Source organism: Pseudoalteromonas sp. S8-8, assembly GCF_000497875.1.
Classification (GTDB): Bacteria; Pseudomonadota; Gammaproteobacteria; order Enterobacterales; family Alteromonadaceae; genus Pseudoalteromonas; species Pseudoalteromonas arctica.
The window spans coordinates 83428-137178 of record NZ_AUTR01000001.1 but is presented as its reverse complement, the minus strand read 5'-3'; the positions used below and the strand labels follow the sequence as shown (position 1 = coordinate 137178).

48 protein-coding genes (1 of these 48 only partly in view) are annotated in these 53751 nt (G+C 39.2%); 21 read left to right on the top strand and 27 right to left on the bottom strand.

Translation table 11 applies throughout. The features are described 5' to 3' along the window. Positions 1-476 (top strand): IS30 family transposase (locus L659_RS0100615; protein WP_024589235.1); only part of this gene is annotated, 476 nt, incomplete at its 5' end. On the opposite strand, the gene L659_RS0100610 is transcribed toward L659_RS0100615, so the two are convergent. From L659_RS0100610 to bioB, 9 genes are all read right to left on the bottom strand, one after another. Continuing rightward, complete coding sequence (locus tag L659_RS0100610; RefSeq protein WP_024589234.1) at positions 473-928, bottom strand: hypothetical protein; 456 nt, start codon at positions 926-928, stop codon at positions 473-475. The two genes, L659_RS0100615 and L659_RS0100610, sit on opposite strands and share 4 nt — an antisense overlap. 201 nt (positions 929-1129) lie before the next feature. Next, entirely contained in the window at positions 1130-1648 is a 519-nt protein-coding gene (locus L659_RS0100605; protein ID WP_024589233.1) for a hypothetical protein, read from the bottom strand. Between the two features lie 281 nt (positions 1649-1929). After that, positions 1930-4158, bottom strand: a complete 2229-nt coding sequence (locus L659_RS0100595; RefSeq protein ID WP_024589232.1) for an endo-1,4-beta-xylanase — start codon at positions 4156-4158, stop codon at positions 1930-1932. Positions 4159-4768: 610 nt separating this feature from the next. After that, positions 4769-5632, bottom strand: a complete 864-nt coding sequence (gene htpX, locus L659_RS0100590; RefSeq protein WP_007586783.1) for a protease HtpX — start codon at positions 5630-5632, stop codon at positions 4769-4771. Between the two features lie 212 nt (positions 5633-5844). Then, a complete protein-coding gene (locus L659_RS0100585) occupies positions 5845-7416 on the bottom strand; it encodes an FAD-dependent oxidoreductase (protein ID WP_024589231.1) in 1572 nt (523 codons plus the stop codon). A gap of 129 nt (positions 7417-7545) precedes the next feature. Then, positions 7546-8229, bottom strand: a complete 684-nt coding sequence (bioD, locus tag L659_RS0100580; protein ID WP_024589230.1) for a dethiobiotin synthase — start codon at positions 8227-8229, stop codon at positions 7546-7548. 44 nt (positions 8230-8273) lie between these two features. Next, positions 8274-9152, bottom strand: coding sequence for a methyltransferase domain-containing protein (locus L659_RS0100575; RefSeq protein ID WP_024589229.1), 879 nt, complete (start codon positions 9150-9152; stop codon positions 8274-8276). Then, on the bottom strand, positions 9149-10300 hold the full coding sequence (locus tag L659_RS0100570) for an aminotransferase class I/II-fold pyridoxal phosphate-dependent enzyme (RefSeq protein WP_024589228.1): 1152 nt from the start codon (positions 10298-10300) through the stop codon (positions 9149-9151). Before L659_RS0100570 ends, L659_RS0100575 begins: the two co-directional genes overlap by 4 nt. A gap of 10 nt (positions 10301-10310) precedes the next feature. Continuing rightward, a complete protein-coding gene (gene bioB / locus L659_RS0100565; protein ID WP_024589227.1) occupies positions 10311-11351 on the bottom strand; it encodes a biotin synthase BioB in 1041 nt (346 codons plus the stop codon). A 93-nt stretch (positions 11352-11444) separates the two neighbouring features. On the opposite strand from bioB, the gene bioA reads away from it, so the two are divergent. The 5 genes from bioA to L659_RS0100540 all read left to right on the top strand — a co-directional run bounded on the left by bioA (position 11445) and on the right by L659_RS0100540 (position 17551). After that, complete coding sequence (gene bioA, locus L659_RS0100560) at positions 11445-12746, top strand: adenosylmethionine--8-amino-7-oxononanoate transaminase (protein WP_024589226.1); 1302 nt, start codon at positions 11445-11447, stop codon at positions 12744-12746. A 421-nt stretch (positions 12747-13167) separates the two neighbouring features. Further along, entirely contained in the window at positions 13168-13980 is an 813-nt protein-coding gene (locus tag L659_RS0100555; protein WP_024589225.1) for a hypothetical protein, read from the top strand. Continuing rightward, a complete protein-coding gene (locus L659_RS0100550) occupies positions 13981-15021 on the top strand; it encodes an extracellular solute-binding protein (RefSeq protein WP_024589224.1) in 1041 nt (346 codons plus the stop codon). Continuing rightward, positions 15021-16520, top strand: coding sequence for an ABC transporter permease (locus L659_RS0100545; RefSeq protein WP_024589223.1), 1500 nt, complete (start codon positions 15021-15023; stop codon positions 16518-16520). The genes L659_RS0100550 and L659_RS0100545 overlap by 1 nt, the downstream gene beginning before the upstream one ends. Before the next feature lie 14 nt (positions 16521-16534). After that, entirely contained in the window at positions 16535-17551 is a 1017-nt protein-coding gene (locus L659_RS0100540; protein ID WP_024589222.1) for an ABC transporter ATP-binding protein, read from the top strand. A gap of 90 nt (positions 17552-17641) precedes the next feature. Here the strand turns inward: L659_RS0100540 and L659_RS0100535 are convergent, their stop codons facing one another. Further along, positions 17642-18076 (bottom strand): ATP-binding protein, encoded by a 435-nt coding sequence (locus L659_RS0100535; protein ID WP_007586798.1) that lies wholly within the window; start codon positions 18074-18076, stop codon positions 17642-17644. A gap of 297 nt (positions 18077-18373) precedes the next feature. Here L659_RS0100535 and asnS point away from each other — a divergent pair, with 297 nt between their 5' ends. Further along, positions 18374-19771 carry an asparagine--tRNA ligase gene (asnS, locus tag L659_RS0100530; RefSeq protein ID WP_024589221.1) on the top strand — a complete coding sequence of 466 codons (1398 nt, stop codon included), beginning with the start codon at positions 18374-18376 and terminating at the stop codon, positions 19769-19771. Positions 19772-19840: 69 nt separating this feature from the next. Here the strand turns inward: asnS and L659_RS0100525 are convergent, their stop codons facing one another. The 3 genes from L659_RS0100525 to L659_RS0100515 all read right to left on the bottom strand — a co-directional run bounded on the left by L659_RS0100525 (position 19841) and on the right by L659_RS0100515 (position 21906). Next, complete coding sequence (locus tag L659_RS0100525) at positions 19841-20125, bottom strand: hypothetical protein (protein WP_024589220.1); 285 nt, start codon at positions 20123-20125, stop codon at positions 19841-19843. 104 nt (positions 20126-20229) lie between these two features. Further along, positions 20230-21156 carry an electron transfer flavoprotein subunit alpha/FixB family protein gene (locus tag L659_RS0100520; protein WP_024589219.1) on the bottom strand — a complete coding sequence of 309 codons (927 nt, stop codon included), beginning with the start codon at positions 21154-21156 and terminating at the stop codon, positions 20230-20232. After that, the gene (locus L659_RS0100515; protein WP_024589218.1) at positions 21157-21906 is read right to left on the bottom strand and encodes an electron transfer flavoprotein subunit beta/FixA family protein; all 750 of its coding nucleotides are present in this window, start codon (positions 21904-21906) and stop codon (positions 21157-21159) included. 221 nt (positions 21907-22127) lie between these two features. Between L659_RS0100515 and L659_RS0100510 the strand changes: the two genes are divergently transcribed. The 6 genes from L659_RS0100510 to L659_RS0100485 all read left to right on the top strand — a co-directional run bounded on the left by L659_RS0100510 (position 22128) and on the right by L659_RS0100485 (position 29326). Beyond that, positions 22128-23774 carry an electron transfer flavoprotein-ubiquinone oxidoreductase gene (locus L659_RS0100510; protein WP_024589217.1) on the top strand — a complete coding sequence of 549 codons (1647 nt, stop codon included), beginning with the start codon at positions 22128-22130 and terminating at the stop codon, positions 23772-23774. A 132-nt stretch (positions 23775-23906) separates the two neighbouring features. Then, positions 23907-24371 carry an acyl-CoA thioesterase gene (locus L659_RS0100505; protein ID WP_024589216.1) on the top strand — a complete coding sequence of 155 codons (465 nt, stop codon included), beginning with the start codon at positions 23907-23909 and terminating at the stop codon, positions 24369-24371. A gap of 258 nt (positions 24372-24629) precedes the next feature. Then, a complete protein-coding gene (locus L659_RS0100500) occupies positions 24630-25199 on the top strand; it encodes an outer membrane beta-barrel protein (protein ID WP_007586810.1) in 570 nt (189 codons plus the stop codon). A gap of 413 nt (positions 25200-25612) precedes the next feature. After that, positions 25613-26317, top strand: a complete 705-nt coding sequence (gene tsaA / locus L659_RS0100495) for a tRNA (N6-threonylcarbamoyladenosine(37)-N6)-methyltransferase TrmO (RefSeq protein WP_024589215.1) — start codon at positions 25613-25615, stop codon at positions 26315-26317. 89 nt (positions 26318-26406) lie between these two features. Then, positions 26407-28131, top strand: coding sequence for a proline--tRNA ligase (locus L659_RS0100490; protein WP_024589214.1), 1725 nt, complete (start codon positions 26407-26409; stop codon positions 28129-28131). Positions 28132-28492: 361 nt separating this feature from the next. After that, positions 28493-29326: a UDP-2,3-diacylglucosamine diphosphatase gene (locus L659_RS0100485; RefSeq protein ID WP_010552730.1), complete on the top strand. Its 834-nt coding sequence runs from the start codon at positions 28493-28495 to the stop codon at positions 29324-29326. A 25-nt stretch (positions 29327-29351) separates the two neighbouring features. Here the strand turns inward: L659_RS0100485 and L659_RS0100480 are convergent, their stop codons facing one another. The 4 genes from L659_RS0100480 to L659_RS0100465 form a co-directional block, all read right to left on the bottom strand. After that, positions 29352-32363: an ATP-binding protein gene (locus L659_RS0100480; RefSeq protein ID WP_032826727.1), complete on the bottom strand. Its 3012-nt coding sequence runs from the start codon at positions 32361-32363 to the stop codon at positions 29352-29354. Positions 32364-32686: 323 nt separating this feature from the next. Further along, positions 32687-33895 (bottom strand): ABC transporter permease, encoded by a 1209-nt coding sequence (locus tag L659_RS0100475; RefSeq protein WP_024589212.1) that lies wholly within the window; start codon positions 33893-33895, stop codon positions 32687-32689. Further along, positions 33888-34676: an ABC transporter ATP-binding protein gene (locus L659_RS0100470; protein WP_007586825.1), complete on the bottom strand. Its 789-nt coding sequence runs from the start codon at positions 34674-34676 to the stop codon at positions 33888-33890. The genes L659_RS0100475 and L659_RS0100470 overlap by 8 nt, the downstream gene beginning before the upstream one ends. Then, positions 34673-35485, bottom strand: coding sequence for a DUF3025 domain-containing protein (locus tag L659_RS0100465; protein WP_024589211.1), 813 nt, complete (start codon positions 35483-35485; stop codon positions 34673-34675). Before L659_RS0100465 ends, L659_RS0100470 begins: the two co-directional genes overlap by 4 nt. A 113-nt stretch (positions 35486-35598) precedes the next feature. Here L659_RS0100465 and L659_RS0100460 point away from each other — a divergent pair, with 113 nt between their 5' ends. After that, a complete protein-coding gene (locus L659_RS0100460; RefSeq protein WP_024589210.1) occupies positions 35599-37224 on the top strand; it encodes a M28 family metallopeptidase in 1626 nt (541 codons plus the stop codon). A 160-nt stretch (positions 37225-37384) separates the two neighbouring features. Continuing rightward, the gene (locus L659_RS0100455) at positions 37385-38560 is read left to right on the top strand and encodes a putative manganese transporter (protein ID WP_024589209.1); all 1176 of its coding nucleotides are present in this window, start codon (positions 37385-37387) and stop codon (positions 38558-38560) included. Between the two features lie 56 nt (positions 38561-38616). Here the strand turns inward: L659_RS0100455 and L659_RS0100450 are convergent, their stop codons facing one another. The 7 genes from L659_RS0100450 to seqA all read right to left on the bottom strand — a co-directional run bounded on the left by L659_RS0100450 (position 38617) and on the right by seqA (position 46598). After that, a complete protein-coding gene (locus L659_RS0100450; RefSeq protein WP_024589208.1) occupies positions 38617-38982 on the bottom strand; it encodes a DUF805 domain-containing protein in 366 nt (121 codons plus the stop codon). Positions 38983-39131: 149 nt separating this feature from the next. Then, the gene (locus tag L659_RS0100445; RefSeq protein WP_024589207.1) at positions 39132-40715 is read right to left on the bottom strand and encodes a dihydrolipoyllysine-residue acetyltransferase; all 1584 of its coding nucleotides are present in this window, start codon (positions 40713-40715) and stop codon (positions 39132-39134) included. Between the two features lie 8 nt (positions 40716-40723). Then, positions 40724-41701, bottom strand: a complete 978-nt coding sequence (locus L659_RS0100440) for an alpha-ketoacid dehydrogenase subunit beta (RefSeq protein ID WP_008171214.1) — start codon at positions 41699-41701, stop codon at positions 40724-40726. After that, positions 41701-42915 (bottom strand): thiamine pyrophosphate-dependent dehydrogenase E1 component subunit alpha, encoded by a 1215-nt coding sequence (locus L659_RS0100435; RefSeq protein WP_010552681.1) that lies wholly within the window; start codon positions 42913-42915, stop codon positions 41701-41703. The genes L659_RS0100440 and L659_RS0100435 overlap by 1 nt, the downstream gene beginning before the upstream one ends. Before the next feature lie 265 nt (positions 42916-43180). After that, the gene (astE, locus tag L659_RS0100430; RefSeq protein WP_024589206.1) at positions 43181-44233 is read right to left on the bottom strand and encodes a succinylglutamate desuccinylase; all 1053 of its coding nucleotides are present in this window, start codon (positions 44231-44233) and stop codon (positions 43181-43183) included. Positions 44234-44354: 121 nt separating this feature from the next. Further along, complete coding sequence (pgm, locus tag L659_RS0100425; RefSeq protein WP_024589205.1) at positions 44355-45992, bottom strand: phosphoglucomutase (alpha-D-glucose-1,6-bisphosphate-dependent); 1638 nt, start codon at positions 45990-45992, stop codon at positions 44355-44357. Positions 45993-46001: 9 nt separating this feature from the next. After that, the gene (seqA, locus tag L659_RS0100420) at positions 46002-46598 is read right to left on the bottom strand and encodes a replication initiation negative regulator SeqA (RefSeq protein WP_024589204.1); all 597 of its coding nucleotides are present in this window, start codon (positions 46596-46598) and stop codon (positions 46002-46004) included. Between the two features lie 220 nt (positions 46599-46818). Here seqA and L659_RS0100415 point away from each other — a divergent pair, with 220 nt between their 5' ends. The 5 genes from L659_RS0100415 to fur all read left to right on the top strand — a co-directional run bounded on the left by L659_RS0100415 (position 46819) and on the right by fur (position 49356). Then, positions 46819-47586 carry an alpha/beta fold hydrolase gene (locus tag L659_RS0100415; RefSeq protein WP_007586854.1) on the top strand — a complete coding sequence of 256 codons (768 nt, stop codon included), beginning with the start codon at positions 46819-46821 and terminating at the stop codon, positions 47584-47586. A 95-nt stretch (positions 47587-47681) separates the two neighbouring features. Next, positions 47682-47903, top strand: coding sequence for a DUF2788 domain-containing protein (locus L659_RS0100410; protein WP_002962930.1), 222 nt, complete (start codon positions 47682-47684; stop codon positions 47901-47903). A 2-nt stretch (positions 47904-47905) separates the two neighbouring features. Then, on the top strand, positions 47906-48184 hold the full coding sequence (gene ybfE / locus L659_RS0100405) for a LexA regulated protein (protein WP_002962928.1): 279 nt from the start codon (positions 47906-47908) through the stop codon (positions 48182-48184). Positions 48185-48198: 14 nt separating this feature from the next. Beyond that, on the top strand, positions 48199-48726 hold the full coding sequence (gene fldA, locus L659_RS0100400) for a flavodoxin FldA (RefSeq protein WP_007586856.1): 528 nt from the start codon (positions 48199-48201) through the stop codon (positions 48724-48726). Between the two features lie 186 nt (positions 48727-48912). After that, complete coding sequence (gene fur / locus L659_RS0100395; protein WP_007586857.1) at positions 48913-49356, top strand: ferric iron uptake transcriptional regulator; 444 nt, start codon at positions 48913-48915, stop codon at positions 49354-49356. A gap of 308 nt (positions 49357-49664) precedes the next feature. Here fur and glnS read toward each other — a convergent pair whose 3' ends face one another. Continuing rightward, positions 49665-51323, bottom strand: a complete 1659-nt coding sequence (gene glnS, locus L659_RS0100390; protein WP_024589203.1) for a glutamine--tRNA ligase — start codon at positions 51321-51323, stop codon at positions 49665-49667. A 218-nt stretch (positions 51324-51541) separates the two neighbouring features. On the opposite strand from glnS, the gene L659_RS0100385 reads away from it, so the two are divergent. Continuing rightward, entirely contained in the window at positions 51542-52612 is a 1071-nt protein-coding gene (locus L659_RS0100385; RefSeq protein WP_024589202.1) for a DUF3083 family protein, read from the top strand. Positions 52613-52671: 59 nt separating this feature from the next. Here L659_RS0100385 and sucD read toward each other — a convergent pair whose 3' ends face one another. Together sucD and sucC are read right to left on the bottom strand one after the other, a co-directional pair. Continuing rightward, entirely contained in the window at positions 52672-53544 is an 873-nt protein-coding gene (gene sucD / locus L659_RS0100380) for a succinate--CoA ligase subunit alpha (protein WP_010552674.1), read from the bottom strand. Further along, a protein-coding gene (gene sucC / locus L659_RS0100375) for an ADP-forming succinate--CoA ligase subunit beta (RefSeq protein WP_007586870.1) crosses the window boundary here: on the bottom strand, positions 53544-53751 show its end. 959 nt of this gene lie beyond the right edge of the window; the window shows 208 of its 1167 coding nt (coding positions 960-1167); the start codon falls outside the window, past its right edge; its stop codon occupies positions 53544-53546. Before sucC ends, sucD begins: the two co-directional genes overlap by 1 nt.

The following is a 53751-nucleotide window of genomic DNA, read 5'->3' as shown; positions in this document are numbered from 1 at the left end:
AGAAAGGTCGTATCGGAGATTGGGAAATAGATACCGTCATAGGTAAAGGTCATCGAGGCGCCCTTGTTACCATTGTAGAGCGGGTCACCCAATTCACTGTATCAACTCAGGTGGCAGGCAAAACAGCACAAGCCGTCACTGCGGCGACGATAGAACTATTAAGGCCATATAGGTCAGCGCTTCATAGCATCACGGCTGACAATGGAAAAGAGTTCGCTTATCACGATCAAATCACAGAGGCTTTAAGTGTTCCTGTTTATTTTGCTCACCCTTATCACTCATGGGAGCGCGGATTGAATGAAAACACGAATGGATTACTACGCCAGTATTGGCCGAAGAGCACAGATTTTAAGGCGGTAACACCAGCGCAAGTTATACCAGTACTTGAGCAACTTAATAATCGTCCGAGGAAGACACTTGGATTTGAAACGCCTGCAAAATTGATGCAGGATCACTTGGCGGCTAAAGCCGCCTAAACGTTATGCACTTCAGGTTTGAATCCGCGTATTAAATAGTTGCCTAAACTTGATTTTACAATCACTTCTTTGCCTATGGCTTCTTGTAAGCGTGGCGTAGGTAGGCTCGGATGGCTAATTGGTTTTAAGCCCTCAGCTGAGGTAAATAAGTTTATGCAATGCTCTTTAGCGGCAACAATACTTTCGTTTTTACTTTTAATCACATCAACATTATTTAAAAAATGAATTAGTGCTTGGTTAGCTCGATCAAACTCTGCTGATACGTCATCTATATTGCGGGCGGTTGCCCATTTGCGCACAACTATATATTCGTTTTTTTTAACACGAATTAAGCTTATTGAGGCTCCGGTCATTCTGCTATTCCACTCAATGCGGTAGCAATCAGTTCCTAAGCTGTGAAGCAACACGCTCATGCTTCCAAAATCCTTTGTACTTTTATCAATCAAGCTCATTTTCGATCCCTCACTTGCAAGTTACAAGGAGTGTATAAACGATTACTTAAGTAATAAATCATCCATATTCTTAATCGCTCTAGGAAAATGGCTTATATAAATTTTGGATTTAGTGGCTTTTAAGTTAATAACTAATATTACAAACAAAAAAGCGAGTGGTTTAGCTAACTGCTAATAATTAATTTGTAAGTGATTTATAGCTTATTTATAAGCCCAGGCATCGGTTATTGTTACTTGGCAATTGTTATAACTGGCCGCTTGTTTTTGCGCAATACCTCTTACTCTAAAGTTTGTTGAGTCATTAGGAAGTATAAGTAGGTCTTCGTCGGTTATTGATAGCGTATCGACTAGCGTGTTTTGATCTGTTAAAAAATCGACCTTAAACTTTATATTTTTAAACGAAAAGTTTGACTCGTTTTTTACCTGCCCTATGCATGCAACATACAATGCATCGTTTTCATTTTTAGTATGAATTTGGCTAACATTAGCGATTAAGTTTTTTTGTGCTTGATCTTCAAGCCCTGCTACATAAATATTTTGATAAAAAATAAGCCCAAAAATACCAACAATACTAAGTGCTAATGCACCAATAATAATGGGATTGTTTTCTAAGTTAGAGTATTTGGCTTGAAGTGAGGTGCATTGTGGGCATTTTTTAGCCCGTGAATCTATAGCGCTAAAGCACATAATACATTCTTTAGTGTGTTGCACCTTTTCCACTATAATAAGCATCCTTGTTAAGTATTAAATGTTAAGTATTGCTGGCTTTAAAGTATTTTACTTTACTCGTACCTAGTAACCCCGTAAACACATATAGCTTAAAAAAGTAACGATTTTATAAAGCAATACAAATGACTGTATATAAACACAGTGCATGCGGTTTTGGTATTTAAACCCGCATATGCAGCCGATACTAAATTAAAAAGTGCTTATGAAAAAATAGCCCGCATAAAATTATGCGGGCTATTTAATTTAGGCTTAAATACGTTTATTTAAATATATTATTGTTCTAGTAATGTTAGTGATACATCGTCCACATAAAAGTCAGCTGTGATCTCGTTTGATTCAACATAAAGTAAAGCGACACTTTCTTGTGTTGTGATTGAATGCGTGTAGGTACCTGACAACTGTACCCAACTACCCGCGCTTACTGTTTTAACGGGCGTGAGTTCAAGATACTCAGTGCTAGCGTGCTCTATTTGTAGGGTTAGTTTTACCCCTGGTGAAACAGTGCTGGTATCGTCAGATAACTTAATCCATGCAGACACATTATATGTTTCACCTGCTGTAAATAAGCCTTTAACATCTTTTTGAATACCATTCCACGTTTCAGTTCGCCCTTGTACTAAAGCACTATTACTGCCAGTGTGAGCTTGGGTTGCATCTAAGGTTATATTTGTACTTCCGCGCGCTTGCCATGAATCAAGCCCAGCTTCAAAGTCACCATTGGTGAGCAGTTCTGATGAAGGTGTTGGCTCTACTACTTCAATTAGCTCTTTTAATGCATTTGCAAAACCTTGTAACGCTGGCTTTGCTGTATAGTCGTTAAAAAATAAAAGTGGCCATTCTGTAGTAGGCTCTGGCCAGTTTTGTAACCAGCTATCTTCGTCAATTACGCCCCAAATAGTTATGCCACCGCGTTGATCTTCAGGAACAGTTTCTAAATAGGTTTTAACAATATTGTAGTAGTACTGCTTTTGTTCATCCGCTCTTTCACTTGTTAGGTAAGTTAAAGGAATGCCACCTTCGTTGTTCATTCGAACATCTAATTCGGTAATTTTAACTTTAATTTTAGGGCGAATATCGACCACTTTTTGAAGATGAGCTTGTATTGTAGAAATATCAGGGCTGTTGAGTGAAATATGAGATTGAAAACCTATGCCATCAATAGGCACGCCATTATTTTGAAAATCGTTAACCATAGATATAACGGCATCTAATTTTTCGGCGTTCCAAATTAGGTTGTAATCGTTGTAGTATAAATCTGCATCGGGATCGGCAGCTCTTGCGGCTTTATAGGCTAGCGGTAAAAATTCAGCACCTATGTTTTCAAACCACACCGATTCATCGGCACTGTCACTTGTGGTTTTTTCGCCACGGTATTTACCATTTTCCATAAACGCTTCGTTAACTACATCCCAACTCACTACGGTATCGTTAGCGCCTTCTTCTTCAAAATGAGTGGCTATTTGCGTTATGTGATCTTCCATCATTTTTATCCAGGCGGCTTTATCCCCTTGAAAACTTTGCATCCACGGTGCTATTTGTGAGTGCCACACAAAAACATGGCCATGCACGGTGAGTGAGTTGTCTTTTGCGTAGTTTACAAGCTCATCAGAATCATCATAAAAAAATTCGCCTTGGGTAGGTTGTAAATAGGTAGGCTTCATAATATTTTCGGCAGATAGTTGATTAAAGTGTTGTTCAATAATCGTTTTAATTTCTGGTCTATCTATTATGCTGTTACCAAAATCGCCCGCAGGCACGGCAACGCCTATGTTAAAGTTAGGTGCTAAAGCTTTTAAACTTTGTGCTGTTACTTCGCTGTATTGCACATCAGGTATTTCTTCTGCTGGTACATCGTCTAAAATAAAGCCTGAAAACTCGTCTATGTATATAGATTTATTAATGTTTTCTTCTTTTGAAAAGTGAATTGCTAATCTAACTAATGAGTCAGCTTCGGCAGTTGCTGCTGTTAATGTTATTTTTTGCCACTCACCTGTTAGCGTTTCTTTTACTAGGCTAAGCTGGCCGTAATCTGGAGCGGGTGTCTGTATCCAAAAATCGGCACTGGTTCCCACTTCACCTTTGGCCCAAACACTAAACTCGTAATTTTTACCGCCGGTGACAGGAATGTCCTCATAAGCTATTTCAATACCCCAAGGGTTATCACCTAATGTATTAACAGTAACCTGAACCGCTTTAGTGCCTTTGTAAGTATTAACACCTTCTTCTGATTCGATTACTTCTATTGTTGAAGAAGCACTTAATTCTTGATCTGGCCTAAATACCCAATTTCCAACTGGTGTTGTTTGCCCTGCCGCGTCTTCTTCAAAGCTACCATTTATTATTTCAGCCGCTTCTGGGGCGTCAGGTACTGGCGTTTCTGGCACTACAACTTCAGGTGTTTGTACTTCTGGTACCTCAGCGTCGCTATTACTCCCTCCGCACGCCATTAATAGTGACACTAAGGTCACTAAACCGGTGTTACGAAAAATCGATTTTTTCATTTTTTATTCCTTAGACTAAAGCAATAAATGAGTCGTTTAGCAAAATGTTATAATCGTCATCTCAGTGAGTAAAAATGATGCAGTATTTTACATTACTTCAAATATACTTTTATTCAATATGACTACAACTAATTTAATTAAACAAATACTCATCTATTTTTATTATTGTAATATCTCATCAAATTTTAATATCTCCCTTGTGATAAACCACAAAGATAAACTAAAAACCAATGAGTTATAGTTAAGGTTTAAATTAAATTTTTACTGTTCAATATTGTGTGTGTGAATATATCATCATTAAATTAACCTAAAACCAACACTGTTACAGTCTAATTAACAATAACTATCAAGGTTAAAATTCACTCGGTTTTTTATTGGATATAATGGCTTAATAGTAAAATGGATACTTTTACTGAGGTGCTTAGTGGGCTTTGTTATGTAAGCTAATAATAAATCAGAAGGTAAATACAATAAAAAATAAATGGTGTTACCGCTTAGCTAAACCATACAATTTATAGCTTTAATGATATGAATATAAGCAAATTGGTATAAAACAAAAAGCCAGCGATTAAGCTGGCTTATAGGTTTGCTAATTACGTTATTTAGCTAATTATTTACGTAGTGCGTCGATTCGCGCATCAAGCGGTGGGTGCGATGAAAACAATTCAGCCATGCCTTTGCCACTTGCAATACCAAAGGCCATCATTGAGCCTTCTAATTGCGAAGGATGGTTTTGCTTTAATCGCTCAAGGGCTGATCGCATTTTGTCAGCACCAACTAGTTTTGCTGCGCCGCTGTCGGCTGCAAATTCACGTTTACGGCTGTAACTAGCAACCACTATGCTTGCTAGTACACCAAATAATACTTGGAATAACATATCGAATAAGAAGTATGTCCAGCTACTGCCGCCCTCTTCTTCATCGCTATTAATAAAGTTATCTACTATGCCAGCCAATACTTTTGCGGCAAATATTACAAAGGTGTTTACCACGCCTTGTATTAGCGTAAGCGTTACCATGTCGCCGTTAGCAATATGCGATACTTCATGGGCAAGTACGGCTTCGGCTTGATCTTTGGTCATGTTGTGCATTAAGCCTGTGCTTACTGCCACTAATGAGTTGTTTTTACTTGGGCCCGTTGCAAAAGCGTTCATTTCTGGGCTGTCGTAAATAGCCACTTCTGGCATTTTAATACCTGCTTTTTGTGCTTGCGCAGATACCGTTTGTACAAGCCAATGTTCGGTTTCGTTTCGAGGCTGCGTAATTACATGCGCGCCTGTTGATTTTTTAGCGATCCATTTCGACATAAATAACGAAATAAACGATCCACCAAAACCAAATACGGTGGCTATAAGTAAAATTCCGCCAAGGCTACGATGGCTTAAGCCCAGCGCGCTCATTATTATTGAAAGCACTACACCTAATACCAACATAACCGCTAGGTTAGTTAATAAAAACAAAAATACACGTTTCATATTGTCCTCACAAAAATAGTTTTGATCACCGAACATAAAATTAAATTAGGTTAAAGCAATCACTGCGTTATGACACACTATGTCATAACGTTAGCGCTATTTTGTGACAAACTATGTCATAACACAAGTGTTATTTATGTGTTTATTGATAATTTTTTTAGGAAGAGTTTTACAGCAAATTTAAATATGAAGTTTCTTTATAAATCAGCTTATTACAAGCTATGATTTAGCTCTGCCATATCAATTGGAAATCCACGCTCGTGTGCCAATATGCGCGCAACTTCGTCAATTTTTTCGCCGCTATTATGTTTAAGGTACGACCATTGGTGGGTACTGCGGTGATGATTTACAGCAGGATCGCTGCTTATTATTCCTAATTTTATAAACTCACCCACTATTTGATCTGCCGCTATTAACGTTGACGATGCTTTAACATTTTCGGCCCGTGCATAATTAATATGCGAATATAAACTTACATCGGCTACGCGCAAGGTGTCGTCATCACCTGGGATTTGTTGCCCGCCATACAAGGCATTATTTTGTGTATTAGCAGTTTTAAACGCAGGTACAAACTCGGCTACATAATCAATTGCTGTTTGGGTGCGTGTTTGCAAAGCTGCTTCATCCCAGCCATTTTTAATATAGTGCAGGTATTTATTGGGAAGTTTAGGTTGTGCGCTCATTGGCGTTGCATCAGCTAACCCATCATTAAACAATGTAATGTTATTAGTCATGCCATGTATTTGAAAGTAACCATTAGGGTAAGGGGTTAGCTGCGCCATGCCCTCTGGCGTACCACGGTTTCCATAAATAATTATTTCGGGTATTTGCCCACCAGCACCTTGCCAATGAGTAATGTAAGAGGCTTTAAATTCGACCATGCGTTTTACATCTACCCCAACCAGGTCGTCAATAATACCGGTTTGAAAACCACACGCATTAATTAGGTAATCTACCTCAATTGTTTGTGTATTAGTTGAAGTATCAGGTTGTTCATCAAGGCTTGGCTCTGATTGGTATTCAATGCGCCACTTAAGTGTTTGCTTATCATTATTGGTATTTATAACTGGCGATACGTTTTTAACACTGGTGCTTGTTAAAACATGAGCGTGTTTGTACTGTGCAAGGGCCAGTTGAGCACTGGCCGATAAACGAAATATATTCCAGCCATATTCTTGTGCAGCAATGAGCGGAAACTTTAGCTTATTTAAATCTAAATGCTTAGCCACGGGTATCATCCACTCATCTAACGACGTGGGCTTCGCTACTTGTTTTTGCTTAGCAAGCTTTAGCATTTGCTCATAACTATATAACTGATAATAATGCTCTGGCTCGCCTAATACTTTGTTAGCGCTATCTTGCTCAACAAGCTCGCTGTAGGCTTTTACTAATTTATTTAAACGCGGAAATAAATCCTCGGGTGAGTCGTCATCGCGCTTAGGCACTGCAAATACTGTAGGGCGAACATCGATGGTGTGAGGATAAAGACGCGCTATATCTATACATTGCTTGAGTAAATCTATGCAGTCTTCGTCGGGTATTTCACGATATAAGTTGCCACCTGCATGCAAATGGCACATTGGAGGGCCATCAATTAACGACTTTTTCTTTTCAAGTACGTAAGTTTCTAACCCTAACGCAGCAAGCCTAATGGCAATTGTGGCGCCTGCTGTACCCCCACCAATTATGCCTACGCGTTTTTTAGGTAAGCCATAGTTTAGTGCTTTTGGCTCGGCGCTTACGTGCGCATCTGGGGCGTAGCTTTCAATAAATGGGTGCGTCATATAGTCGTTATGTCCTTAGTAACTTAGTAACATTGTTTTTGAGCAAGCTTTGTATTTATAAAGGTTTATATGTGTACTAAGGCTGACTATTTCAAGATTTACCTAACAAAGTAGCTTTTTTAAAACCGCTTAAGTGTTTATAGATAACGCACTAAGCAAGCTTTTGTATATTTGTAACTTAGGAGTTTGCTCGCTGTATGGGCTTATGGCAAGTATTGGGAACGGTAAACGTGCTTTAAGTGAATCAAGGTTTGCTTGGTACTCGTCCATGTTTTTATCGACTTGGTTTGCAATCCAGCCAACGCAGTTTATACCCATACTTTGCATATGCGCAGCGGTTAGTAACGCATGATTTAAGCAACCTAGCTTCATACCAACAACGAGTATTACCGGCATTTTTTCTGCTTTAACCCAGTCGTATAAATACTCCGTATTGTTAATAGGTAACGCCCAGCCACCAGCGCCTTCGGTAAGTATATAATTAGCTCCCTGTTGTTTTACACCTTTATAAGCATCACTTAGTTTATCTACAGTAATACTAACTCCCACTTGCTCAGCGGCTATGTGCGGCGCAATAGGTGGTGCAAACGCAAACGGATTTACTACGTCGTATTTAGCGCTGACTGTTGCGCTTTCCATTAGTATAAGAGCATCGGCGTTTACTAGTTGATCGAATGCCATTTCGCAGCCAGCAGCAAGGGGTTTAAAGCCAATAGCTTGTTTTTTATGTTGGGCAAGTAACTTTAATAGCAAACTGGTAACGTGGGTTTTTCCGGCATCGGTGTCGGTGCCTGTTATAAAAAATTCTTTCATTACTTTGCCTTATGATCTGAATCTAACTTTGGTTAACTTAGCAATTAATCGCTTTTTTGTAATGATAACAGCACCACATGATAAGACACACATGCTTTATTATTTATAAGCGGATACGCACTGCATACTTTTTGTAGCGCAGATTTTGTAAGTAGCCCTTGACGTGTATTGGTATGATTTTGCGTAGTAGCGCCAATAACTTTAATTGAAGCTATAGCTTTTAAAGGTGTTGTATATTCATCGGTGTAAATACGTTTTTTAGCGCTGTTAATAGTAAATCCTGCATTTTGGACTGATTGGTTTATATACAACTCACTATTAAAAGTATTTATGTGGCTGTTAGAATCAAGCGCTGCAAAGGCTGTTTTTATTTCGTTAAGTGAGCCCTCTACCACAGTGCTTATGTACGCCTGCCCGCCTGGTTTTAATATGCTGTAAAGTGATTGCATTAAAGCCGAAAAATTAGCAGACCACTGCACTGCAAAGTTACTGTAAATTACATCAACACTGTTTGCTTGTAGCGGTAAGTTATCCATATCGGCGCATATTTTTGGTGCGGTTAAATCACTACTTTGCAGCATGTTTAAGCTTAAATCCATTGCCACAACGCTTGCAAATACGCTTTGTAAGGTATGTGTATTAACAAGTGGGCCTGCGCCTAAATCAACACAAAGCTTATTTTTATTAATGCCTGGTTTTATGAGTGCAAATAGATCGCTTGCTGCGTGTTTTTGTACATTTGCATGGTTGTTATAACGCGCTGCCGCCTTTGAAAACTTACTTTGTGTAGACTTTTTAAACTCCTTGCTTAGCTCCTTATTTAACTCTCTATCCAATTCTTTATTTAACTCGCTACCCACTAGGCACGGTTTTACTAGTTGTGTTTGCATTAAGTCTGTTTTTAATACTGGCTGAGCAGTCATGCTATTGCACCTACTAAATGCTTAATTAAGTGCGTTATGTCTTGCTCGGTATGTGCGGCGGTTAAAGTAATGCGTAAACGTGAGGTGTTATGTGCAACTGTTGGCGGCCTGATTGCAGTGAGCCAAATACCCTGTTGTTTAAGTTTATCTGCCGCTTGCAATGTTTGCTCAGCGCAGCCTAATACAATGGGCTGTATGGCTGTGTTTGATTGCATTACAGCAATATTGTGAGTTTTAGCGAGTTGCTTAAATAACGCAATATTGGCATTTAGCTTATCGCGTTTATCATTGGCTGTTTTTATGTTTTTAATACGCGCAAGTGTGTGGCTTGCCATAAGCGGCGACATAGCAGTCGAATACGTGTAATCGCGATTAAATTGCAGCATGTAATCAATAAACTGTTTACTGCCTAATACACACGCACCACTACTAGCCACTGCTTTACCAAAGGTAATGATCAATATATCTGGCAGCGTTTGCGTAATAAACGCTTCGCAACTGCCCAAACCGGTTTTACCTAATGCACCAAAGCCGTGTGCGTCGTCAATCATTAGCCATGCGTTGTGCTGTTTTGCAAGTGCGAGTAATTCTTTAAGAGGCGCGGTATCGCCATCCATCGAAAACACGCCTTCGCTTATAATTAGCTTGTTTTGCGCTTTTGATTTTTCGAGCCGTGAACGTAAATGGTTCATGTCGTTGTGATTAAAACGTACTAAAGCCGCGTTAGAATGCAGAGCACCGTCAATCAAGCTTGCATGATTTAACTTATCTTGAAAAATAGCGCTGTTTTGCGCAGCGGCTTTATCTTGAAACAACGCTTTAATTACGCTGCTATTAGCGCTAAACCCTGAGTTAAATAGCATTCCTGCGCCATAACCAAATTGCTCACATAAGTATTGTTCAAGCGCTTTTTGCTGCGCCTGATAACCCGTAACCAATGCTGAGCTGTGACTCCCTAACGCGTGGGAGTCATTAAGGTTAACAGCCTCATCACCAAAGCCTAAGTAGTCGTTACTGGCAAAGTTAAGGTAGGTTTTATTATTAACCGTTATGGTGCGCGCTGTAGCGTGTTGTACTACATAGCGCTTACGAAGTAACGCATCTTGCTGGCGAGCCTGCAGATGCGTGTTTATAAAATCAAAAGGCATTGATATAAGCCTACGCTTCGTAAAACAATTCAGAGGTTGCTTTGTCGGCTACTTGCGATGAAAGCGAGGCTTCTACTGCTTCGTCTGAATAGTCGTGACGTTTTTCTGGGTTCATGCCTAATTTTTTAATTAGGTTCATATCGGCATCAGCGTCAGGGTTTTCGGTGGTAAGAAGTTTGTCGCCATAAAATATTGAGTTAGCGCCTGCAAAAAAGCACATTGACTGCATTTGCTCGTTCATGGCGTTACGCCCTGCCGATAAACGTACATAACTGTGTGGCATCATAATGCGCGCTGTTGCTATGGTACGTACAAATTCAAAGTGATCTAAATCGTCTGCGTTTTCAAGCGGTGTGCCTTTAACTTTAACGAGCATATTAATAGGCACGCTTTCTGGCTGTTGTGGCAAATTAGCTAGCTGCATCAGTAACCCATAACGGTCGCTTGCTTGCTCGCCCATACCGACTATTCCGCCTGAGCATACTTTCATACCAGCATCGCGTACGTGGTCAATGGTATTTAATCTGTCTTGAAATGTACGGGTTGATATAATTTGCTCGTAATACTCAGGTGACGTGTCAAGGTTGTGATTATAGTAATCAAGCCCCGCGTCGCGAAGCTCATGAGCTTTTTCGTTTGTGAGTTTACCCAGCGTCATACAGGTTTCTAACCCTAGCTCTTTTACTTCTTTAACCATTTGCGAAATGTATGGCATGTCTCTGTCTTTTGGATCTGACCATGCAGCGCCCATACAAAAACGGGTCGCGCCTTTTTGTTTTGCAAGGCGCGCTTGCTCTACTACTTTTTCTACTTCTATCAAGCGTTCACGTTCTAAATCTGTTCGGTAGTGCCCCGACTGCGGGCAATACTTACAATCTTCTGGGCAAGCGCCTGTTTTAATTGATAACAACGTAGAAATTTGCACTTCATTTGGGTTGAAGTTAGTACGGTGAACCGAGGCGGCTTTAAAAAGTAAGTCGTTAAATGGCATTTCAAATAATGCTTTAACCTCATCGTGGGTCCAATCGTGACGAACAGGTGCAAGTTCCATAATACTCTCTTATTTTTTCTCAGCGGTGATATTGGCTTAGTCTACGAGTTGAAGTAACATTGTCAACGAAGCCCACCAAGTTAAAGTTTACATATGATTAAAAAGAATACGATTGACCTTGATTTTGATCGTGAGCACATTTGGCACCCATATACATCTATGACTAAGCCAATTCCGGTATACCCTGTTACACATGCAAACCACAATATTATTCACCTCGAAACTGGTGAGCAATTAATCGATGGCATGGCCTCGTGGTGGAGCGCCATACATGGCTATAATAACCCTGTTATAAATAACGCCATGATTGAGCAAATTAATAATATGAGCCACATTATGTTTGGCGGTATTACGCATAACAGCGCGGTAGAGCTGTGCAAAAAAATAGTAAATATAACGCCGCCTAGTTTAACTAAAGTGTTTTTAGCCGACAGCGGATCGGTAAGTGTTGAAGTAGCAATAAAAATGGCGCTGCAATATTGGTTAAGCCAAGGTATTACGACAAAACAAAAACTAATGACGCCTTACAAGGGCTACCATGGCGACACCTTTGCAGCCATGAGCGTATGCGACCCCGTTAACTCAATGCATAATTTGTATAGCGGCTTTTTACCTGAACACGTTTTTGTACCTGCACCGGTTAGTCAATTTGGGAGCAAATTTAACCAGGCAGAAGCCCAAGAGCTTGAAGAATATTTTAAAGCAAACCACAGCCAAGTTGCCGCCTTTATCATTGAGCCTATTGTACAAAACGCGGGTGGTATGAACTTTTATCACCCCGATTATTTAGCCTGCGTGCGTAAGTTGTGCACCCAATATAATGTACTGCTAATTTGCGACGAAATTGCCACAGGCTTTGGCCGTACAGGTAAATTATTTGCCGTAGAGCACGCCAATATAGAGCCCGATATAATGTGTATTGGTAAAGCATTAACTGGCGGCTCAATGACGCTATCGGCCACTATCACTAGCGATAAAATAGCCATTGGCATAAGCGAAGGTGAAGCCGGTGTTTTAATGCACGGCCCTACATTTATGGGTAACCCGCTTGCCTGTGCTGCGGCCTGCGCAAGTATTGATTTATTACTTGAGCAAAACTGGCAACAACGAATAAAGCAAATAAACACCCAGCTACAACAACTTAATAAATGCAGTGAACTAAATGAGGTTGCCAATGTGCGTACCTTAGGTGCAATAGGCGTTGTTGAACTAAACGAGGCTGCTGGCAATGTTGATGTTGCTAAAATTCAGGCTTATTTTGTAGAGCAAGGCGTATGGATACGCCCATTCGGTAAACTAATTTACCTTATGCCACCGTATATAAGTGACGACACCAGTATAAAAACACTGTGTGATGCCATTTATAATGCCATTGAAGGCAAGCATTACGCTTAATAGCTAGGGCGTGTTGATCTTTGGTAGGTGAATTTGCAGCAGTATGTTTGGTTTTTAGGCAAGGCAGAGCCTATGTAGTGTGGTTATTCCCCATAAATAGGCGATAACGCAGCATAAATGACAAACATGCGCTGCCCTTTGGGTTCTTTCTAGGGACGATAAACTCTTTGTTACTCGGTTTTTACTTAGCCCACTAGGTTACAAACCTCGCGCCGCGATTTAATCGTCCCTAGATTGAACAAATTTCAATCCGCAAAGGTCAACACGCCCTAATCTTACAGGTTATAGCGCTATTTACTGTAACCTACCGCTACATTTAGTGTTTTTATCTATTAAGCGAGTTTGTGGTTATTGATCTCGTTAACTATTAGCTATATGATAATGTCTATCATTTACAATTACCTTTTTGGACTTCTTTGCTATGAAATTACTATTTAAACCAGCCAAAACTTTAGGTGCAAGCCTTTTACTAGCCTCGGCGTTTATGGCTCAACCGGTATTAGCTAACGGCCCTATTGGCGAGCATGTTAATCATCTTCAAGCTAACCTTAAAAGTTACGCAGAAGAAGTAGAATGGATGGTAGGCAAAGTTGATACCATGGTAAGCGACTACGATACTAAAGGCGCAAAATCTGTAAAAACTGATGATTTAATTGAATACTGGGAATCAGTTAAGTTTCACAGCGCAATAGAAACTAACTTTGTACCAGTATACGCTTCTATTTGGCAGGGTCTTTATGGCGTAAAAATGGCCATTGATAATAAACAGCCTGCTGAGGAAGTTCGTAAACAACAAAAAGCGATGAACATAGCCTTGTGGCAAGGCCTTGGGGCTGTTAAGCTTGCTGCAAAATTCCAGCAAAAAGGCTTGTTAGACACTGTAAAAGCAACCGCTACAAAAGAAATGACACAAAGTGCCACAATTGATGAAATTAAGCACAAATTAGACCGTGTAGTAGCTAAATTTGCTGAGCGTTTACAAGACGAAGCAACTGAAATTGTTCACGATACTTATCTACACCTGTTTGAAGGCGTTGAAGGTACACTTATAGAACAAGACGCTAACCTAGTTGAAGTGCTGGAAAAAGACTTTAACGTAACACTGCCACTAGCAATTAAAAACAGCAAAAGCGTAGATGAAGTACGCGATGTGATCAGTGATATGCAAACAAAATTAGACCGCGCTAAGGTTTTAATAGAAAAAGCCGAAAAAGCCCGTAAGGATGTATTTTAAGTGAAGCGTAGGACCTTTATTCAAGGCCTAGCTGCGTTAGGGGTGGTTGGCTCATTGCCACTGCCTCTTTCTCGTGCGCTAGCCGCTGATATAGCAAACCCAGTTTCTGTTGATGATTTACCAAAGCTTAAAGGCGAGTTAACCCTTTATTTAGGCCGAGGCGAAGGTGGTTTGTATGAAAACGTATTACAAGCAATCCAGAAAAAAAATCCAGACTTTAAACTCGGTATACGCCGAGGTCCTACTGCTGCTTTAGCAAATACGATTGTTGCAGAAGCTAAAGCCGGCGTTCGCCGCGCTGATTTATTTTGGGCGGTTGATTCAGGCGCGATTGGTTTAGTAACCGATGCAGGCCTTGCACAACCTATCCCAGGTGATTTATCTGCTCAGTTACAACCACAATTTAGATATAAAGAGTGGGCTCCAGTAACTGGCCGTATTCGTACATTGCCATATAACACGTCGCGTTTGACCAAAGATCAAATTCCAACAAGTATTATGGAAATTGCCGACAGCGATTTAAGTATTGGCTGGGCGCCCGCCTACGCTTCTTTTCAATCGTTTGTAACCGCAATGCGAATTTTAGAAGGCGACGACAAAACTGCTAAGTGGCTTAAAAAGATTAAAAAACGTGCTAAAACATACGCTGGTGAATTAGGTGTTGTTATGGGCGTTGAACGCGGTGAAGTTGATATTGGTTTTGCTAATCATTATTACACATTGCGTTTAAAATCAGGCAAGCCTGATGCCAAGCTTGATTTAGCATTTACACAAAATGATGCGGGCTGTTTAGTTAATGCATCGGGTGTATTAGCCCTTAACGACGATCCGCTTGCTACTAACTTTATGCGTTACTTACTTAGTAAAGAAGTACAAGGTTACTTAGCCAGTGAAGCGTACGAAATTCCGTTAGTAAATGGTATTACCCAACCTGAGGGTCTACCATCACTTGCTAATATTTCTCCACCTAAAGTAGATTTAACACACCTTGCTGATTTACGCCCTACTATAGATTTGATGCGTAGCAGCGGCGTATTGTAATGAGAATACCTGCCTCTTATCCAATGGCGCTGCTTGCAGCGCTTGTTGCGCTTACCCCTGTTTATGTATTAATAGTGCTTGCAAGCGATGCAAGCTCAGTGTTTGACACCCACAATCTTCAAATTTTAGGCAACACGTTATCGTTAATGGGTTTAACGGTACTCGGATCTATTTTAATTGGTGTGCCACTGGCGTTTATTAGCGCGTATGTGCATTTGCCATTTAAAAAACTCTGGCTGGTTGTATTTGCAGCCCCACTGGCAATCCCCAGTTATATTGGCGCGTTTACACTTTATGCTGCTTTTGGCCCCGGTGGCGAAATAAACACCTTAACAGGAATAGAAACACCATCAATGTATGGCCTAACAGGTGCCGCCATTGTAATGACACTTTATACTTTCCCGTTTGTAATGATGACAACTCGCTCATCCCTACTGAGCCTTGACGCGAGCATGGTTAATGCCGCGCGTACGCTAGGTATGTCGATGACGCAAAGTATATTTAAAGTTATATTACCGCGCGTAGTTAACGGTATTGCAGCAGGCTCATTGTTAGTCGCCCTTTATACGTTATCAGACTTTGGCACGCCCGCAATGATGCGCTTAGATACGTTTACCCGCGTAATTTACGTTGAATACAACGCCTTTGCGTTAGGGCGCGCAGCTATGCTTTCGCTTCAACTGATGGTTATTGTTGGCTTTTTACTTTTAGTTGAATCACAAATAAAAACAGCCCCTGAGCGCCAAGGTCGCCCGTTAATTTTATTCCCAAGCAAACTACAGTTAAGTGCAATATTTATTACGTTTGCACCTGTTTTACTGCTCGCTATTGGCTTGCCTTTGGCTATATTTTCGCTTTGGTTAGCTCGTGATGGTTTTAGCTCATTTGATTTTAATATTGCGTGGAACTCTACGTATGCATCGGGTATTGCGGCAATTGTAGCTGTTATCGTTGCGATCCCCGTTGCACATGCCGCACTGAGTGGAAAAGCGGGTCGTATAATGGAGCGTGTTACTTACTTTGGTTTTGGTATTCCGGGTATAGTAATGGGCACAGCGCTTGTTTACGGTGGTTTGCAGTTACCGTTTTTATACCAAACACTAGGACTGCTTATTATTGCTTATATGCTGCGGTTTTTACCACTTGCTGTAGGCTCTGTTAGAACAAGCACCGAACACTTAGATCCAAGCTTAGTAAAGTCTGCGCGCGTATTAGGGGCAAGTCCACGTGAAGTATTTACTCGTATAACACTGCCTTTAACTATGCGCGGTATTATTGCCGGTGCAGCACTGGTGTTTTTAGAGTCAATGCGCGAACTCGAAGCCACGCTATTACTTGGCCCAACAGGGTTTGAAACCCTCTCTACCTATTTATGGCGTGTATACGAAGCGGGCTATTTTGGTCGCGCCGCTATTCCTGGATTATTGTTAGTAGTGATATCTGCCTGCGGGTTAGCTATTATGATGTCTGGCGAAAAACGCAACCAGTTTGAACATTAAGGATTTAAGAAACAATGCTATCTGTAAGTCAGTTGTCTATAGATTATGGCAGTAACCGCGTAGTAAGCGATTTAAACTTATCGCTGGGTGAAAACGAAATCCTTATGCTTGTAGGGCCAACAGGTTGTGGTAAAAGTACAATTTTACAAGCCCTTGCTGGCCTTATACCTATTAGCGAAGGCGAAATAAACACAGGTAAATGGCGCGCTACACCCAAATTAACAATACCTCCTGAAAAACGCAGTGTAGGTATGGTTTTTCAAGATTTTGCGTTATTTCCGCACTTAACCGTACAGCAAAACATTTGCTTTAGATTAAAAGATACAGCCCCTGCTGAGTATTGGATAAAACTACTTGGACTGAGCGATTTTAGAGATAAAAAACCAGCAACGCTTTCTGGCGGACAAAAGCAACGTGTAGCACTTGCGCGCACCCTAGCCCACCAACCTGATTTTGTATTACTTGATGAGCCGCTTTCAAACTTAGATGCCGCCCTTAAAGACATGCTTCGTTGGGATATTAGAAACGCACTTAAAGCTGCTGGCGTACCGGCGATTTGGGTAACACACGACCAAGAAGAAGCACTCTCGGTTGGCGATCGTGTTGGTGTACTTAAAGGCGGCAAAATTCAGCAAATCGATACACCCGAGCGCTGCTTTAGTACCCCAAATAATCGCTTTGTGGCACGCTTTTTAGGTGAAGCCAGCTTTATTAGCGGCCAATTTAGCCAAGGACAAGCCACTACCTCAATTGGTAATGCGCCCGCTCATGGCGTTGACTGTGAAAGTGGCGACGTTGATGTACTACTTCGACCAGACGATGTGTTACTTGTTCAAAGCAGTGTTGGCAATAACGGCGAAGTAATTTGGGTACGTTTTGAAGGTGGCAGTCGCTTGTGCGCTGTAAAACTTGCGTGCTCTACGGTTGTAACTAGCCGAGTAAGCCATGAAGTTGTGGTAAACCCAGGCGATGAAGTGCATGTATCACTAAGTACATCGCACCCACTAGCGGTTTATAAACAAGAAGCTTAACTACTTTTTTACTTACATAAACCAAAAAGCCCATATATATGGGCTTTTTAATAGGTATTGCTATGTATGTTACTAACTAAATTCGAAGCACTACCACTCAAACATGTAGGCCATTTTGCTTATGGTTTTAAGCGGGACATTATGCGAGTTACGTTTAGCATATAAGTGCTGCATTGATTTGTCTTTCACTTCACCCACTATCACTTCTTTTACTTGATAACCTAAAGCAACAGCAGCTTGGGTGTAAGCTATAAATTCCCACTTTTTAATATTGGTGTTATCTACAATCACCAATGGCATACCTTGAGCAAGTGCATTTATAAAGCGCGCTAAATTTAAATTATGAAATTGCGACAATTTAAATTTATCGAAATGATATTCGCCCTGCTCATTAATAAAGTAATCATCAGTTGAGCAGATTAGGTATTGGCTTTCGTCAACTCCACCTAATTCGTCAGCAAGGCTTTGCGCGTAGTAAGACTTACCGCTTCCTGGTAGTCCTCGTAAAATAAAAACTTGTTTCATAGCATCGATTTTTTAAGTGTGAATAAATATTAATTTGATTTGTTTGTTAATAATGCCACAAAATCATTAAATTTAAGAGCAACAAATCATAATAGTAGCAATTAAACTCTAAAAACTGTTTAAAAATAAACCGCATGCATAAAAACTTTTAAAGAGTTGCCCACAATAGTTTTTTTATTCAACTTTACTAGGTAAGATACAGGGTTCAAGTGCAGCGCCGTTTATGTGCAATTTATGCCCGAGTGTTGCGCACAGTTAAAATAAAATAGTTAGGCAACTTATATCATTGGAGTGAAGATGAGCCATTTAGCGATTTCAGAGCTATTAAAAGGCAATGTTGCGGTAGACAGCCAAGTAACAATTAAGGGCTGGATCCGTACTCGCCGCGATTCAAAAGCAGGAATTTCATTTTTAGCCGTTCATGACGGTTCGTGTTTTGATCCTATTCAAGCGGTAGTTCCTAATTCACTGAATAATTATGATGAAGTTACTAGCTTAACAGCCGGTTGTTCTGTGTCGGTTACTGGTGTTTTAGTACAATCTGCTGGTCAGGGTCAATCTTACGAAATTCAAGCTAATACAGTGACTGTATTAGGTTGGGTAGAAAACCCAGATTCATACCCAATGTCGGCAAAGCGCCACAGCATTGAGTACTTACGTGAGCACGCTCACCTTCGCCCTCGTACAAATATGATTGGCGCGGTAACTCGTGTACGTAACTGTTTAGCACAAGCTATTCACCGTTTTTACCACGAGCAAGGCTTTTACTGGATCAGCACGCCAATTATTACGGCAAGTGACTGTGAAGGCGCTGGCGAAATGTTCCGTGTGTCTACGCTTGATATGCAAAACTTACCGCTTACAGACAAAGGCGAAGTTGATTACAGCGAAGATTTCTTCGGTAAAGAAGCATTTCTTACTGTATCTGGCCAGTTAAATGGCGAAACTTACGCTTCTGCAATGTCAAAAATTTACACGTTTGGCCCAACATTCCGTGCAGAGAATTCAAATACATCTCGCCACCTTGCAGAATTTTGGATGGTAGAGCCAGAAGTTGCATTTGCTGATTTAGAAGACGTCGCAAAACTTGCTGAAAATATGCTTAAGTATGTGTTTAAAGCCGTACTTGAAGAGCGTCGTGATGACATGGAATTTTTTGCACAACGTGTAGAAAAAACTGCAATTACGCGTTTAGAAGAATTTGTAGAAAAAGACTTCGCGCAGGTAAATTACACTGAAGCAGTAGAGATCCTTAAAAACTGTGGTAAAAAGTTTGAGTACGCTGTTGAATGGGGTGTAGATTTACAATCTGAGCACGAGCGTTACTTAGCTGAAGAACACTTTAAAGCACCGGTAGTTATTAAAAACTACCCACGTGACATTAAAGCATTCTACATGCGCCAAAACGAAGACGGTAAAACCGTTGCCGCAATGGACATTGTAGCACCCGGTATTGGTGAGATCATTGGTGGTTCACAACGTGAAGAACGCCTTGATGTACTTGATGCACGCTTAGAAGAAATGGGCTTAAACAAAGAAGATTACAGCTGGTACCGCGATTTACGTAAATACGGTAGCGTGCCACACTCAGGCTTTGGTTTAGGCTTTGAACGCTTAGTTGCTTATGTAACAGGTATGGGCAACGTACGTGACGTTATTGCCTTCCCACGTACTAAAGGCAGCGCCACTTACTAATATTCAGTAAGTCGTTTATAAATACTAAAAACCAGCCAATTGGCTGGTTTTTTTGTGTCTAATATATTTCTATTTAAGATTTTTTACAAAAAATAAGTAAAAACTTATATGTGATGCAAACAAGGTTAAAAACAGACTTCCCTTTGTAAAGCTAGAAAACCAGAGTAAGAATAGTAAAAATACATGAACTAAGAACATCCCATACCAAGAAATTTTTGCAGCCATATGGATTTTTGAACTTTGCTGTTGCTTAACCTCATGAACGCTAAAACCCCAAGCGAGAGCGGTCCACACACATGAAAATAAAAACATAAAAGTTGAAGCAATAGTTAATCCAATATCACTGCTGTCCATCGATCCCCCTTATCTAACAAATTGTTATTATAAAAACAAAAAAAGCCATGATACCCAAAGGACACCACGGCTTTCAACCAGAATATATTTTGCTTAATTAAGCGCTATAAAGCACTTTCGAGCTGTGGCAGTACTTCAAACAAATCAGCCACTAGACCGTAATCTGCAACTTGAAAAATAGGTGCGTCTGGGTCTTTATTAATCGCGACAATTACTTTTGAGTCTTTCATGCCGGCTAAATGCTGAATAGCACCGCTAATCCCTACTGCAATGTATAAATTAGGCGCTACAATTTTACCTGTTTGCCCTACTTGCATGTCGTTAGGTACAAAGCCTGCATCAACTGCTGCACGCGACGCACCAATCGCAGCACCGAGTTTATCGGCAATACCATTAAGTAGTGCAAAGTTTTCACCGTTTTGCATACCGCGACCACCCGATATAACCACAGTGGCAGCCGTAAGTTCAGGTCGTTCAGACTCTGTTTGTTCAACACTTACAAAGCTACTTAATTGCGAATCAGACACTGTATCAATACTTGTTATAGCAGCAGCTGATTGCTCACCTTGTAAATCAAAGCTACTGGCACGTACGGTAATTACTTTTTTACTGTCGAGTGATTTAACCGTTGCGATTGCATTACCTGCATAAATTGGACGTTTAAATGTATCGGCGTCCACTACTGCGATAATTTCAGAAATTTGCGCAACATCTAATAACGCAGCAACACGTGGCATAAAGTTTTTACCTGTTGTAGTAGCACTTGCAACAATGTGGCTGTAGGTGTCGCTAAGCGATAAAACTAAATCGGTCATGCTCTCAGCTAACTGATGTTCATAAACGCTATTATCGGCAACTAAAACATTAGCTACGCCATCAATGCTGGCCACTTGTGAGCTCATTGCGCTTAGGCTGTTCCCTGCAATAAGTACATCAACAGGAAAACCTATTTTTACTGCAGCGTTAATAGTTTTTGAGGTTTCTGGTTTTAAGGCACCGTTGTCGTGCTCTGCAATTACGAGTGTTTTCATTTAAATCACCTTTGCCTCTGTTTTTAATTTTTCTACAAGCTGTGCAACGTCTTCAACAATAATTCCTGCGGTACGTTTAGCTGGCTCTTCTACGCTTATTAATTGAATACGCGGTGTTAAATCAACACCAAGCGAATCAGCTGCTATTACTTCAAGCGGCTTACGTTTGGCTTTCATAATATTTGGCAGTGATGCGTAACGAGGCTCGTTTAAGCGTAAATCAGTCGTAACAACCGCTGGTAAGTTAAGTGCTACCGTTTGCAGGCCCCCATCAACTTCGCGGGTCACGTTTACTTTGCCATTTTCAATAACAACCTTGGATGCAAATGTACCCTGCCCACGATTAGTAAGCGCAGCAAGCATTTGACCTGTCTGGTTATTATCTGAATCGATTGACTGTTTGCCCAAAATGACAAGTTCAGGAGATTCTTGCTCTACAATTTTAGCGAGTAGCTTTGCAATATGGAGTGACTCGAGCTTTTCATCGGTTTCGATGTGAATGGCTTTGTCGGCACCCAGTGCTAATGCTGTGCGTAATTGCTCTTGCGATGCTTTTGGACCAATAGTAACAGCAACAACTTCACTGGCTGTACCGGCTTCTTTAAGGCGTATTGCTTCTTCTATAGCAATTTCACAAAACGGGTTCATTGCCATTTTTACGTTAGTTAAATCAACGTCGCTTTTATCACTTTTAACGCGTGCTTTTACGTTGTAATCAATCACTCTTTTTATTGGTACGAGAACTTTCATAGGAACTCCATAATTATTTAAACCTACAAGGTAACGTGCACGTCAACTTATTTATTTTATGAAATTAGACTACTTCCTGTTGACGTAAACGTCAACCTAAAATAACCTTTAACTATTCACAGTCTGTAACGTTTAATTTGCAAGGTTAAAAATAGGCTGTACACCTTATTTAAATGCGTAGTAAACATTCGAATAAGTCCGTCATAGATAAAGAGGTTATTATGGTCGAACGTGAAACCATGGAATTTGATGTAGTAATTGTTGGCGCTGGCCCTGCGGGGCTTTCAAGTGCAATTAAACTCGCGCAATTAGCACAAGAAAAACAACAAGAGTGCATGATTTGCGTAGTCGAAAAAGGTTCCGAAGTGGGTGCACATGTACTCTCTGGCGCTGTTTTTGAAACCAAAGCTTTGGATGAACTGCTACCAAATTGGCAAGAGCTTGGCGCACCGGTTACAACCAAAGTAACTAACGATGAAATTTATTGGTTTAATAACGAGCAAAAATCGACATCAATCCCCCACTTTGCTACGCCAAAAACATTTCATAATGACGGTAACTACATTGTATCTATGGGTAATGTATGTCGATGGCTTGCTGAGCAAGCTGAAAGCTTAGGCGTAGAGATTTTTCCAGGATTTAGCGCACACTCTTTAATAATTGAAGATAAAGCAGTAAAAGGCATTATCACTGGCGATATGGGTGTCGACAAAGACGGTAATGAAAAAGACGGTTACATGCCTGGCATGGAGCTTCGTGCAAAATACACTATATTTGCAGAAGGCTGCCGAGGTCACTTAGGTAAGCAGCTAATTAATGAGTTTGCACTTGATGCAGATTCATCGCCGCAGCATTACGGTTTAGGCTTTAAAGAAATTTGGCAAATTGATGAAAGTAAGCATGAGCTTGGCAAAGTTGTTCATGGTACAGGTTGGCCACTTAGCGGCGATACTAATGGTGGTGCATTCATGTATCACAGTGAAAACAACCAAGTCGTTGTAGGTTTAATTGTTGACTTAAATTACTCAAACCCACATTTAAGCCCGTTCGATGAGTTTCAGCGAATGAAGCACCATCCAGTATTTAAAAACGTACTTGAAGGCGCAGAACGCATTGCTTACGGTGCGCGTGCTATTGCTAAGGGCGGTTTACATTCATTACCAAAAATGCATTTTGCAGGTGGCTTACTTGTAGGGTGCGATGCAGGCACACTTAATTTTGCAAAAATTAAAGGTAATCACACTGCAATGAAATCGGGAATGGTTGCCGCTGAAGTTATTTTTGAAGCATTGCAAAATGAGTTGGCAAATACCGATTTAACTCATTATCAAACTGCGTTTGAGCAATCGTGGGCATATAAAGAGTTATATCAATCTCGTAACTTTGGCCCTGCAATGCACAAGCTCGGTAAGTTTGTAGGTGGTGCGTATAACACGCTTGATCAAAATATTTTCAATGGTGGTTTACCCTTTACATTTAAAGATAATACGCCCGATCACTCTACCCTTGTTGATGCTAACGCCGCTGACAAAATAGCGTACCCAAAGCCAGATGGACACCTTAGCTTTGATAAACTCTCAAGTGTGTTTTTATCAAATACTAACCACGAAGAATCACAGCCGTGTCATTTAAAGCTCAAAGATGCGTCAATTCCTATTAACGTGAACCTAGTGAAATTTGATGAACCTGCACAGCGTTATTGCCCTGCTGGCGTTTACGAAGTACAAGAAATAGCAGGCAATAAAGAGTTTGTTATTAACGCTCAAAACTGTGTGCATTGTAAAACCTGCGATATTAAAGACCCAAGCCAAAACATTACCTGGGTAACTCCAGAAGGTGCTGGTGGGCCAAACTACCCAAATATGTAACTAAATTATGCGTTATATACACATATAGTCACTTTTTTTACATATAAATTATAAACATATCCTAAATTGCAGGGGCTTCGGCCCCTTTTTTACGTTATGCTAATAGTAGTTTTAATAATAAGAGTGTTATCTATGCCGTCGTCAAAAGTTGTTTTTCGTTTTTTAGCAGAGCCTACCGATGTTAATTTTGGTGGTAAAGTTCATGGTGGGGCCGTCATGAAATGGATTGACCAAGCAGGCTATGCATGTGCTGCGGGTTGGAGTGGTCACTACTGCGTAACGGTTTCGGTTGCGGGTGTTAAATTTAGACGCCCAATTTTAGTGGGTCAAATAGTCGAAGTAGAAGCTAAAATTGCCCATACGGGTAGAAGTAGCATGCAAATATTTATACAAGTGCGTTGTGGCGATCCAAAAACACAAAATATGGTTGAAACAAATCATTGTGTTATCAGCTTTATTGCAATGGATGAAACGGGCTACCCTATAGAAGTGCCTTCGTTTAAAGCTGTAACAGAAGAAGATATTAAATTAAAAAATTACGCTATAAAAATGAAAGAAATAGCAATTGAAACAGAAAACTTGCTTCATACAGTGTAATTACTAGTTTAAATAATTCAGGCTATGTAAAAAACTCATTATACTTTGTAAAACATACAACTTATTTTAGAGTACTCAATTACACAAAAGTTCACTTTGATTATAAAACACGCTAAATACCGTAAAAACCAATACAAAAGAATTAATTAAGGCGTGTTTTTAATTCATTTTAATATTGGCACGCTCGCTGCAAGTAGATAATTGAAGTTTGATTAATGAAATCAAGCATTTGATTATTTTTTGTAAAGGAGCTATTCAATGATTAAAACACTTTCTCTTTCAGCTATTGCACTAGCAACACTGGGTTTTAACTCTGCAGCACACGCTGACATTTCTGATTTCGATTCTCCACGTATTTATACTGGTATCGGTTACGGTCAATATTCTTTTGAATTTGAAGACAGTGACAACGACACTGACTTTGACGACGATGCACAAATGCTTAAGGGTTACGTTGGTGCACAATTTAACGAGTACTTAAGCTTAGAGCTTGCTTATCAAAACTTTGATGAAGTAAGTGATATAGACAGCAAAGCTGAAATTGATGGCGTATCGCTTGCCGCACGTTTGGGCTACCCTATAACAGAAAGCTTTTCTGTGTATGCAAAAGGCGGTTGGCTTGAATGGGATGCAGATTACACACAAGATTTACCAGTAGGTGGCGTATCAGCGTCTACAGATGGTGGTGATGCATTTTACGGCGCTGGTATTGAATACGCGCTTACAACAAATGTACAGTTTCGTTTAGAGTACGAACGCTATAAACTTGATGACGATATTGACCCAGATATGGATGTAGCGTCTGTATCAGTTCAATACATGTTTTAATTAGTCTTTAGCATGTATAAAAGGTAAGCCCAAGGGCTTACCTTTTTTGTTTTAGGCTCTTTTTAAATATATTAATATAAACCAATCAGTCTAATAAAAACTTTAAACCGTTTGGTCTATAATGCTAAGTGCATTAAATAATTGTTCTATTGTAGCACTAAGAAAATAGCGCAATAACAAGGCAAAATTATAATATATAGTTGTTATCACAAATTGCTCCCTGCATTGCTCTACCTCCTGCATCCACGCAGTCAACTATGAATAATTCCTAACAAAGTAAGTGCGCTATTTAATGCAGTAGAATAATCATATTTTTTAATAAAATTGGTATACGCAATAAACTTGCTTACATTAATGCCATAAATGCTAAATGCGGGTAGAATAGCGCTCTATTTTATTTGTACCCGAGTACTATGAGCGATTATACCATTTCGGCTATTGGCCACATTCAATCTCCTTATAAACAAAAGTTTGCTATACCTAGGCAACCACGTTTAGTGCCACAAGCTAAAGCAAAGCTTATATTTGCCCCCGATTTTAATCGCGAAGAGTTTGTACGTGGTTTAGATGAATTTACTCATATTTGGTTGTTATTTCGTTTTCATGAAACAGCTGATAAAGGTTATTCTGCTATGGTGCGCCCGCCTCGTTTGGGTGGCAATGAGCGAAAAGGTGTATTTGCGACCCGTGCTACATTCAGACCAAACGCAATTGGAATGAGCGCCGTAAAACTTGAAGGTATTGAATATAAAAACGGACAACTTAGCTTATTACTCGCTGGCATTGATTTACTTGATGGCACACCGATTATTGACATAAAACCGTATTTGCCGTATTCAGACTCTATGCCGGATGCAAGTGCTGGCTTTGCTGACACGCGCCCAGAAACACAAATGACGGTTGAATTTAGCCCTCAAGCAATTGAGTTTGTTAATGCGCAAACACAATACCCAGATTTACATGATTTTATTGCCAATGTTTTAAAACAAGATCCCCGCCCTGCATATAAAAAACAAAAAGACGGCGAGCAGAGCTATGGTATGACTTTGTATAATTATAATATTCGCTGGCAAGTCAGTGGCGAACATAACGTAGTAACAAGTATAGAAAAAAACTAAATAACTCAGTTAGCGCTTTAGTGTAAAAGCATCCGCTGGTAAACTTAAGCTCTATTAAAAGAATATAATTACTCTATTTCGGAAAAAACATGCGTACAAGCCAATATATACTCGCAACACTTAAAGAAACGCCATCAGATGCTGAAATCGTATCGCATCAGTTAATGCTTAGAGCCGGTATGATCCGTCGCGTCGCTTCGGGTTTATACACTTGGTTACCCTCTGGTTTACGCGTGCTACGTAAAGTAGAAAACATTGTACGCGAAGAGATGGACAAAGCAGGTGCAATTGAAATGCTAATGCCTGTTATTCAACCTGCTGATTTGTGGGAAGAGTCTGGCCGTTGGAATGAATTTGGTCCTGAGCTTATGCGCTTTACAGACCGTCATAACCGTACGTTTGCACTTGGCCCAACACACGAAGAAGTAATAACTGATTTCGTACGTAAAGAAATAAGCAGCTACAAGCAATTACCAGTTACTTTATACCAAGTACAAACTAAAGTACGCGACGAACGTCGTCCTCGTTTTGGTGTAATGCGTGCTCGTGAATTTACAATGAAAGATGCCTACTCTTTTCACTTAAGTGAAGAGTGTTTAGATGCGACTTATCAAGCGATGCACAAAGCATATTGTAATATTTTTGAGCGTTTAGGCCTTGATTACCGCCCTGTTATAGCCGATACAGGCTCTATTGGTGGTAGCGTATCGCACGAGTTTCATGTACTTGCTGAGTCGGGCGAAGATGCAATTGCATTTAGTGATGGCAGTGATTACGCCGCTAATATTGAAAAAGCAGAAGCACTGGCACCAAGCGAGCCTCGCCCTGAAGCATCAAAAGAGCTTAAAGCGTTTCCAACTCCTGATGCTAAAACGATTAACGAGCTTAAAAAACACTACGGTGTTAAGCCACATCGCGGTGTTAAAACGTTAATTGTTTATGGTACGCCTGATGAAAACGAAGTACGCGGTTTAGTAGCCTTAGTACTGCGTGGCGATCACGAATTGAATGAACTAAAAGCTGAAAAGCACCCATTAGTAGACTCTCCGCTTGAAATGGCAACAGAGGCAGATATTGTTGCTGCTATTGGCGCAAAACCTGGCTCATTAGGCCCTGTCGGCTTATCTATGCCTATTATTGTTGATAGAGCCGCTAACATACTTGCTGATTTTGTTGCCGGTGCAAATAAAGACGACGAGCATTACAGCGGTATTAACTGGGATCGTGACGTAACTGATTACGAAGTTGCTGATATTCGTAATATTGTTGAAGGCGATATGAGCCCATGTGGCCAAGGCGTTTTACAAATTAAACGTGGTATTGAAGTAGGTCATATTTTCCAACTTGGCACTAAATACTCAGAAGCGATGAAAGCGGGTGTATTAAACGAAGGTGGTAAAAACCAAACCATGACTATGGGTTGTTACGGTATTGGTGTTTCACGTATTGTTGCTGCTGCTATTGAGCAGAACAACGATCAATACGGGATCATTTGGCCAAAATCAATCGCGCCATTCGATTTAGCAATTGTTCCAATGAACATGCACAAATCGCATCGTATTCCTGATATTGCAAATAACCTTTACCAAGGTTTAAAAGATGCTGGTCTTGATGTGTTATTTGATGACCGTAAAGAGCGCCCTGGTGTTATGTTTAACGATATGGAACTCATTGGTGTGCCATTTACGCTAGTAATTGGTGAGCGTAACCTTGACGAAAACAAAGTTGAGCTTAAAAACCGCCGTACAGGTGAAAAGCTAATGATTGATATCGATACAGCAATTGATGCAATTAAAGCAGCCGTTAAAGGTTAAGCTAAAAATACTTATAAGTAATTTTAAAACCGCTTTTTAAAAGCGGTTTTTTTATACCTAAATTTTATGTGTGTTATTTGGCTTTAGTATTACTGTCGTATAATTGTCATTTTTATTCCCTAAAGTATTTAACCTGAACTCTGGATAATAAATCTATCTCGAGCAGCTATTTTCAGCGCTAACTGCGTTGAATTTACTTGCAATAGGCTCGCTATTGACGCGTAAATTCGCCTTGTTTTCACTGAAAATCTCTGGCTAGAGAAAATAAATTTAAATATCACCATGATTCAATACCTTAGTAAATCTCTTAACCAGAGTTCAGGTTATTTAACTATTACACTCGATACTTTAGGGAATGAAAATGAGTAATGGCGCAAACACTAAGAAGCAACACTACCCTACTATTTGGATATCTGATGTTCATTTAGGTTACAAAGACTGTAAAGCAGATTACTTACTCGATTTTTTAAACTCGGTAGAATCCGATACACTTTATTTAGTGGGTGATATTATTGATTTATGGTCAATGAAACGTCAGTTTTATTGGCACCCTTCGCATTATCAAGTATTAAACTCTATACAAAAAAAAGCAGCTAGCGGTACACGCGTCATTTATATTCCCGGTAATCATGACGAAACGTTTAGAAACTATATAAATCAAACGTTATTTGGTATTGAAATCCACCAGCAGTTTATTCACACCACTAAAGCTAATAAACGTTTTTTACTCGTACACGGTGATGATTTTGATTCCGCGACACGCTATAACAAACTTATTAGTATCGCAGGTGATGCAGGGTACGACTTTTTATTATTTTTAAACCGCTGGACCAATCGTATTCGAAAGCTATTTGGTGGTAATTACTACTCGCTTGCATCATGGATAAAAGCTCGCGTACACAAAGCACGTGAAGCAATTAAAGCCTTCGAAGATGCCGCAATTCATGAAGCTAAAAAGCAAAACGTAGACGGTATTATTTGTGGACACATTCATCATCCCAAAATAAAAGTAGATGACGGAATTATGTATTGTAACGATGGAGACTGGATTGAGAGTTGTACGGCGCTGGTAGAGCAGCAAGATGGAAAAATTGAATTACTACATTGGTCAGACACACAAACCGTACTCGATAGCGCCGACATAACAAAGTTAAATATATCAACGGATGCTAAACCAAAAAAATCAGCTGCATAAGCAGCTGATTCTCATTTAATCACTATTAACTTAGCCAGGTGATTAACTTATCTTTTAGCGTTCTTGGCTTGATTGGTTTAGTAATATAGTCGTTCATGCCTGCAGTTAAACAACGTTCTCTATCACCTTCCATCGCGCTTGCTGTCATAGCAATAATAGGTATGTAAGTGTAGTCTACCCCGGCCTTACTATTTCTGATTTCACTTGTTGTATCGTAGCCATTTAAATTAGGCATTTGGCAATCCATTAAAATAACATCAAAAGCTTGCTCTGTGTTTTCTCTCAATGCTTCTAATGCTTCTACACCGTCTGATGCACAGGTGATTTTTACTTTAGTGCGTTTTAAAATCGCCTTAGCTACTTCAATATTAATCATATTATCGTCTACTAATAATATATGATAAGCAGATAGGTCTGGCTCTACTTGTTCTTCTGTTAAGCCTTTTGGTGGCGCTATAATGCAATCATTACTGGCACCAAATAAGCTGGCTAACTTATAGCTAAATTGATCTTGGGTAAGCGGTTTATTTAGAATGTGGCTACCCTCAGGTAATATCATTTTAGTCGGTTTATCGGTCACCATGTCGCGTAAAATTAAGACGTACTTTTTATTAAACTGCTTACAGTAATCAATTAACGCATCAATTTGAGGATGCTCATCGTCAATTAATAATAAGTCAGCTTCAAACTCTTTATGCTCACTAAAGTAGTCGAGTCTTAAAATGTTTTCTGCATTTACTTTACAGGTTAGTAGCAATAAATCGCACACGTTTTTATAAACGTTATCGCGCGCTATTAATGCCGCTACGTTAATACTTGTAGCAAGTTCAATACCTGTGTTTAGTTTTTTCTCTTGTGCTACATGTAGCTCAACTGTTGCGGTAAAGGTACTACCAGCGCCCTTTTCACTTATAACCGTAATATTACCACCCATTAACTGAGCAAGTTTTTTACATATAGACAAGCCTAAGCCTGTACCACCAAAATGACGGGTTGTACTTGAATCTTCTTGTGTAAACACTTCAAATAGTTTGTCTATGTTCTCTGGCGCTATACCAATTCCCGTGTCTTTTATTGTAAAGCTCATTAATAACTTTGAGTCGGTAATGTACTTAGAGCCGACAGTTAAACTTACTTCACCTCGGTGAGTAAATTTAAATGCATTATTAACTAAGTTAATTAAAATTTGTTTAAGTCGATGGCTGTCGCCAATAACCATTCTATCTACTACATCTTTTGTATCTAAGAATACTTCAAGACCTTTGCGCTGGCCCTGTAACGCTAAAGAGCTAATCATATCGCTACATACTGTAACAACATCAAATGTATGATTATCAATATCAAGTTTACCCGCTTCTATTTTAGAAAAATCGAGAATATCGTTAATCAAATTCATCAGAGAGTTAGCACTACTATTAGCTAATTTTAAGTAATGGTATTGTTGTTCACTTAAGCCATCTTCTTTGAGCATTTCAAGCATACCCAAAACGCCATTCATCGGTGTGCGTATTTCGTGAGATATATTTGCTACAAAGTCACTTTTTGCTTGGCTCGCTGCTAATGCTTGATCAATTGCTCGCTCTAGCTCAACAGTCCTTTGTGAGACTTTTAGCTCTAAAGTACTGTTTAAGCCTTCAAGCTCTGATTGAGTATTTTTTAATGAACTAATATTTCTTAAAATAGCCGCTACCTGATAACGGTTATTGTAGACATCAAAAATACTACTGAGTGTAATTGAAAAGTATTGTTTGTTGCCATAACCATCTGTGTAGATAGCTTCAAACGGTATTTTTGATCCGTTTGAAATAGTCTCTTCTATACAGTTATTATCGGCTTCATTTAAGTTAAATAAAGAAACAAAGTCAGGGCTAGTGCCTGAGATTGAATTACCGAAAACCTCTTTAGCTGTATTATTAAAGTGAACAATTTCGCCGTTTTGCTCAATTGTAAAAATAGCATCCAAAGAATTTTCTATTACTTTATTGTTTTGCTCTTTTAGAGAATTAATTAACAACTTACGGTTTATAAAACGTTGGTATAAAAAGGCAATAACTAAAAATACGCTAAAGAATACCACTAGCATTGCAATAAAGTTTTGACGCCTTTCGTTCACCTTTGCAAACAACGTTTTAGTATCAACACTTACACCAAGCTCTAAAGGTAACATCGCAATATCACCATCAAGCGAAATACGCTTTTTTAACGTGTAAGCAATTGGGTAATTACTTAGCGGTAAAGTGCCTTGCTCTGCCATTGTGCTTGCAGTGGAAAATTCTTCAGTCCATGTTTTTGCTTTATTAAATTCAAAACCGAAGCGTAATTGAGAGTTTGGATGATATAAAAATTCACCTTCATTATTCATTAGGTAAATTTGTGTTCCTTGTGGAGATTCAACCGTTAAACTTTTTATTAATTTATCAGCAAAGTAGTTAGTGACTAATATTGCAAAAATTTTATTTTTTTCATCAAAAACAGGCTTAGCTACACGAAAAGTACTTATATAAGGTTCTTGTATCTGCCCATTTTCACGGTTGTAGTTAATAGGAGAAATATAAACACTTTTATTATCGAGCATACTCGCTTTTATCATGTAATCGCGTTGGCCTTTCTTTTGTAATTGCAGGCCTTGCAGTCGATTAATTTCTCCGAGTTGGTTTCTATCAACCCTGACAACTTCTTGCCCACCATCTGCGAGAATAATATAGCGAGCCTGAAGTATGCTGTCGTCTGTGCGCATAAAACCACTAAAAATACTCGCTAAGCGCTCTTCCCAAACGTCAATGTGCGTGCCTAACAAGGGATCTATTTTCTTGTTTTCAGTGGCGCGAGTAATGCCTTTAATCGGGGGCGTTGCGTCTAAAAAGCGAATAGCGGTAACACTATCTTTAAGATGCTTTTTTAGTGAAAGGCTTTTTGTTTCAAGCTCACGTTTTAATTCTATTTGGGCTGAATTATAAACATCACTTCTTACTTTTTGGTCAAACAAATACAGAGATGGTAAAGCTATAAGAACAAATATTATTGTTGCAACGAGCATTAGTCTATTATTTTTTGTCACATTCAAAAAATTATTCTTTTTCAACATTTACCTTCACCATAAATTTTTATTGTTATTAGTATAGAGCATTAACGAAAGAATTGGACCATCTAACTAATCGGTTATCGTTATAATTTTTATAATAAAAAGACTAAATCATTAGTTTTATTTAGAGCGCACTCTCTATATGAATTATAAATGAATGCGCGTTCCCGTATTGACTCACGCAGCTTATAAAGTAGTTGTTTCAACCGATTATCCCTTTAAAATATAAAAGGTAGCCAATGCTACCTTTTATATATTTTTAGAGTGCTAAATCTACATTATCTAAATAGTACATCTTCTCTGTTAAACCATTTAACGCAAAATGCCAGTAGTCCAGCCGCAATGATTGCAGTAGCTAAAAATATTAAGCCCACAAATGTGTAATCAACAGTCCCTTTTACTATTTCTTTAATCGCTAAAGCCACGTTTGTAACAGGAATGAATGCTGTTTTAGCAGTAAGCTCCATATTTGGCATTATTGAAATAATAATAGGGAAAAATACACCCATGCTAAGCGGAGCCATGTAGTTTTGCGCTTCTTTAAACGTACGTGCATAAATAGATATAGCCAAAGCTAAGGCTGAGAATATAGCAGCCACAGGTAGTAGCAGTACAAATATCATCAGTAAATCGGTTACCGCTAATGTACTAAATGCCGCTTTAATAAAATCAAGATCAGCAAATGCTAACGCCAGTGCTATCCAGCAACCCATACTCAAGACCGTTATGGTTGTGGAGGCAATGGATGTAGTTAACAAAGTTATAAATTTACCAAGCACCAGCTCTGTACGCGTAATAGGTGTAAGTAGGAGTGTTTCTAGTGTGCCGCGTTCTTTTTCGCCAGCACCTAAATCAATAGCGGGATAAGTAGCCCCCATTAGTACTAATGGTATAAGTAAGTAAGGTAAAAACCCGCCAATTTTTTCGCCAAGGTTTTCACGTTTATCGGCTGTATCTACTTTAATGACTTCAATTGGATTAAGAATGGATTTTTGAACAGACTCTTCAATACCAAAACTAATCAGCTTTTGAGTTTGCAGCACGTCACTGTATTCTTTTGCGAGCTCTTTAACGCGTTCGAATAAAAAATTGATAGATTTTGAATCGTTAAATACAACCTGCCACTGGCTTTGTTTTCCATCATCTAATGTTTGCTCAGCATGGCTTGGTAAATAAATACCCATATCAATATCGCCAGCTATAACACCAGCTTTAAGCTCTTCAATGTTATTAAAGGTTTTAGCCCCTTTATAAAGCTCAAAACTTTTGTGATAAAACACTTTATCAGTAAACTCTTGTGCGTATTCACCATTAATAATGGCATACGTATTTACTTTTTGTTCTGCATCCATCGCTGCTTGTGAGCTTATAAATGCCATTACGGCAAACAATAACGGAAATATAGCGACAGGGAGCGCAACAACAAATAATAGCGTTTTTTTGTCGCGTAATAACTCTCTTAATTCCTTTTTAAATACCTCAAACATCATGTTTCTCCGTTAATATGTTCATAAACGCTTGATTAAGCTCATCACTATTACCTGCTTGTTTAAATTCATCTACTGTTCCGTCAAAGCAGCTAATACCTTCGTTAATTACAGCGACTCGGTCGCATAAAAGTGCAACTTCATCTAAATGATGGGTAGAAAAAATAACAGGAGTACCTTGCGCCTTTAAACCCTTAATAAATTGAATAACGGTTTGCGTGGTCATTATATCCAGACCCGTTGTTGGCTCATCAAGTACAACAACTGCTGGGCGATGCACAACAGCACGCGCAATATTTGCTTTTTGCTTCATACCTGTTGATAGGTTTTCTGCGCGTTTATCTACAAACTTATGCATATCAAGCAATGTAAATAGCTCATCACAACGCGATGCAATATCGCTTTTGCTCATACCGTGGAGCTTTGCAAAATACTCTATGTTTTCTTTTACAGTTAAGCGGCCATACAAACCGGTAGAGCCCGATAAAAAACCGATAGACTTACGTCCCAGTAGCGGTTTTTTTACAATGTCGTTTCCGGCAATTGTTATTGAGCCTTCATCGGGCTTTAACGCGGTTGAAATCATTCTAAGTGTAGTCGTTTTACCCGCACCATTTGGGCCTAGCAACCCAAGTACTTCACCCTTTGCGCAGCTAAAACTCACATCTCGTACTGAGTGAAAGTAATCTTTATCTTCACGAGGGTCGATGTCGTCTATTTTATTTTTTTTGTGATCTTTAGTTAGCTTAAATTTCTTTTTAAGCCCAGCAACTTCTATCATGTTCGTATCCTTCGTTTCGCTCTAAAATAATCTGTATTGTTGTAAAAAGAGTCGTCTTTGTTTTCGTCATGCCAGCCTGGCACACCTAATAAAGGCAGTGGTGAAAGCTGTTTGTTATCGGCTAAGCAGTTATCTGTATTAATCATCTCATAAAGGGCTTGGTCTAGGTACTGATATTGAGTAACTAAATCTTTACAAAATATTTCATCCGGTACACAAACAAACAATGCTTTACCCGTTAAACCTATATAAGGTTTGGTGAGCATTTCATAATTAGCATGGCCAAACATAAACGCTTTAATGCTTTTTCCCCATTCGCTTTTATGCTCAACAAATGCTGTTTTCCATTGATGATCGCAAAGCCACTGCTGCCATTTACTCTCACTTATAGCTAATACAACACCACATTCATCAAAGAGCGTTAGTGCATTACGATGCTTAGTACGCTTTTGCAAACCATGCTCAGCTATATCTTGCACATGACGCTGGTTAATAAGTGCTTTGGTTTTAGGAAATAAACACCAAATAAAGCCACCAAATAAGTCATGCCAGTTCTCACTGCGTGTAGGTACAACACCCGTTTCAAAAATAACTTGTTCGTAATAACGATCGCCAAAATCTACCTTTGCATCATCTTCAAAAGTAATAGGAATATTATTCGCATTAATAGCGGTTAAAAATGGAGAAAACCACTGCGGCGCCGGCCAATCTGTTAATTCGTTAACTTTAAACAGCTCACGTAAATGCGCAAATGCACCTGTTTCTAGACTACTGATTTGCCACTGCTCGGGGGGAGTAAAACGCTTCATTTAAACCTTTAACAATTTATGCCTATAATTTACGAGAAGTTTACCGCAAAAACTGGTTCTACTTAATAGAAGTTAATATACTAATCACAACTTAAAACAAAAAAAGAGCTGACATGAAACATTATTTCTCTCTCACACTCCTCGCTACTGCTGTTTTAGCAGGTTGCGCAACAACAAGTATTACACCTACTGATGTAACAAATGGTTATAACAGTATTCAAGCTGATGAATTGGCTAAACATGTAAAAGTACTCGCATCAGACGAATTTGGTGGTCGCGCTCCTTCATCACCTGGCGAAAAGCTAACGCTTGATTATTTAACTGCGCAGTTTAAAGCCCTAGGTTTAGATCCAGGTAATGGCGACAGCTACTTACAAGAAGTTCCACTTGTGTCGCTTGAGGCTGATGCAAACATGGTATTAAGTATTGGTGGTAAAGACTATCAATACAAAAAAGACATGGTTATGGGTAGCAGCCGCATAAGCACACAAGAAGGCATAGAAAATTCTGAACTTGTATTTGTGGGCTACGGCGTTAACGCACCTGAATACAATTGGAATGATTACGAAGGTTTAGACGTTAAGGGCAAAACGGTTGTAATGCTGGTTAACGATCCGGGTTTTGCAACAAAAGACCCTGCTTTATTTACTGGCGACGCAATGACCTATTATGGGCGTTGGACATACAAATACGAAGAAGCGAGTCGCCGTGGTGCTGCAGGTGCAATTATTATTCATGAAACAGCACCTGCATCTTACCCGTGGTCAGTAGTTGAAAACTCATGGAGCGGTGAGCAGTTTGGTTTTCAAAAAGAAAACAACAACATGGACCGTGTAGCTGTTGAAGGCTGGGTTACAACTGACGTAGCAAAAGAGCTTTTTACTAAAGCAGGTTTAGATTTTGATACCGTTAAAACGAATGCTGCCAAAGGTGCTTACCATGTTGATATGGGCGATTTAACTGCTTCTGTTACTATTAAAAACACGATTAAAAAATCGGTGTCGTATAACTTTATCGCCACTTTACCTGGTAGTGAAAAACCAGATGAGCATGTTATTTACTCTGCTCATTGGGATCACTTAGGTACAGACAAAACACGTAAAGGTGATCAAATTTACAACGGTGCTCACGACAATGCAACGGGTACCGCTGGGCTAATTGAAGTAGCTGAAGCCTTTACTAAATTACCAAAGCCCCCTAGCCGCTCAATGACATTTTTAGCGGTAACTGCTGAAGAGCAAGGCTTATTAGGGTCTAAATACTATGCGGCAAATCCAGTGATTGCAGCGAATAAAACAGTCGCTAACATAAATATGGATAGCTTAAATTTATTAGGCAAAGTAAAAGACATGAATGTGGTTGGTATTGGTAAATCACAAATGGATGAGTTTTTAGAAACTGCGGCTAAAGAGCAAGGCAGAACAATATCAGGCGATCCTAAACCGTCATCTGGTGGCTATTACCGCTCTGATCACTTTGCATTTGCTAACATGGGTATTCCAGCCATGTACGCAGGCGGTGGTACTGTGGCTGCTGATGAAGAAACGGCTAATTACCGTAAACGTATGAGCTTAGTACTTCGCGGTTGTTACCATCAACCATGTGACCGTTACCGTGATGAATGGGATTTATCGGGTGCTGTTCAAGACTTACAATTATTTTATAAAGTAGGTTTTGATATTTCTGAAACAGAACAGTGGCCAACGTGGAATACAAACTCTGAATTTCAGCGTAAGTAGCCCAATTTAATCACAGCCTTAAATTCAAATTTAAACTAACTTAGATTTGGCTATCGAAAAACTCAAACAGAGTAATCGATTTAAATAGATATAAATGATATTGATTATCATTTAATTAAAATATACAGTGTGACCTAGTTAATTTATTAGGTCGCATTGTATGATTTCACTCCCTCACATTGGTTTTATTACTCCTGCCTCAAAACGATTTTTGAGCCAAAATAAACGCTTACTGCTGCCTTTATTTATTTTAACTTGCCTTGCAATACCGCAATTACGCGAAATAACAATGACCGCACTAAGTGATGCATTTTTTCAAGTGAGTGTGTTTGTTGCTGCTACCCTTTTAATTTATTACTACGCTATAGAACACTTACCTCAATTAGAGCTTAGTTATTTAAGTGCCAAGTCCCCTATTTTAGAAATTAGCTTTGCAGCGGTTTTAGGTGCATTACCTGGCTGTGGTGGCGCTATTATTGTGGTTACTCAATTTACAAAAGGCCAAGCAAGCTTTGGTGCTATTGTTGCTGTGCTAACAGCTACAATGGGAGATGCAGCATTTTTATTACTTGCTACCCGCCCTACTGAAGGCTTGTTAATTATGGGAATAGGGTTAGTTGTGGGTACATTCAGTGGTTTACTGGTTAATACAATACACAAAAAAGACTTTTTACGCCCAACAGCGCAAGAACAAAAGCACCAAATTAAAATACTCTCAACTAACATTATTAAAATCAGTAAACCGGTTTGGATGGTAGCAATTATCCCAAGCCTTATAATTGCCTTTTTGATTGCCTTCAATGTTGATTTTTCGCAGTTTGGTGCAAGCACAAGTACTTTAATTACGCTATTTGGTGCATTAATGGCTTTATTTATTGTGAGTATTTGGGCACTTTCGTCAAGAGGTGAAAGCTATCAAGAAGTAACGTCAGAAGACGATGCATGTAACCCCCCTTCTAAAATAATAAAAGTATTACAAGATACCCATTTTGTAACGGCATGGGTTGTAGCCTCTTTTATGCTATTTGAGATTTTGGTTAACATTGCAGGTCTTGATTTAAAAACGTGGTTTGTACATTACGCCTATTTGGCCCCATTAATTGCAGTGCTTATTGGTTTTTTACCTGGTTGTGGTCCGCAAATAATTGTTACAACGCTTTATATTCAAGGCATTATTCCCTTTAGTGCTTTAGCAGGAAACGCAATTTCTAACGATGGTGATGCGTTATTTCCAGCAATAGCAATGGCGCCCAAAGCTGCAGTTATAGCTACACTTTATACGTCTATTCCCGCATTAATAGTTGGTTATGGGTTGTATTTTTTTGTTGAAATTTAAAAAACACAAAAAAGCTCAGCAATTGCTGAGCTTTCAACATGTTAAGTTATTCTTACTTATACAGTTGCTGGTTCTACTGCTAATTCTTTAGGATTTGGACCAAAATCGTTTTCACCTTCGTGCGAATCTTGCGCAAGAAAAACAATTAAAACAATCCAACCAATGATTGGCACTAACCAAAGTAGCTGCCACCAGCCTGAACGGCCTGTGTCATGAAGACGACGAGCACCAGCACTTAAGCCAGGAATTAATAGCGCTAAGCTATAAATAGAGCCAATGAACATTGTACCTAGTACACCATCAATCGCATTACAAACTACTGAAAAAATGAAGTTAAATAATACAAACATCCAATATGCTTTACGACGATTACGGCCTGAAAAATCTGCGTAGCTACGCAACGCGTTCATATAATGTTCCATGAAATTTCCTTAGTGTTATTTTTTATATTCCCTAACGGGGTTAATCTAATTACTTTTTAGTAACATTTGTATCTTAATTAAAAACAGCTGACATTAAAACAAAAAACCAGCTAAAAGCTGGTTTTTATTACATATTAACAATTTAGCTATTAACTCATAGCCATCATCATTGCCGATGGGTTTTCTAAGTACGATTTCCATAGGTTATTAAAGCGAGCAATAGTGCCCCCATCAATAACGCGATGATCGCCAGACCAGCTCACTTGCATAATAGCTTTACTCACAACCTGCCCACTTTCATCAAAACGCGGTAGATGCTGCAGTTTACCTAGCGCAACAATAGCCACTTCTGGTTTATTAATTATAGGGGTCGCAATAGTGCCGCCAATAGCTCCAATGTTAGAGATGCTAATTGTCCCACCTTTTAAATCATCGGGTGCAACACGGCCTTCTCGCGCTGAATGAGTTAAACGGGTTAAATCATTTGCCACATCAACAATGCTCTTACTCTGGCACGATTTAATATTAGGCACTAACAAGCCAATTTTAGAATCAACCGCTATACCGATATTATGATCGTTATAATAGGTAAGCTCTGAGCATTCATCGTTCACTTTTGAATTAAGTACAGGGTACTCTTTCATTGCTAGCGAGAGTGCTTTTACAAAAAATGGCATCATGGTGAGCTTAACGCCTTGTGCTTTGTACTGCTCTTTTAAAGAGCTACGCAAAGCTATAAGCTGTGTTAAGTCTATTTCATCACTAAACGTAAAGTGCGGAATAGTTGAAACCGAAGCTACCATTTGCTTGGCCATGGCCGCTTTAATACCTTTAATTTGCTCTACTCGTACGCCACCGCTTTGATTCTGTGTTTGGTTTTGTACTGCACTTTGAGAAGCATCGCTATTAAGCGGTGAAGTATCAATAGTATTTGGCACTTCGCCTTTTACAAACTCTTCAATATCTTGCTTGTAAATACGTCCATTTTTACCACTACCTGGTACACACGTCAAATCAACATCTAGCTCACGTGCTTTACGACGAACCGCAGGAGATGCAACCGCTTTTTGATTGATAACTTTAGCAGCTTGCTGCGTTTTAACAGGGGCAAATTTTTCAGCGACGGCATTAGCTTGAGCCTTTACGACCGCTTGGTTTATATCAACACTTGGTTTTGCTGCACTGCCTGCAATTGTCATTTGAAACAACGGGCTATGTACTTTTGCTATTTCACCTTTCTGGTAATATAGTTTTTTTACTGTGCCTGTATATTTTGCCGGAATTTGTACTAATGCTTTGTCGGTCATTACGTCACAAACCGCTTGGTCTTCTTCTATTTCGTCGCCTTCAGCAACTAACCAATCAACAATCTCACACTCAACAATACCTTCACCGATATCCGGTAATATAAAGTCCTCAACCACATCAGCTGCATCATTAGTTTTATTTTCAGCTTGTACTGGCTCTTGTACTACTTCATTGTTAGTGTTTTCACCTGCTACATCCATAGCGAATAAAGGGGCATGTACTTTAGCAATCTCACCTTTTAGATAATATAGCTTTGAAATAACGCCATCATGCACTGCCGGAATTTGTACTAATGCTTTGTCTGTCATAACATCGCAAATTGGCTGATCCTCAGATACGGTATCGCCTTCTTGTACTAGCCATTCAACTACTTCGCATTCAACAATGCCTTCACCAATATCGGGTAATATAAAATCTTTAGCCATGGTAACCCCTAAAAATCCATTGATTGTTTAATTGCAGCCAACACTTTTAGTGCATCCGGTACGTATTCTTTTTCAAGTGCCAGCGGGTATGGCGTATCTAGACCACATACACGTAAAATTGGCGACTCTAAATGCAAGAAACACTCTTGTTGTATTGTTGCGGCTATCTCTGCACCAAAGCCATTGGTTATAGGCGCTTCATGACTCACGATTAAACGGCCGGTTTTAATAACCGATTTAGCAATCGTTTCAACATCCCATGGTAAAATACTACGAAGATCAATAACTTCACAGCTTATACCTTGCTCACTTGCTTGCTTTGCTGCATCTTCAATAATCTCCATTTGAGCACCCCACGCTAAGAGCGTAATATCGGCACCCTCTTGCACTACTTCAGCCGTGCCTAATTCAATACTATAATCTTCTTCTGGCACTTCGCCAATTGATGCACGATATAAACGCTTAGGCTCAAAAAATATGACCGGGTTATCATCTTTAATTGATGCACGTAATAAACCTTTAGCTTGATAAGGGTTACGCGGTACAACTACTTTCAAACCCGGTGTGTGCGCAAAATACGCTTCGGGTGATTGTGAATGATATAAACCACCGGCAATACCGCCACCATAAGGTGTACGAATAGTTAAGTTACCCACATTAAATTCATTACCACTGCGATAACGAAATTTAGCGGCTTCATTTACTATTTGATCAAACGCTGGGAAAATATAATCAGCAAATTGAATTTCTGCCAATGCAGGCGCACCAAAAGCTGCTAAACCATTAGCAAAACCTAAAATACCTTGCTCGGTTAAAGGCGTATTAAAAACACGATGTTTACCGTACTTCTCTTGCAAGCCCGATGTTGCTCTAAATACACCACCGAAGTAACCAACATCTTCACCAAAAATACAGGCTTGAGGGTGTTCATTCATCGTAATATCGAGAGCAGAGTTAATTGCGTGGAGCATGTTCATTTTAGCCATTACTTAATTCTCCCTGCGGTAACTGGGTAAGCATCTGGATGCTGTTTTATATGTTCTTTTAGTTGCTCGTACTGGCGTTGCAATAATGGAATTGGTGTATCGTAAACGTCAGATACCAGTTCTTCTAAAGCGGGCTTTGCAACAACTTCAGCACGTTTAAGCGCTGCTAAAATTTCTTCACGAATCGACTCTTTTGCTTTTATATCGTCTTCTTCGTTTAACCAGTCTTGCTTGACCAACCATTTTCTAAATTTATCAATAGGGCACGTTTGATGATTAGCTTCTTCATCTTTAGAGCGATAACCACTTGGATCGTCTGACGTAGAGTGCGCACCCAAACGATAAGCAATCGATTCAATGAGTACAGGCTCACCTTGTGTTGAGGCTATTTCGCGTGCTTTTTTAGTCGCCGCATACACAGCAAGTGCATCTGTGCCATCAACACGAATTGTTTTAATGCCATAACCCACACCACGCGAGGCAATACCATCGCCTTTAAATTGCTCATCAGCAGGGGTTGATATTGCATAGCCGTTATTACGTGCAAAAAATATAACCGGCGCTCTGTGAACAGCGGCCATATTTAAACCGGCATGAAAGTCACCTTCAGATGCAGCACCTTCACCAAAGTAACAAATAGTCACATTATCAATTGTGCTGGCAAGCTCGCCTGTTTTAGCGTCGATGTGCTTTATTTTTTGGCCATATGCATAACCCGTTGCCTGTGGTATTTGCGTACCCAATGGCGATGAAATTGTCATGTAGTTTAGCGCTTTAGACCCATAATGAATTGGCATTTGACGACCTTTGCCTAAATCCAATTCATTTGAAAACATTTGGTTCATAAATTGATCAAGCGTAAAGCCACGATAATGCAGGGCTGCCTGTTCACGATATTGAGCCATGATCATATCGTCTTGATCAAGTGCAGCAGCAGAGGCTGTAACTGCGGCTTCTTCGCCTAGGCATTGCATATAAAAACTAACACGGCCTTGGCGCTGCGCGCCTTGCATACGTTCATCTAACAAACGTATAAAACGCATTGTTTCATATAACTTAATAGCGGTATGTTTTGAAATGTCAGGTGCGGTTGCACTAGGATGAATGTCGCCGTCCTCAGTTAAAATACTAAGGGTTGGAATATTAAGTGCTTGACCATCAATAAATTCAAGCTCGTGGTTAATATTCAGCGATACGTTATTTGGATTACTCATAACCTACCTTCTTTTGTTGTCGGTAAAACAGTGCCCCTTTAAATTATTATTGTGGGTGATTGTTGCTGGTTAAACTTTGCAACATCTGCACTATCTTTAATTAAAGCTGCCAACACTTTACGTTAACGTAAAGTGTTATTCAACAGATCTGGGACGAAACAAAAGCAAATACTGGTTAAATAAGTGGCAAGTTAACGATACGGTTACTTTAATTAATAGTAATCATATAGTTAACTTCAAGCTATTAGTGGTCTGATGAGTTAAATTAGACGAAATTGCTATCAATATCCATTGGAATAACAGTAAGGAGTGCTCTTTGCCCTAATGCTACGCTCGCATTTGGAAAAATAATAGCCTCTCCTTCAACGTCAGCATAAATCGCTGTATCACCGTCGGTTGCAAGTAGTTCACCTTTCGCAAAGCCAGTAAAGTTCTCGGCATCGTCAGAAAAAGGAAAGCTAAAATCGTTCTGCGTTCTATTTATTGTGCGATGGACAGCAAACAATTCAAAATCGTTTGCATTAAATTCAGGATATTTAACTTCATTTTGACTAATTAATGCAGTTAAGGTTTGCTTTGTTTTTTCAAAGCGAGCCATATCGTTTTGACCAAATGGCTTAACTTGACCCAGCTCTACCGTAAAAGAATCAGCACCGTGTATAAATGACGAATAATAGCTAAATGTTGTTGCAGGAGATTTCATCATAAGCACAGTATTTACACCACAACTCAATAAGAATTGTAACTGCGACTTTTTCCATGGCTTACCATGTAAAAATGGATACACAGCAAATTTTTCGTTTTTAGAGCCTCTAATTGCAGTGTGTAAGTCGTAATGACATCGCGTACTGCCTTGCTCGCCACGTGTATAAAAATCGCTTACGTATTGCTCAAGCTTTGCAGCGCGGTTTCGCTCATTATTCATTGGTACACCTTCAACTGTATGGTGACCATTAAATAATCTATTTAAGTTTTCTTCTACAAAACGCAGGCCAATATTAATTGATTGTGGATTACCGTAAATAAACAAAGCGCGCTGCTTAAGTATCAGCTCGCCTTTTATAATTTGTTTAATAAGTGCATCACAAATTTCAATTGGCGCAGTTTCGTTACCGTGTACAGCGCTTGAATAAACTACATCTTTTGACGTTGTAACAGCAGGTTGAAACTCAATGACTCCGGTATCGTGTATATTTACAAGAGTCCCATTATCTAAAACAAACTCACCTGCATCTAAATGCCATTCGTTGTCACGACTAAGCGTTAAAAAATCGCCAGTTTGTTTTAATTCATTTAAGTAAGATGGATTGGCTGACATATAATAAGCCCTTTAAAAATAATGTGAGAGTAGACTCTTATGCATATATTTTTATAAATACACAAGGTATAGAAACGAAAACGGCTGAATAAATCAGCCGTTTTAAAATTATTAGATTAAGTTAGCTTATAACTGAATCTACAAGCTTTTTAGCTTCTTTTTCAAGTAACGCTAAATGCTCTTCACCTTTAAATGATTCAAGGTATATTTTATAAATATCTTCAGTACCTGATGGACGCGCTGCAAACCAGCCATTTTCAGTAACCACTTTTAAACCACCAATGGCGGCATCGTTACCTGGTGCATGAGTCAATTTTTGCAAAATAGGCTCGCCTGCAAGTGTATCTGCTTTAACATCAGAAGCACTCAATGCTTTTAAACGTGATTTTTGACCGCTTGTGGCTGGTGCATCTAGGCGTTTATAAATTGGAGAACCAAACTCTTGTTCTAATTCTTTATAAAGCGCTGATGGCGTTTTACCTGTCACAGCAAGTATTTCTGCAGCGAGTAGACCCATAATGAAGCCGTCTTTATCTGTACACCATACAGAGCCATCAAAACGTAAAAATGCAGCACCTGCGCTTTCTTCACCACCAAAGGCAAGCTTGCCTTTGCTTAAGCCTTCAACAAACCATTTAAAGCCTACTGGTACTTCTTTAACCTTACGGTTGTTACGAGCAGCTACTTTGTCGATCATAGAGCTAGAAACCAATGTTTTACCAATTTCTACGGTTTCATTCCAATCACGGTGTTTAAGTAAGTAATCGATTGCCACTGCTAAAAAGTGGTTTGGATTCATTAAACCATCTGGCGTTACAATACCGTGACGATCGTAGTCAGGGTCGTTACCAATAGACACATCAAAATCATCTTTTAGTGCAATAAGATTTGCCATTGAATAAGGCGATGAACAATCCATACGAATTTTGCCGTCTTTATCAAGTGGCATAAAAGCAAAACGTGGATCAACAACACCATTAACTACGGTTAAATCTAAATTATATTTTTTTGCAATGACTGGCCAAAAGTTGATGCCTGAACCACCTAGTGGATCGATACCTATTTTAATACCTGCATCGCTGATTGCTTTTAAATTAACGATATTTGCTAAGTCATCAATATAAGGAGTCATTAAATCTTCGTAGCGGATAAAGCCGGAACGCGATGCTTTAGCGAATGGAAATAACTCAACTTCAACTAAATCTTCTAATAAAAGTTGATTAGCTCTGTCTTCAATCCAATTAGTGACGTCGGTATCAGCTGGCCCGCCATTAGGTGGGTTGTATTTAAAGCCACCATCTTCAGGAGGGTTATGCGAAGGCGTAACAACAATCCCGTCTGCTAATTCATTTGGGTGTAGCTTATTGTGGCTCACTATGGCATGGCTGATAACTGGCGTTGGTGTAAAATCACCGTCCTCTTGCGTTATCACTTGCACTTCGTTAGCAACTAATACTTCAATAGCCGAGTTAAATGCGGCTTCACTCAATGCGTGTGTGTCTTTGCCTAAAAATAACGGACCAAATATGTCATTTTGTTTTCTGTAATCACAAATAGCCTGAGTAATAGCTAAAATGTGTGATTCGTTAAATTTAACATCGTAAGAACAACCACGGTGGCCTGAGGTACCAAAGGCAACACAATGCTCTGGATTTTGTTCAAGATCAGGTTCATTTAAGTAATACGCAGATACTAATTTAGGTACGTTAACCAGTGCCGATTGTGGAGCAGTTTTGCCTGCGCCTGAGTGAATAGCCATTATATTTCCTTACAGGTAATCGCGAATTTTTTCAGCTTGCTCTGCACTATATCCAAGGCAAAGAGCCACTTCATGAAGCATCATTTTTTTACGCGTTGTATTAGAATTAGTCATAACCCAATATTCACTATCGGTTATGTTTTTAGGATTCATACTACTACCGCTATTTACTAAAGCTTCTTTACTAGTAGCAAAGTAAACACGGTCACGCCCTTTTATGTCTAATACCGCAGAAAAATCAGTTTTATGTGTGCGGTAAAATGCACTTAAAATAAACAAAAAGCGTCCAACAACACCTTTTTGCATTGCCAGCTCTTCTTTATTTAATACATTAAAAACATTATCGCTTTTTTGCTTCACGGGTGCGTGAGCTACAGGCGTTTGTTTTTTTGAAGTCTCAGCAGCAGATGGCTCTGAGCTTTTTAATGTGGCGGTAGACGTAGTCGCAGTTTGATTATTTTGAGTTAGTTCTACGTTTGCGGTTTGAATTTTTTCGCCGCTCAGATTTAATAAACGACGTAAAATAGTGGATGCACTTTCACCAATACTTTGCGTATTGCTAGCAATATATTGATATAACTCGTCGTCTATGTCGATTTGTTTCATGTTCTTCCTGTCATTACGGGTCACATTTTTTTCTCCCGTGTGATTATACCCAAACCAATCAGAAATGCGAGTTACAACAAGCACTCCCGTAAACATATTAATATTTACCTCATTGTTGTTGATTTAACAAACAAAAGCCCAATTTAATAAATAGTCGCTGTATTTTTTGCTTTTTAGAGCAATGCTCGGCAAACTATGGCGAAATTTTCAGGAGGCGGGTATGCAGTTAAATTACAAGCAACAAGGGCAAGGTCCTAATGTTATTTTGATACATGGGCTTTTTGGATCATTAGAAAACCTAAATGTAATAGCAAAACCATTAAGTGAACACTTTACTGTTATTAACGTTGATTTACGTAACCACGGGCTTTCTCCTCATAGTGATGAAATGAACTACCCGGCAATGGCACAAGATATTGTTGAGTTATTAGCACATTTGAACATAGATAAAGCACATTTAGTTGGGCACTCTATGGGTGGTAAAGTGGCAATGGAATTAGCGCTTACACATCCTGAACTTGTAAATAAGCTTGTTGTACTTGATATAGCACCTGTTAGTTACCCTGCTCGGCACACAAAAATATTACAGGCATTAAAAGCGGTTTCAGCACAATCAATTGACGATAGAAAACAAGCTGATGCTCTAATGCAGCCTTACATAGAAGAACTGGGAGTTCGACAGTTTCTACTTAAAAGCCTCGCTAAAAATGAGGAAGGTCATTTTGCATGGCGATTTAACTTAAATGTGCTTGACGAAAAATATTCTACAATTACATCCAATGTTAATGAAAACAATTCTTGTTTATGCGATACTCTTTTCATTAAAGGTAATGATTCTGACTATATTTTACCCGAGCATCGTACTGCAATTAAAGCTCGCTTTAAAAATACTAAGGCTAAAATAATTCATGGCGCAGGCCATTGGCTTCATGCTCAAAAGCCACTTGCTGTAAATAAAGCGATAAACGACTTTTTAACTGCGGTTTAAAGCAATTTTAATCGCGTGTTTTTGATTTTGCGCACTAAATATATGAATAATTATATGCTATAGTACGCGCCGTTTAATTTAAAGGTTATACGTTGATGGTCAGTCAGTTAATTAACGAATTTGATACCCTAGGGTTGTATTTTGGCTTAGCCGGTATTTTCATATTCATCGGCATGGCAATTAAAGACGTACTAAAAAGTGGCAATGTGCCTAAGTTCGGACAATACATTGTCTGGGGCGTGCTCTTTTTAGGTTGTTCAGGCTTTATTGCTAAAGGTCTTATTCAAGTATTTTGGCAAGGCGCAGGTGTAGGTTAAGCATGGCGAAGTCAGAAACAGATAGAACTACACTCGATTTATTTGAATACGAAAAACGCCCAGGCAGACCTAAAACCAATCCCCTTTCACGGGATATGCAGTTAAAGGTAAATAAACGTAATCAAATAAAAAGAGATAAAGCACGTGGCTTAAAGCGTGTTGAATTTAAAGTTTCATCGCAGTTATATCAAGCATTGAGTGATATGGCAGATGCACAAAATATTAGCCGCAGTGCGCTGATTGAAACGATTTTACAAGAAAGATTGGCTATTGATACATAAAAGGTTTTAAATCCATGGCAAGTGTAGGCATTTTTTTCGGAAGTGACACAGGTAACACAGAACACGTAGCAAAAATGATCCAAAAAGAATTGGGTAAAAAGCTAGTGGCTGTTCATGATATTGCAAAAAGCTCTAAAGAAGAGATTGCTGAATTTGATTTGATCTTATTCGGTATCCCTACTTGGTACTACGGCGAAGCACAATGTGACTGGGATGACTTTTTTCCAGAACTTGAAGAAGTTGACTTTGAAGGTAAACTTGTTGCTATTTTTGGTTGTGGAGACCAAGAAGATTACGCTGAGTACTTTTTAGATGCGATGGGCATGATCAACGATATCGTTACTGAACGTGGCGCTATTGTTGTTGGTCATTGGCCGAGCGAAAGCTATGACTTTGAAGCATCTAAAGGCATGGCTGATGATAAGCATTTTGTAGGTTTGGGCATCGACGAAGACCGTCAACCAGAGCTTACAGAACAACGTGTTAAAGCATGGTCTGCTCAAGTATATGAAGAAATGTGTTTAAGTGAATTAGCTGACTAATTTACTGCATATATCGCTAGCTGTTTAAATAATTATCAAACAGTTAGCGTTTTAAGCTTTAGTGGCAATATAAATCAATTGTTCTTTGCACTTAACGCTTAGGCACGTTATCCTGTTTGTTGCTAATGTGTCGTGTACATCTTTGCAAGATGTCTAGTATAACCAAATAAAATTGAGACAGATTTAATGACTGATCATAACTTGGAACTTAAAAAAGCCGGTTTAAAAGTAACTTTACCGCGTATTAAAATATTAGAGATTTTACAATCTCCAGATAACCAACACATCAGTGCTGAAGATGTTTACAAAATTCTTTTGGATCTAGGTGAAGAAATTGGTCTTGCAACTGTATACCGCGTACTTAACCAATTTGATGATGCGGGTATTGTAAGCCGTCATCACTTTGAAGGTGGCAAATCAGTATTTGAACTTTCAGGAAGCACACACCACGATCATTTAGTATGTTTGAAGTGTGGCAAAGTTGTAGAGTTTGAAGATGAGATGATTGAACGTCGTCAACTTGAAATTTCTGAAGAAAATGGTATTACACTTACAAACCATTCTTTATATTTATACGGTGAGTGTAATGATAAAGCAGCGTGTAAAGAATTTAGCGACGCTAACAGCTAATACCGCTTTTAAAAAGCAATAAAAAACCTGCTAAGTGCAGGTTTTTTTGTGTCTAAAATACGCTTGTAATGAATATACCCAGTAAAAACTGGGGATATTAAACCTGAACTCTGGTTAAGAGATTTACCAACGTATTGAATCATGGTGATATTTAAATTTATTTTCTCTAGCCAGAGATTTTAAGTGAAAACAAGGCGAATTCACGCGTCAATAGCTGGCCTATTGCAAGTAAATTCAACGCAGTTAGCGCTGAAAATAGCTGCTCGAGATAGATTTATTATCCAGAGTTCAGGTTTTTTAGATATTACTTATTGAGTTTTAGACCATGAATCACGAAGACCCACTGTTTGGTTAAATACAACGTTCTCTGATTTAGAATCACGAGAGAAATAACCTGTACGCTCAAACTGAAAGCCCTGCTCTGCTTGTGAATTAGCAAGCGATGGCTCTAATTTAGCGTTTGATAAAACAACCAGTGACTCAGGATTTAATGTTGTTTCAAACTCATCAGCGGCTGCTGGGTTTGGAACACTAAACAAACGATCGTATAAACGAACTTCTGCCGTAATAGACTCTGGTGCTGAAACCCAGTGAATAACACCTTTTACTTTACGACCATCACTTGGGTTTTTACCAAGTGTTTCGCTGTCGTATGTACAGAAGATAGTTGTGATTTCACCATTTTCGTCTTTTTCAACACGCTGTGCTTTAATAACATACGCACCACGTAAGCGTACTTCTTTATCAAGCACTAAACGTTTAAACTTGTTATTCGCTTCTTCTTTAAAGTCTTCTCGTTCAATATAGATTTCACGAGTAAATGGTACATCACGACGACCCATTTCTTCTTTATTTGGGTGGTTAGCCACTGATAAAGTTTCAACTTTATCTGCATCGTAGTTTTCAATAACAACTTTAACAGGATCGAGTACGGCCATTGCACGTGGTGCATTTTCGTTTAGATCCTCACGGATACATGCTTCAAGCATACCCATTTCAACCATATTCTCTTGTTTTGTTACACCAATACGCAAACAAAACTCACGGATTGAACCTGGTGTATAACCACGGCGACGTAGACCTGCAATTGTAGGCATGCGTGGGTCATCCCACCCTTCTACATGGTTATTTACCACTAAATCACTTAGCTTACGCTTAGACATAATTGTGTATTCAAGATTTAAACGTGAAAACTCAATTTGCTGTGGGTGACACTCTAAACTAATGTTATCAAGTACCCAGTCGTACAAACGACGGTTATCTTGAAACTCGAGTGTGCATAATGAATGTGTAATACCTTCGAGTGCATCAGAAATACAGTGCGTGAAGTCATACATTGGGTAAATGCACCACTTGTCTGCTGTTTGATGATGATGAGCAAAACGTACGCGATAAATAATTGGATCGCGAAGCACCATAAATGAACTAGCCATATCAATTTTAGCACGTAGGACACATTCACCTTCTTTGAATTCGCCAGCACGCATTTTTTCAAATAACGCTAGGTTTGCTTCAACTGATGTATCTCTGTACGGGCTATTTTTACCTGGCTCTTTCAATGTACCACGGTATTGGCGTGCTTCGTCTGCTGTTAAAAAGCAAACGTACGCTAAGCCTTTATTTATAAGCTCAACAGCGTAACCATATAAAGTATCAAAATAGTTAGAAGAATACTTTATATCGCCATCCCAGTTAAAACCTAACCACTGTACGTCTTCTTTTATAGAATTAACGTAGTTAATGTCTTCTTTTTCTGGGTTTGTATCGTCAAAACGTAAGTTACATAAACCGTTATAATCTTTTGCGATGCCAAAATTTAAACAAATTGATTTGGCATGACCAATATGCAAAAAGCCATTAGGTTCAGGTGGAAAACGTGTATGCGTTGTTGCATGCTTTTTACTTGCTAAGTCTTCATCAATTCGGGTTCTAATAAAGTTACTTGGGCGATTCTCAATTTCCGCCATAGGAGTGCAGTCCTCTAAATATTACGTAATAACAAAACTAATGCATTATTACAAAAACATACACTAACATACAGCACTAGATTAAGGTTTATTTTTGATATTGCTTAACTTTAATTCAGCTGAACCATTGTTTATGAATAAAATTTGTTTTAACGCAATATTTAAGTCATCTAAACAGTTTATAGTAGGTGAATAACCTACATTATAAGGATTCGAAGATGGCGACACTTAATCAACATCGTGTATATATTCCAACTAATGCACGCGCTAACCACTATCTTTTAGCTGAAATAACCCCTAATCACGATTTTTATAAAAGCTTTAGTGATATAAATTGCTGCTATGAACGTATTGCACGCCAGCTGTTCGCTTCTTGTGATGAGTATGAGCTTTATAATGTGCACTTATTAGCGAATGATAAACTACCCGTTGTAAGATTTAATGATGAGTCTTATCAATTAGAAACAGATAAACAAATGCTCTTTTTTTATAATCCTCGTTATCACGAAGCGCATAAGATTTATTACACTGAAGGTACACCGAGTAAAAAAATACGCATTCTATTTTTAGCAACAGGCGATGATTTACGAGCCAACTCTGCAGAATTTCATAATAAAGTTCAAAAAGTGTTAGACACTTTACAAGAACAACTCTTAATAAATCAACCCCAGTTTAAACTACGCGACCATCAACACTTAACGTATGACCTATTTGCTAAAGAAAAAGGCAACAAGGAAAGCTATGGTTACAAATTAAGAAGTCTCTACCCTCGCTACCAGTCAAGACAATGCAGCATACCCAATGATTATGCTGAGATGACTTACGCCACTTTTACTATACCGGTTTCGCGCGCAATTAAAACGCAGTTTCAAACACTAATGAACACAAACGACTATGCTAAATTTTATGACTACTTTGCATATGCATTTATACGTGCGTGTCAAAATAACAACTTAAACCATGGCGCTATGGTTGCTAACGGCGCAACGCCTATTATACGCAATAGTAAAATAGATAAGAGTGAAGGCAATGATGAACTTCAAAAGTTAAGTTTTGATATTGAATCTAATGAAAATCAAATTAAGCACTTTTATGAAGCAAATAAATTAGTAGAAACGCTGCATTTTGTAGTAGTAGCAACGCAGCAGGATAAACATGAAATGGGCTACGGTCGATTTATGAACCAAGTAGAAAAAACAATCTATACTCTGTGTAATGAGCTGGCTATAAATAAACAACGCCAAGACTTATCTGTACGTTTTTTCCAGCATATTAGTTACCCGTTCTAAATTTTCATCTAATAACAAAAAGGCCCGCATATGCGGGCCTTTTTAAAGGAAACAAGCGATTACCAGCCTGTTTTCTCTTTAAGTGCTTTACCGATATCAGCAAGTGAACGTACAGTTTTTACGCCCGCAGCTTCTAATGCAGCAAATTTCTCATCAGCAGTACCTTTACCGCCGGCAATGATTGCGCCAGCGTGACCCATACGCTTACCTTCTGGTGCAGTAACACCAGCAATGTAAGATACTACAGGTTTAGTTACGTGAGCTTTGATGTACTCTGCAGCTTCTTCTTCTGCAGTACCACCAATTTCACCAATCATTACGATTGCTTCAGTTTGTGGATCTTTTTCGAACATTTCTAGAACGTCGATAAAGTTAGTACCTGGAATTGGATCACCACCAATACCAACACACGTAGACTGACCAAAACCAGCATCAGTAGTTTGCTTAACTGCTTCGTACGTTAAAGTACCAGAGCGAGAAACAATACCTACTTTACCAGGTTTGTGGATATGACCAGGCATGATACCAATCTTAGTTTGACCAGGAGTAATAACACCTGGGCAGTTAGGACCGATCATACGAGTACCTGTTTGATCTAGTTTGATTTTAACATCAACCATATCAAGTGTAGGGATACCTTCAGTAATACAAACTATTAGCTCGATGCCAGCATCGATAGCTTCTAAGATTGCATCTTTACAGAAAGGAGCTGGTACATAGATAACTGAAGCAGTTGCGCCAGTTTCTTTTACAGCATCACGAACTGTGTTGAATACAGGAAGACCAAGGTGCGTTTGACCGCCTTTACCTGGGCTAACACCACCAACCATTTGTGTACCATACTCAAGCGCTTGCTCTGAGTGGAAAGTACCTTGGCCACCAGTGAAACCTTGACAGATAACTTTTGTATCTTTATTGATTAATACAGACATTATTTGCCCTCCGCAGCAGCAACAACTTTTTCAGCAGCGTCTGTTAGTGATTCAGCAGCAATGATATCTAGACCAGAGTTCTTAAGAACTTCACGACCTAATTCAGCATTAGTACCTTCTAAACGTACAACTACTGGTACGGTTACGCCAACTTCTTTAACTGCGCCAATGATGCCTTCAGCAATCATGTCACAACGAACGATGCCG

Coding starts and splice junctions, on each gene's coding strand:
- L659_RS0100570 (WP_024589228.1), bottom strand. CDS start 10,300: ATGCCTTTTGATTTTATAAACACGCATCTGCAGGCTCGCCAGCAAGAT.
- bioD (WP_024589230.1), bottom strand. CDS start 8,229: ATGAAAGAATTTTTTATAACAGGCACCGACACCGATGCCGGAAAAACC.
- bioB (WP_024589227.1), bottom strand. CDS start 11,351: ATGGAACTTGCACCTGTTCGTCACGATTGGACCCACGATGAGGTTAAA.
- L659_RS0100515 (WP_024589218.1), bottom strand. CDS start 21,906: ATGAAAGTTCTCGTACCAATAAAAAGAGTGATTGATTACAACGTAAAA.
- ybfE (WP_002962928.1), top strand. CDS start 47,906: ATGGCGAAGTCAGAAACAGATAGAACTACACTCGATTTATTTGAATAC.
- astE (WP_024589206.1), bottom strand. CDS start 44,233: ATGTCAGCCAATCCATCTTACTTAAATGAATTAAAACAAACTGGCGAT.
- L659_RS0100500 (WP_007586810.1), top strand. CDS start 24,630: ATGATTAAAACACTTTCTCTTTCAGCTATTGCACTAGCAACACTGGGT.
- L659_RS0100440 (WP_008171214.1), bottom strand. CDS start 41,701: ATGGCTAAAATGAACATGCTCCACGCAATTAACTCTGCTCTCGATATT.
- L659_RS0100435 (WP_010552681.1), bottom strand. CDS start 42,915: ATGAGTAATCCAAATAACGTATCGCTGAATATTAACCACGAGCTTGAA.
- fur (WP_007586857.1), top strand. CDS start 48,913: ATGACTGATCATAACTTGGAACTTAAAAAAGCCGGTTTAAAAGTAACT.
- asnS (WP_024589221.1), top strand. CDS start 18,374: ATGAGCCATTTAGCGATTTCAGAGCTATTAAAAGGCAATGTTGCGGTA.
- bioA (WP_024589226.1), top strand. CDS start 11,445: ATGATTAAAAAGAATACGATTGACCTTGATTTTGATCGTGAGCACATT.
- L659_RS0100575 (WP_024589229.1), bottom strand. CDS start 9,152: ATGACTGCTCAGCCAGTATTAAAAACAGACTTAATGCAAACACAACTA.
- L659_RS0100585 (WP_024589231.1), bottom strand. CDS start 7,416: ATGACGCACCCATTTATTGAAAGCTACGCCCCAGATGCGCACGTAAGC.
- seqA (WP_024589204.1), bottom strand. CDS start 46,598: ATGAAACAAATCGACATAGACGACGAGTTATATCAATATATTGCTAGC.
- L659_RS0100610 (WP_024589234.1), bottom strand. CDS start 928: ATGAGCTTGATTGATAAAAGTACAAAGGATTTTGGAAGCATGAGCGTG.
- L659_RS0100465 (WP_024589211.1), bottom strand. CDS start 35,485: ATGAAGCGTTTTACTCCCCCCGAGCAGTGGCAAATCAGTAGTCTAGAA.
- L659_RS0100595 (WP_024589232.1), bottom strand. CDS start 4,158: ATGAAAAAATCGATTTTTCGTAACACCGGTTTAGTGACCTTAGTGTCA.
- L659_RS0100450 (WP_024589208.1), bottom strand. CDS start 38,982: ATGGAACATTATATGAACGCGTTGCGTAGCTACGCAGATTTTTCAGGC.
- L659_RS0100460 (WP_024589210.1), top strand. CDS start 35,599: ATGAAACATTATTTCTCTCTCACACTCCTCGCTACTGCTGTTTTAGCA.
- L659_RS0100385 (WP_024589202.1), top strand. CDS start 51,542: ATGGCGACACTTAATCAACATCGTGTATATATTCCAACTAATGCACGC.
- L659_RS0100535 (WP_007586798.1), bottom strand. CDS start 18,076: ATGAAACAAGTTTTTATTTTACGAGGACTACCAGGAAGCGGTAAGTCT.
- L659_RS0100415 (WP_007586854.1), top strand. CDS start 46,819: ATGCAGTTAAATTACAAGCAACAAGGGCAAGGTCCTAATGTTATTTTG.
- tsaA (WP_024589215.1), top strand. CDS start 25,613: ATGAGCGATTATACCATTTCGGCTATTGGCCACATTCAATCTCCTTAT.
- fldA (WP_007586856.1), top strand. CDS start 48,199: ATGGCAAGTGTAGGCATTTTTTTCGGAAGTGACACAGGTAACACAGAA.
- L659_RS0100485 (WP_010552730.1), top strand. CDS start 28,493: ATGAGTAATGGCGCAAACACTAAGAAGCAACACTACCCTACTATTTGG.
- pgm (WP_024589205.1), bottom strand. CDS start 45,992: ATGGCTATTCACTCAGGCGCAGGCAAAACTGCTCCACAATCGGCACTG.
- sucD (WP_010552674.1), bottom strand. CDS start 53,544: ATGTCTGTATTAATCAATAAAGATACAAAAGTTATCTGTCAAGGTTTC.
- L659_RS0100510 (WP_024589217.1), top strand. CDS start 22,128: ATGGTCGAACGTGAAACCATGGAATTTGATGTAGTAATTGTTGGCGCT.
- glnS (WP_024589203.1), bottom strand. CDS start 51,323: ATGGCGGAAATTGAGAATCGCCCAAGTAACTTTATTAGAACCCGAATT.
- L659_RS0100490 (WP_024589214.1), top strand. CDS start 26,407: ATGCGTACAAGCCAATATATACTCGCAACACTTAAAGAAACGCCATCA.
- L659_RS0100455 (WP_024589209.1), top strand. CDS start 37,385: ATGATTTCACTCCCTCACATTGGTTTTATTACTCCTGCCTCAAAACGA.
- L659_RS0100445 (WP_024589207.1), bottom strand. CDS start 40,715: ATGGCTAAAGATTTTATATTACCCGATATTGGTGAAGGCATTGTTGAA.
- L659_RS0100540 (WP_024589222.1), top strand. CDS start 16,535: ATGCTATCTGTAAGTCAGTTGTCTATAGATTATGGCAGTAACCGCGTA.
- L659_RS0100475 (WP_024589212.1), bottom strand. CDS start 33,895: ATGTTTGAGGTATTTAAAAAGGAATTAAGAGAGTTATTACGCGACAAA.
- L659_RS0100555 (WP_024589225.1), top strand. CDS start 13,168: ATGAAATTACTATTTAAACCAGCCAAAACTTTAGGTGCAAGCCTTTTA.
- L659_RS0100525 (WP_024589220.1), bottom strand. CDS start 20,125: ATGGACAGCAGTGATATTGGATTAACTATTGCTTCAACTTTTATGTTT.
- L659_RS0100505 (WP_024589216.1), top strand. CDS start 23,907: ATGCCGTCGTCAAAAGTTGTTTTTCGTTTTTTAGCAGAGCCTACCGAT.
- L659_RS0100410 (WP_002962930.1), top strand. CDS start 47,682: ATGGTCAGTCAGTTAATTAACGAATTTGATACCCTAGGGTTGTATTTT.
- L659_RS0100545 (WP_024589223.1), top strand. CDS start 15,021: ATGAGAATACCTGCCTCTTATCCAATGGCGCTGCTTGCAGCGCTTGTT.
- htpX (WP_007586783.1), bottom strand. CDS start 5,632: ATGAAACGTGTATTTTTGTTTTTATTAACTAACCTAGCGGTTATGTTG.
- L659_RS0100470 (WP_007586825.1), bottom strand. CDS start 34,676: ATGATAGAAGTTGCTGGGCTTAAAAAGAAATTTAAGCTAACTAAAGAT.
- L659_RS0100480 (WP_032826727.1), bottom strand. CDS start 32,363: ATGCTCGTTGCAACAATAATATTTGTTCTTATAGCTTTACCATCTCTG.
- L659_RS0100520 (WP_024589219.1), bottom strand. CDS start 21,156: ATGAAAACACTCGTAATTGCAGAGCACGACAACGGTGCCTTAAAACCA.